Consider the following 55991-nt stretch of genomic DNA (forward strand, 5'->3'; position numbering starts at 1 on the left):
ATCGGAATATTGGGAGAAGGCAATGATCGATCCCGCGGAGGACGTATTGGCATAGTCCTGCAGGATATTCGGCTGTTCCCCCGTTTCCGGTTCACGCCCCAGCACCTTCGAGCCGATCAGATCGTTCATGCCCTTGTTGGCCTGATGCAGCCAGAGCCTCGACAGATGTGCCGGTGCGATATTCTCGTCGGCAAGATGGGTAAGGATCAGGTCGGAAACGATCGGCACGACCTGCTTGAACACCTTGCGGCCTTCCTGACGGAACAGCATGTCGCGGCGGTCGGTCATGTGGCCCTCGCGCGTGCGGCGCAGGAACCCGTTATTGTTGCGGATATTGTTGGAGAACTGGGTCAGGCAGCGGGTCGAGATGATCTCGAACCGGTCCGGTGCGGTTGCAAGGTCGTCGCGCTCCAGCAGCACCGCCGTGCAGACATCGCCGAAAATGAAATGGCAGTCGCGGTCACGCCATTCGAGATGGGCGGAGCAAATCTCCGGGTTGACCATGAGGATGGCGCGGGCCGATCCCGAACGGATCATGTCGGCCGCCGCCTGGATGCCGAATGTCGCCGACGAACAGGCAACGTTCATGTCAAAGCCGAAACCCTGTATTCCCAGCGCTTCCTGCACCTCGATGGCAATCGCCGGATAGGGGCGCTCGTGATTGGACGCGGCGCAGATCACGGCATCCACGTCGGCAGCGGTTCGGCCGGCCTTGGCCAGCGCCGCGGTTGCCGCCTTGACCGCCATTTCAGCCATGACAGACAGTTCATCATCACTGCGCTCCGGCAGGACAGGATGCATGATCGCCGGATCGAGAATTCCCGACTTGTTGAGCACGTAGCGCCGCTCGATCCCCGATGCGCGGACGATGAAGTCTTCCGCGGACATCGTCATCGGTGCGCGCGTGCCTGCCGCAATCTCATCGGCATGGATTTCGTTCTGCCGCACGGCATAGCTGTTGAATGCTTCAACGAGTTCGGCATTGCTGATGGAGAGTTCCGGCGTAAAGACACCGGTACCGCTTATGACAACCTTATGCATGGCGTTTCCATAGTTTTTATCTGCCTCAAGCGTTAGACGCTCAAACGTCCGCGCGCAAGTTGTCATCAAGAGTTCACGCGCCGGCTTTAGCGTTCCCCCTAGTGTTTGAAGCAAATACTGGGGATTTCCTGATGACGGTAAGCAATGCGACTGACACACGTCTGTTGAAAGACGAACACCCGCTCGACAAACCAAGCAATTTAGGCAATTGGCCTAATTATGCGGTGGTCGCCATCCTGATCGGCGGCCTTTTTTATGTCGGATATTCACTCACCCAGGATTTGACCAGCTCGGTCGCCGTGCCGTGGATTCTTCTTGGGCTTGCGCTGGTTACGGCCCTGGGCTTTGAATTCGTCAATGGTTTTCACGACACCGCCAATGCCGTTGCAACGGTGATCTATACGAATTCGCTTCCCGCCGAGATCGCCGTGATCTGGTCGGGCATTTTCAATTTTCTCGGGGTCATGACCGCAAGCGGTGCCGTTGCCTTCGGTATCATCTCGCTTCTGCCGGTGGAACTGATCATGCAGGTCGGTTCGAGCGCCGGTCTTGCCATGGTGTTTTCACTTTTGACCGCCGCCATTCTGTGGAACCTCGGCACCTGGTATCTGGGCCTGCCCGCCTCCAGCTCGCACACGCTGATCGGTTCGATTGTCGGCGTCGGTCTCGCCAATCAATTCCTGGCGCCGACAGGCACTGCCACCAGCGGCGTCGACTGGTCGAAGGCCACGGAAGTCGGCATGTCGCTGTTGATTTCGCCGCTCGTCGGCTTCGGCATGGCCGCCCTGCTGCTGCTGGCGATGCGGCTGCTGATCAAAAACAAAGCCCTCTATGAAGCGCCGAAAGGCCAGACTCCTCCGCCTTTGTGGATCCGCGGCCTGCTGATTTTCACCTGTACCGGTGTCAGCTTCGCCCATGGCTCCAATGACGGCCAGAAGGGCATGGGTCTGATCATGCTGATCCTGATCGGTGTCGTGCCGACATCCTTCGCGCTCAACCGCACCCCGGATATCAATTATCTCGAAGCCTACAAGTCCGCCGCGACCGCAGCCGCGACAACGCTGCGCTCCTATGAAAAGCCCGGCATCACCGTCACCGATGCCAATTCGGTGGTCAGCAATGCGGTGCGCAACAAGACATGGAGCGATGAAACCACCGTCGCATTGCGCCAGTTCATTGACCAGACCAATGCCAGCATATCGCCGTATGGCTCCGCGTCGACGGTTCCGGTCGGCATGGTCAGCAACACCCGCAATAACATGTATCTGACCGGCGAGGCGTTGAAACTGATCGACAAGGCCAAACTGCTGCCGATGCAGCCCGCCGACCTTGCCACCATCAAGACCTATCACCAGGCCATCGACAATGCGACGAAATTCATCCCGACCTGGGTGAAGGTTGCCGTGGCGCTGGCCCTCGGTCTGGGCACGATGGTCGGCTGGCGCCGGATCGTCGTCACCGTCGGTGAAAAGATCGGCAAGACGCACCTCACCTATGGGCAGGGTGCTTCGGCCGAACTGGTTGCCATGGGGACGATCTTCACTGCCGACACGCTGGGCCTGCCGGTCAGCACGACCCACATTCTCTCGTCAGGCGTGGCGGGGTCGATGGTGGCAAATGGCTCGGGCCTGCAGATGTCGACGGTGCGTAACCTGCTGATGGCCTGGGTGCTGACACTGCCGGTGTCGATTGCCCTGTCCTTCACCCTGTTCGTGATCCTGCGCCAACTGATTTAGTCCGGAATGAAAAATGGCCGGCAATGCCGGCCATTTTCGCTTGATCAGGATCCCTTCGGCGCATCGGCGCCTTCGGTTACCTCGGCCCAGGCATCAAAATCCCGCTGCAGTTCGGTAATCTTGCTGCGGGCTCCGGCGAGTGCAAACTTGCCAAGCAGCAGGCGCAGGGGCGGCGTGTCCGCTTCCACGGCCTGGACGATCGCCTTGACCGCCCGCACAGGATCGCCCGGCTGATTGCCGCTGGATGTCCTGATCTGCTGCATGCGCTGATCGGACGTCTCGCGATAATCCTCAATGGTCGTGGGTGCCTCGTTGGCCGAGCGTCCGGCCCAGTCCGTGCGGAAACCACTGGGTTCCACGATCAGAACCTTGATCCCAAGGTGCGCGACTTCCTTGGACAGGGCTTCCGAAATCGCTTCGACGCTGAACTTGGTGGCATTGTAGAAGCTCACGGCCGAATTGGCCACAAGACCGCCAATCGATGAAATATTGACGACGGTCCCCGACCGCTGCTTGCGCATGACGGGCAGGACGGCCCGGGTCATGTTGACGAGACCCCAGACGTTGATTTCGAACATCTTGCGCACTTCATCGATGTCGCTCTCTTCGAGCGAACCGAAATAGCCGATACCGGCATTGTTGACGAGCACATCGATACGGCCGAAGCGGGCTTCCGCCGCCTTGACGGCAGCGGCAATATCGTCCGCATTGGTCACGTCGAGTTTGAGGACAAGTGCCTTGTCTTCATTGCCCCGCGCCAGATCTTCGACCTGTGCGGGGTTACGTGCGGTGATGACGGTGGGATAACCCAGTTCAAGCGTATGGCGCGCCAGCTCGCGGCCAAAACCGGTTGAACAGCCAGTGATAAACCAGACGGGTTTCGATGTCATGATCATGTCCTTGAAGGATGAGCCGCGCCGCTGATCGGACCACGATCAGCCGGATACAGCCATTGGGGAAATTGGACGACACTCCGGATGTAGGCCGATCTGCTTCCCGTTCAAGACAAAATCAGTTGATCCCGTCTAAATACAGCGCCCGCCGTCGACTTCCAGCGCCACGCCCGTGATGAACTCAGCCTCGCTGGAAGCGAGCCAAAGGGCCGCATTGGCGATATCCAGCGGTGTCGACAGGCGGCCGAGCGGGATCGAAGCCTTGAACTGCGCGCGCTTTTCCGGTGTGTCCTCGCCCATGAACAGGCTGAGCATCGCGGTATCTCCTGCGACCGGGCACAGGCAATTGACCCGGATATTCTTCGGTGCCAGTTCAACCGCCATGGATTTCGTCGCTGTGATCGCCCAGCCCTTGGACGCATTGTACCAGGTGAGGCCGGGACGCGGACGCAGGCCAGCCGTGGACGCCGTGGTGATGATGGAGCCACCGCCCTGCATTTCCATGATCGGCACCACGGCAAGCGTTGAATAGTAGATCGCCTTCATATTCACCGCAGTGATAAGGTCGAAGGTGCTTTCATCCACCTCGAGCATCGAGCCATTGCGGTGGGTGAACCCAGCATTGTTGATCATGATGTCAACGCGGCCGAATGCATCCATTGCGGCAGCAACCATCGCATCGATATCGTGTTTGCGCGAAACGTCCACCTCTACGGCAATCGCCTTTTTTCCAATGGCGGCAGCAACCGTTTCCGCACCCTTGTGGTTCAGGTCGGCGACGACGACATTGGCCCCCTCTTCGGCAAAGCGCTTCGCCATTCCCTCGCCGAAACCGGCGGCTGCGCCGGTGATGATCGCTGTCTTGCCTGCCAAACGGGTCATGTCATTTCCTCATGCTATTGATCTTGAATGGGATTGTTCCGGGTGTCGGCCCGGTCAGTCGTGGCGGAACACGACCGTTTTGGTTGCGGACATATCGAAGAGCGCTTCAAAGCCCTTTTCCCGCCCGTGACCGGACTTCTTGAAACCGCCAAACGGCAGTTCGACGCCGCCGCCAGCACCATAGGCGTTGACGAAAACCTGTCCGGCGCGAACTTTCTTGGCGACACGGTGCTGGCGGGCACCGTCCCGGGTCCAGATACCCGCGACGAGACCGTAATCGGTGCCGTTGGCAAGCCTGATGGCATCCGCTTCGTCATCGAATGCGAAAAGCGACAATACCGGCCCGAACACTTCTTCCTGTGCCAGAACCGACGCGGGATCGACAGCGCCGAAAAGCACGGGAGCGACGTAGTAACCCTCCACGGGCGCTTCGACATGAATGGAGCCGCGGGCAACAACCTCAATCCCGGACTCGGCAGCGGAAGTGATGAAGTTCTCGACCTTGCGCTTCTGCGCCGGGTTCACCATCGGGCCAAGGTCAAGGTCCATATCGTGCGGTGCGGCGACAAGCTTGCTGAAGCGCTCGCCAAGGGCGGCAGCGACGTCATTATAGAGAGGACGCTCGATCAGGATACGGCTTCCCGCCGAGCAGGTCTGACCGCCGTTCTGGATGATGGCATTGACCAGAACCGGCAGGGCCTTTTCCACGTCCGCATCGGCAAACAGGATTTGCGGCGACTTGCCGCCCAGTTCCATGGTGACGCCGCGATTGTTCGCGGCGGCGGCCTGCTGGATCGCGGTCCCGGTGACGGGCGAACCGGTGAAGGTGACGTAATCAATCCCCGGATGCGATGACAGTGCGGCACCTGCATCACGGCCATAACCGGTGATGACATTGAGAACGCCATCGGGAAATCCTGCCTCAATGGCCAGTTCACCGATACGGATGGCGGACAGCGAGGCATCCTCGGCCGGTTTGATGACCAGCGTGTTGCCCATCGCCAACGCGGCGCCAACCACGCGCGCCATGATCTGCATCGGATAGTTCCATGGAATGATGCCGGCAACCACACCGTGCGGTTCGCGCAGCGTCAGCGCCGTGAAGCCGTCGAGAAAGGGAATGGTATCGCCATGGATCTTGTCGGCGGCACCGCCATAGAATTCATAGTAGCGCATGGTCGCGGCGACATCCGCCTTGCCCTGACGGACCGGCTTGCCGGTATCGCGCGATTCGAGCGCCGCAAGTTCGTCGCCATGCTCTTCGACGAGCTGGCCGAGCCGTGTCAGCAGGCGGCCACGCTCGAAAGCCGGCATCCGGCTCCAGGGTCCGTGTTCGAAGGCTTGCCGCGCTGCACGCACGGCGCGATCCACATCATCGGCATTGCCCGCCGGGATGGTGGCGAAGGGCAAACCATCGGACGGACACAAAACAGTGATCGTTTCCTGCGAGAGTGCGGCGACCCGCCGGCCATTAATGATATTCAGGAAATTCTTATCCTGTGCGACAATTCGAGAGAGATTCTGATCCATGACGGGTTCCTGCTTTGCGCCGATGGTATTGGAATTGAACCGTCTTGGGAATGCATTTTGACGCAGAAGACGGATCGGTGCTGGCCTTTTTAAATCGATTAGATTATACAGGCCTGCATCAGCGGAACACCTATTTTTGGCATAGCGAGACTTAATCTTATGACAAGCCAGATTATCCCGGTTGAACCTTTTGACTGCATCGTCTTCGGCGGCAGCGGCGATCTTGCCGAGCGCAAACTGATCCCCGCGCTCTATCAACGCCAGCGGGACGGACAGTTGACGGAGCCCACGCGCATCATTGGCGCATCGCGTTCGGCGATGTCCGATGCCGACTACCGCAAGTTTGCGGAAGCCGCGATCAAGGAACATGTCAAACCGGAAGAGATCGACAAGAAGCAGGTGGAGCAATTCCTGCAGCGCCTGTCCTATGTAGCCGTCGATGCGACATCGGACAATGGCTGGGACGATCTCAAAAGTGCGATTGGCGACGCGAACAGGAAGATCAGGGCGTTTTACCTCGCGGTCAGCCCGAGCCTGTTCGGCGACATTGCCAGCCGCTTGAAGAAATATGAGCTGATCACCGATCAGACCCGCATCATCGTCGAAAAGCCGATCGGCCGCGATCTTAAATCCGCCATTGCGCTCAATGACACGATCGGCAGCGTCTTCAACGAACAGCAGATTTTCCGCATCGATCACTACCTCGGCAAGGAAACGGTGCAGAACCTGATGGCGCTGCGCTTTGCCAATGCGCTGTACGAGCCCCTGTGGAACTCGGCGCATATCGACCACGTGCAGATCACCGTCGCGGAAGCGGTCGGCCTCGAAGGCCGCGCCGGCTATTACGATACGGCCGGTGCGCTGCGCGACATGGTGCAGAACCACATGCTGCAGCTTCTCTGCCTTGTTGCGATGGAGCCTCCCGCATCCATGGATGCCGATGCCGTGCGCGACGAGAAGCTGAAAGTCCTGCGCTCGCTTGCCCGCATCGATGGCAAGAATGCCGAAGAGCTGACCGTGCGCGGCCAGTACCGCGCCGGTGCGTCCGCCGGCGGCCCGGTCAAGGGCTATCAGGAAGAGCTGGGCGCGACGAGCAACACGGAAACCTTCGTCGCCATCAAGGCCGAGATCGCCAACTGGCGCTGGGCCGGCGTGCCGTTCTACCTGCGCACCGGCAAACGCCTTGCCACGCGGGCCTCTGAAATCGTCGTTTCGTTCAAGCCCATTCCGCACTCGATCTTTGGCGAGAGCGCGGGCCGGGTCGTCGCCAATCAGCTGGTGATCCGCTTGCAGCCCGATGAAGGCGTGAAGCAGTGGATGATGATCAAGGATCCGGGTCCGGGCGGCATGCGCCTGCGCCACGTTCCGCTCGACATGAGTTTTGCGGAATCGTTCCAGGTGCGCAGCCCCGATGCCTATGAACGCCTGCTGATGGATGTGGTGCGCGGCAACCAGACCCTGTTCATGCGCCGCGACGAAGTTGTTGCCGCATGGCGCTGGATCGATCCGATCCTGAAAGCCTGGACCGACAATGACCAGTCCGCAGCAGGTTATACCGCCGGTACATGGGGACCATCCGCGGCCATCGCCTTGATTGAACGCGACGGACGCACCTGGCACGAGACATGATCATGCAGCAGACACTGAACAGTTTTGCCGATGGAAACGCTCTTGCGGAAGCACTGGCGACCAGTGTTGCAGCACACCTGCAGGCCGCATGCGATGCGCGCGGCAAGGCGGTTCTGGCGGTATCGGGCGGAACCACCCCTGCCCGCTTTTTCAAGGCGCTGTCGGTCAAGGACCTGCCCTGGACCCGGATCACCGTCACGCTGGTGGACGAACGTTTCGTGCCGCCAAGCAATGACCGCTCCAACCAGAAGCTGGTGACGGAGCTGCTTCTGCAGAATGCCGCAGCGAAGGCCAATTTCGTCGGGCTCTATCATGCGTCTGCGGATGCGGACGCTGCCGTTCAATCCGCGGCGACCGCCATCGCCGCACTGGGCCAGCCTTTCGACGTGACCATTCTCGGCATGGGCGGCGATGGTCATACGGCCTCGTTCTTCCCCGGCGGCGACCGCCTTGCCGACGCGATTTCGATGACGCAGCCGGCGCTCGTCCTGCCGATGCAGGCGGAGGGTGCCGGTGAACCGCGCCTGACACTCACCCTGCCGGTGATCGTTCATTCCCGGTTCGTTGTCCTGCACATCGAAGGCGACGGCAAAAAAGCCGTCCTCGACAAGGCGCTTGGCGACGGGGCAACCGCTGACATGCCCATTCGCGCTATCCTGCGCCACACACCCATCAATCTTGAGATTTTCTGGGCTCCATAAGGAGAAAACCGATGACCGTCCTGCAAAGGGTCAAAAGCATTACCAACCGCATCCGTGAGAGGTCGATCCCGACCCGCGATGTCTATCTCGACCGCCTGCGCGAAGCTGCTTCCCACAAGCCGAAACGCACTGCATTGGCCTGCGCCAATCTCGCTCACGGCTTTGCCGCCTGCGGACCGTCCGACAAGGCCGCGCTGGCTGGCGATGTTGTGCCCAATATCGGTATCATCACCTCATACAACGACATGCTGTCGGCGCATCAGCCGTTCGAAACCTATCCGCAGCTGATCAAGGCGGCCGTGCACGAGGCGGGCGGCGTGGCGCAGGTTGCCGGCGGCGTGCCGGCCATGTGCGATGGCGTGACCCAGGGACAGCCGGGCATGGACCTGTCGCTGTTCTCCCGCGATGTCATTGCCATGGCGACGGCCGTTGGCCTGTCGCACGACATGTTCGATGCGGCTGTTTATCTCGGTGTCTGCGACAAGATCGTGCCGGGCCTCGTCATCGGCGCGCTGACATTCGGTCACCTGCCCGCCGTGTTCATCCCGGCCGGTCCGATGACCACGGGCCTTCCCAATGACGAGAAGGCAAAGACACGCCAGCTCTACGCGGAAGGCAAAGTCGGCCGCGATAAATTGCTGGAGTCGGAATCCAAATCCTACCACGGGCCGGGAACCTGCACCTTCTACGGTACGGCCAACTCCAACCAGATGCTCATGGAAATCATGGGGCTGCATACGCCGGGCTCGTCCTTCATCAATCCCGGCACGCCTTTGCGCGAAGCATTGACACGCGAGGCCGCCAAGCGCGCCCTTGCCATCACCGCGCTCGGCAATGAATACACGCCGGTCGGCGAAATGATCGACGAGAAGACCATCGTCAACGGCGTTATCGGGCTGCATGCCACGGGCGGTTCGACCAACCACACCATGCACCTCGTCGCCATGGCGGCGGCTGCGGGCATCAAGCTGACATGGCAGGATATTTCGGACCTTTCCGACGTGGTGCCGCTGCTGGCGCGGGTCTATCCGAACGGCCTCGCCGATGTGAACCACTTCCACGCAGCGGGCGGCATGGGCTACATCATCCGCGAATTGCTGGATGCAGGCATGCTGCATGAGGACGTGAAAACCGTCTGGGGCGAAGGCCTGCGTGCCTACACCATCGAGGTCAAGCTCGGTGAAAACGGCACCGTGGAACGCAGTCCTATCCCGAGTGAAAGCGCCGACAAGAAGGTCCTGTCCACGGTCAAGGAGCCGTTCCAGGCAACCGGCGGCCTGAAGATGCTGAAGGGCAATCTCGGCACCGCCGTCATCAAGACATCGGCAGTCAAGCCGGAACGGCGCATTATCGAGGCGCCTGCCATCGTGTTCGACAGCCAGGCGGCGCTGCAGGACGCTTTCAAGGCAGGAAAGCTCGACCGTGACTTTGTCGCTGTTGTCCGCTTCCAGGGTCCAAAGGCCAATGGCATGCCGGAGCTGCACAAGCTCACGCCGCCGCTCGGCGTCCTGCAGGATCGCGGCCATATGGTCGCGCTGGTGACGGACGGGCGCATGTCCGGTGCCTCGGGCAAAGTGCCTGCTGCAATCCACGTGACCCCGGAAGCATTGAGTGGCGGCATGATCGCCAAGATCCGCGACGGCGACATGGTGCGGCTCGACGCGGAAATCGGTACGCTTGATGTGCTGGAAGACCCTGAAGTTCTCGCTGCGCGTCCTGACCCAATCGTGGATCTCAGCCATAACAGCTACGGCATGGGCCGCGAACTGTTCGCCGCCTTCCGCAACGTGGTGGGCCGCGCCGACGAGGGCGCTTCGGTTTTCGGCTGATCAATAGGTGGTGCGGCGCTCATCGGAAGGTGAGCGCCCGAACTGCGCCCGGTAGCTCTGGGCAAAATAGGAATGGGACGTGAATCCCGTTGCCAGCGCCACGTCGAGAATAGGCGAATGCGTCTGCCGCAGCAGCTCGCGCGCCCGCTCCAGCCGCAGGCTCATGTAATAGCGCCCCGGCGTCATGTTGAGATGGCGCAGGAACAAGCGCTCCACCTGCCGGACGGACAAGCCGACAGCCTTGGCCAGCCGCACCGCCGATTTCGGCTGTTCGAGATTGTCGGCCATCAGCTCGACGATCTTGCGCAGCTTCTCGGATTTTCCGGTCAGGTCCCGCTCGGGCCCGATGCGCTGGCGATCCGTCTGCGAGCGGATGCGCTCATGATGGAACTGGTTGGCCACTTCATTGGCAAGGCCGGGATCGAAATCCTGCCGGATGATCTCCAGCATCAGATCGATCGAGGTGGTTCCGCCCGCGCAGGTATAGCGCTTGCGGTCGATCTCGAAAACATTGCCGGTGCATTCGATCTGCGGGAAGCGCTCCTGAAAACCGGCGCGGTTTTCCCAATGGATCGTGCAGCGATGCCCTTCGAGCTGGCCTGCTTCGGCGAGGATGTAACTGCCGATGTTGAGCCCGCCCAGCGCCGCGCCGCGCCGCCCGAGATTGCGCAGCGCTGCGATAACCTTGGGTTTTTCTTCAAACTCGGTGGTCAGCCCGGCGCAGATGAAGAAAATATCGGCGGCGGGAAGCTCCGCCAGCGAATATTGCACATTGATCTGCAGACCGTTGGATGCGGTGACCGGCGCACCCGTGGCGGACACGGTGGTCCACCCGTAGAATGGCTCTTCCGCCATCCGGTTGGCCGTGCGCATCGTATCGATGGCAGCGGCAAGGCTGAACATCGGGAATTTGTCGACAAGCAGAAAAGCGAAGGTTCTACTGACCTTGAGGGCTTCGGGCATATGCTGTTCTAACGACAATCCGGTTGCAAACCAATGAATTAGAAGCGGGGCGGTGTTTTTCCGGCACTGCGGTGGGCGGCAACCAGCGTGTTGGCCATCAGCATGGCAATCGTCATCGGCCCGACACCACCGGGAACCGGCGTCAATGCGCCGGCGACGGGAGCCACATCGGCAAAATCGACATCGCCGACAAGACGCGTCTTGCCTTCACCCCGCTCGGGAGCCGGAATGCGATTGATACCGACATCGATGACAGTCGCGCCAGGCTTCACCCAGTCCGCCTTGATCATTTGCGGACGGCCAACAGCAGCCACCAGAATGTCGGCATTGCGGCAAAGGCCCGGCAGATCCTTCGTCCTGCTGTGGGCAATCGTGACCGTGGCATTGTGTGCGAGCAGCAGGTTGAACATCGGCTTGCCGACGATATTGGAACGGCCGACAACCACCGCATTGAGCCCGGAGAGATCACGGCCGAGAATGCGGTCGATCAGCAGCATCGAGCCCTCGGGCGTGCAGGGGACGAATGCGGTGTCGAGCTCGCCGGTCCCCAGCTTGCCGACATTGATGAAGTGGAAGCCGTCGACATCCTTGTCGGGCGAAATGGTCTGGATGATGCGGCCGGAATCGATGTGCTTGGGCAAAGGCAATTGCACGAGAATGCCATGGATGGCCGGATCGGCATTGAGCGTTTCCACCAGCCTGACCAGTTCATCTTCGCTCGTCTGCTCCGGCAGGGTGTGCTGCACGGAATGGAAGCCGCATTCCTTGGCCTTGCGTCCCTTCGAGGCGACATAGACCTGGCTGGCCGGGTCCTCGCCGACGATCACCACGGCAATACCGGGCGTGATGCCAGTGACCTCAATCAGCTCGGCGGCGGACGCCTTGACCTTTGAAACCACGTCTTCGGCAATCTGCTTGCCATCAATCGTCACTGCCATGTGCTGCTCCTGGGCATCGCGCTTCGGGAATGGACGTCATTCTGAGGATTCTTAGGCAATACAATACCGCCAGAACGGCGTTCACTGACGCAATAACGAAAGCGGCCCATAAGGGCAATGCGATGATGTGACCCAAGGATGGTTCTGGGGCTTGCGAATACGCCAAAACCACGCATGATCACACTGTTCCGCCTGCAAACTGGATTCGTCGATGCGCTATTCCGCTTTCTCCCTTCTCAAGAACGCCCTCAACGGCAACAAGGACTGGAAGCCTGCGTGGCGCAAACCCGATCCGAAGCCGGCCTATGATGTGGTGATCATCGGCGGCGGACACGGGCTGGCGACCGCCTATTACCTGGCCAAGGAACACGGCATCCGCAATATCGCTGTCGTGGAAAAGGGATGGCTCGGTTCCGGCAATATCGGCCGAAACACGACGGCTGTGCGGTCCAATTATCTCCTGACGGAAAACCAGCACTTCTACGAGGCATCGATGAAGCTCTGGGAGACCATGTCGCACGACCTCAACTACAATGTGATGTTCTCGCAGCGCGGCGTGGTCAATCTTGCGCACAACCTGCCGCAGCTCGATGTCTATATCCGGCGCGGCAACCAGATGCGGCTCAACGGCATCGATTGCGAGCTGATGAATCCGAAACAGCTGGAAAAACTCATACCCGGTCTCGACACCAGCGCATCCGCGCGGTTTCCGATTATCGGCGGCCTGATGCAGCGCAGCGCCGGTACGGCGCGCCATGATGCCGTAGTGTGGGCCTATGCGCGTGCAGCTGACCAGCTCGGCGTCGACATCATCGAGAATTGCGAAGTCACCAGCTTCATCAAGGACGGCGACAAGGTCACCGGCGTCATGACCACACGCGGTCCGATCAATGCGAAAAAGACCGCCTGCGCCGTCGCCGGACACACCAGCGAGCTGATGCGCCGGGCAGGTGTTGACCGGCTGCCGCTGGAATCGCATGTCCTGCAGGCCTTCGTTTCGGAAGCGCTCAAGCCCGTCGTCGATACGGTTGCGACATTCGGCGGCGGCCATCTCTATTTCAGCCAGTCGGACAAGGGCGGGCTGGTTTTCGGCGGCGATATCGACGGCTACAATTCCTACGCGCAGCGTGGCAACCTGCCCGTGGTGGAAGATGTGATGAGCGAGTTCGTCGCCCTCATGCCGGCGCTGGCCCGCGTCAAGCTGCTGCGCTCGTGGGGCGGAATCATGGACATGTCCATGGACGGCTCCCCCATCATCACCACCGGACCACTGCCGGGCATGTATCTCAACACCGGCTGGTGTTACGGCGGCTTCAAGGCAACGCCGATCTCCGGCAAATGTTTCGCCTGGACCATCGCCAAGGATGAGCCGCATCCGCTGTCGGCACCGTTCACGCTCGACCGGTTTTATCGCGGCTACGTCATTGACGACAAGGGCATGGGCCCCACGCCGCGCCTGCACTGAACTCGGCTTTAGTCTTCGGCGGCACGCTGCCGCAACACATCGCGAATCTCGGCAATATCGGCGAGCATGTCCTCGATGTTGGAGTTGTCGTGATGGCGCGGGGCGAAATGCATGTCGGCATATTCGTAGAGAAGCTGCGCGACCGCGACCTGATCCTCGGCCCATGCCGCATCTTCATCGGCCATTTCAGCCGCATCGGAAGCGGAATTGCGCGTTTGGGCTTGCCTGATGGCAGCACCCAGGCGTGACTCGGCGGGCGCTGCAACCGTGTTGTCCGTGCCATGTTCCGCCCGCTTTCCGCCCGACGGCGGACCCGGATCAAACGGGCCGTCGTTTCCGGCACCGGCTGGTGAAGGCTCAGGTCGGTTGCGGGCACCCCACCCGCGCAGCATTGCGACACCCAGTCCGGCAAGCAGGCCAGCCAGCATGCCGCCAATCACGGGAACACCGCGTGACGGCCCTGCGGGCTCGGCGGATGGCTGCGCTGGCGAAACAACCCGGATACTGGTGCCGCTCATATCGGCGTTTTGCGCGCTTGCCTGGCCGCGCTGCGCATAGGCGTCATAGGCCGCGCGCTTTGTTGCGGCATCCTGCTCCAGTGCTCGCAGCCGGCTCATGTCCCCGCCTGTTCCGGCCGTGCGCGATTTGAGCTGCGCAAGCTGGTTTGCCAGATCCTGCTCCCGCTGCACCGAACGCTTGAGTTCGGCCTGCGCCGAGGCGGCCATGCGGCTCAATTCGCTGCGCACTTCCTTGCGGATTGCCTCGACTTCCGACCGCGCCTGTATGAGCAGCGGATGGCGCGGTCCAAGCTTGATCGCCAGCGTATCGGCCTGCTGCTTGAGAACCGAATATTGCGAACGCAGCGCTGCTATCGCGTCGGACCCCAACGCATCCGGCACCGTGTTGCCGAGAACGCTATCCACCGATGCGCCTTGAATGGCGGCAGCCTGCGCGTTGAGCTTTATTGTCTGATCGCGGGCGGCAGCGAGCGCATCGCCCGCCTTTGCAACATCGTCGGCCGGTCCGCCCTGGGCATCGGCGAGATTGCTGCCGATCCTGAATTTCTGCGCCGCGTTCTCGGCATCTTCCGCAGCACTGCGCAGCTCATTCAGCCGGCCGGCAAGCGGGGCCGCTGTCCCCGCACCCGGTGACGGATTGCCCTGCTCTTCGATGAAGACATCGGACAGAGTATTGGCAAGGCGCGCGGATTTCTGCGGATCGCTGGATTTGACAGTAATATCGAAAACAAAATTCTGCGCGCTCCTCCCGACCGTGAGATTGTCGGAGAGATTGCGCACCAGCAATGCTTCGCGTGACGCTGTGTCCGGTGTGCTGTCGGTCGAGAAAAGCTCGCGAACGGCTGCAAGCCAGCCCTTGTCCTTCAGATTGCCATTGAATTCTGGGTCTTTGGCGAGACCCGTCCGGTCGATCACCTGGGAAAGCACACGGTTCGAGCGGATGGCGCGCAATTGGCTCTCGGCAATGGCCAGGGATGCCTCGGTCGGCAGCTGACCGGGCACAGGCGCTTTCCCGCTCAACGGGATGTTGCTCGGGTCGACCAGCAGTTCAGCGGTTGACGGGTAGAGCTTCGGCATTGTCATCGCATAGCCGGCACCAAGCAAGGTGCCGATCAGGGTCGTCGCGATAATCAGTTTTTTGGAATTGATGACGCGATTGAGGGCGTTGGACGGCTCGATGAACCGTTTCATCGCGACATGGTTGTCAGCAAGAGGCTTAAGGGGGCTTGTCGCCGCTGCAACGGGTGTATCGGCGGCAACCGTCGGCGAAACCGGCGCGACGGATGCGTTATCGTCGATCCGGCGGTTGAGTTCGGCCTTGATGGCCGCCATGTCGGCACGCATGCGATCGATGGCGATCTGCTCGGCCTCTTCATCCGTCAGGGCATTATCGGGCTCCGGCGCGGGGATCTGCGTGATTTCGCTGCTGGCCGCCAGACGCAGCGCCCGCATCCGCTGATAGTGTTCCAGATCGTCTTCGCGGCGGGGTGCTTGCGGGGGTGTTGCAGGCGCCACGCGTGCGGGCGCACTGCCCGCCGTTTCCGGCTGGCTGGCAAACGAGAGCAGCGAGCGTCGTGGCCGCTTGTCTATCCCGTTGTCCCGATCACCCATTCCTGTCCGCACTCCATAAGAACCGTTCAATACATTACCCCCGAAGCATGGCTTACGGTTAACCCAACCTAAAGTTCTATGGGAAATAAATCGTTAATCATTGGTGAAACACCGGGGAATTTATCCGAAGATGCCCTGCGGTGTCGCGGTGTCTCCCATTATTTCAATGATCGGTGCACCGGCCGCAGGGTTGCCCAGTTGACCCGGCGCTTAGGACCGGATCAAAGTGCGGCCACATGATTTGGGAGAAGACAGATGGTTGACAGCGTGGTTCTGGTTGGTTGCGGCAATATGGGTTTCGCGATGCTCAAGGGCTGGCTGGATGCCGGCATACTGAAGCCGGGACAGGTCCATGTCGTCGAACCGACCGATGCCTTGCGGGATCGGGCAGCGACACTCGGGGTCAACGCCGTCGCGGGCGCCGCATCGCTTGCCGCCGGTCTTCAGCCGCGGGTGATCCTGGTGGCGGTCAAGCCGCAGGTGATGGGCGACGTCCTGCCCGCCTACAAGCGCTTTGCGGAACACGCGACATTCGTGAGCGTGGCTGCCGGCATTACGGTAAACTTTTTCGAGAAGCATCTGGGCGACAAGACCGCGATCATTCGCACGATCCCCAACACCCCGGCGGCAATCGGCAAGGGCATGATCGTTACCTTCCGCAATCCCCATGTCGGTGACGACGATGCGGCATTTGTCGATAGGCTGCTGAAAACCAGCGGCGCCGTCGCCTCCGTTGACGATGAAAGCCTGATCGACGCGGTGACGGCCGTTTCGGGTTCCGGGCCTGCCTATGTGTTCCATTTCATCGAAGGCCTGACCGAGGCCGGTGTTGCTGCCGGGCTGACGCGGGAGATCGCCGGCCTTCTCGCCATGCAGACCGTTTATGGCGCCGGTGCGCTGGCTGCGGCCAGCGCAGACACCCCGACGACGCTGCGCGAACAGGTGACCAGCCCCAACGGCACCACCGCTGCGGCGCTGAAGGTGCTCATGGGCGAGGACCGGCTGAAGAACCTTCTGACCGAGGCCGTGCATGCGGCGCACCAGCGCGCCATCGAACTTGGGAAAGTTTGAGCTTTCCCACCCCGCCGGGCTGCGCTAGCCTTGCAGTATGAACGTTCACCCGTCCCTTGACCTGATACCGGAAACCAGGCCGCAGCGCGCCTACGGGCACGCCCGGCTGGCGGTGAAACCCGTCAATGGGCGTACGCGCATCGCCACGCTCTATCAGGAAGGCTGCGCGAAAATCCGGCTGCCGGACCGGGACGATGCGGCGCTGGAAGCCGTGATGATCAACACATCCGGCGGCCTGACCGGCGGCGACGACATGCGCTGGCAGTTCGACGCGGGCAATGATTGCCACGCGCAGATCACCACGCAGGCCTGCGAGCGCATCTACAAAGCCTCGTTTTCTGTCGCCCAGGTGGAAACCACGCTGTCGGTTGGCGAGAACGCCAGTCTCGCCTGGCTGCCGCAGGAGACGATCCTGTTTGAGCGCTCCGCCCTGAAGCGAACGCTGACGGCGCGGCTTGCCGGAACGGGCCGCGCGCTGATCATCGAGCCGGTGGTGTTCGGCCGCAAGGCGATGGGCGAGGACGTCCAGACCTGTACCTTCCGTGACCGCTGGCGCATCTACCGGCAGGACAGGCTGGTTCACGCCGAAGACTTTGCGATTGGTCCCGATACGGCAGTCATGCTTGCCCGGCCTGCCCTGCTCGGCGGGATGCGGACAATGGCCACCATCCTGCTGCTCGACCACGATGCGGAGCGGTATCTGGAGCCGGCGCGAAAAATAATCGGTGAAAAAGGCGGCGCTTCCGTCTGGTCTGGCAAGCTTCTTGCGAGGCTGGTGGATGAGGATGCCTATTCCCTGCGGAAACGGCTGATACCGCTGATTGAACTGCTGAATCAAAAGGCAGGCGTGCCTAAAGTCTGGTCAATCTAAGGCCTGGACCGCGGCGCACGGAACAAACATGGGATGGCCAAGAGGACAAAATGAACCTGACACTCCGTGAAAAAGACAAGCTCCTGATTGCCATGGCGGCAATGGTCGCCCGCCGCCGCCTCGAACGCGGCGTCAAGCTCAATCATCCGGAAGCCATTGCGCTCATTACGGATTTTGTCGTGGAGGGCGCGCGGGACGGCCGCTCGGTCGCCGAACTCATGGAAGCCGGGGCCCACGTCATCACCCGTGCCCAGGTGATGGAAGGCATCCCCGAGATGATCCATGACATTCAGGTGGAAGCCACGTTCCCCGACGGCACCAAGCTCGTCACCGTTCACGAACCGATCCGTTAGGAGGCACCATGATCCCGGGTGAAATCATTGCTTGCGCAGGCGAGATCGAACTGAACGCCGGCGCAACCACTGTAACACTAAAGGTTGCAAACACCGGCGACCGTCCCGTGCAGGTCGGCTCGCACTATCATTTCTTCGAAACCAACAATGCGCTGATATTCGACCGTGCTCAGGCACGCGGCATGCGGCTGGATATCGCGGCGGGAACCGCGGGGCGGTTCGAGCCGGGACAGGAGCGCGACGGGACGCTCGTGCCGCTTGGCGGCAACAGGACCGTTTACGGGTTCCAGCAAAAGATCATGGGAAAGCTTTGACCGATCAGCTTCCCCAATGCTCTGTCGCGCGGTCAGCTCGGCTTTTTGGTGACAAGGGTCAAAAGGCCCTTGGAATCGAGGCTCGCGACAACCACCGCCGCCGACGTCAGGCCCTTTTCCTTCAGGGCTGCGGAGACTTGCGGCGATGCATCGATCGAGGTGCGCAGCTGCTGCATGTCCTTGTCGGAGCGCTTGGCCACGGCATCGTTGACCTGGGTTTTCGTCCCCTCCGGCAATTCGTTGATATCGACAATATTGATCGTCGTGATCGGCACCGCTCCGGATTGCGCCGGGGCCTTGCTGGCCGGTTGCTGCGTGGCTGGTGCCGCAGTCTGCGCATAGGCGGCGGACGTGGCGAGCGGGAAAGCGGCGCACATGGCCAGGATCATCATCTTTCGCATCGTTTTTCCTTTCACGTGATTGGCGAACGATCATCTTTTGATGACGGGCGCAGTTCACCTGCGGAATTCGATCTCAAGCGGTCGGTTATCGGGTCATTCCGGGGCGATATCGTGGCCGGAATGTGGCTCCGGTCTCCCGCCGCCGTACGCGTACCGTGCCAGACCTACAGCCCAGGAGGGAACCATCATGCCCGCTAAAATCTCCCGCTCCGCCTATGCCCGCATGTTCGGCCCGACAACCGGCGACAAGGTGCGCCTTGCCGACACGGAGCTGTTCATTGAAGTGGAAAAGGATTTCACCATCCATGGCGAAGAGGTAAAATTCGGCGGCGGCAAGGTCATTCGCGACGGCATGGGACAGAGCCAGGTGGCCCGGGCTGACGGCGCCGTCGATACGGTCATCACCAATGCCCTGATCGTCGACCATACCGGCATCTACAAGGCGGATGTCGGGCTCAAGGACGGGCTGATTGCCGCCATCGGCAAGGCCGGCAATCCCGACACGCAGCCGGGCGTTACCATCATTATCGGGCCCGGCACGGAAATCATCGCCTGCGAGGGCAAGATTCTAACGGCTGGCGGCATGGACGCGCATATCCATTTCATCTGCCCGCAGCAGATCGACGAAGCGCTGATGTCCGGCGTGACCACCATGTTCGGCGGCGGCACCGGCCCGGCACACGGCACGCTGGCAACCACCTGCACGCCGGGCCCATGGCATCTGGCGCGGATGATCCAGGCCTTCGATTCCATTCCGATGAATCTCGGACTATCGGGCAAGGGCAATGCCTCGCAGCCGAAAGCGCTGGAGGAGATGATCCTCGGCGGCGCCTGTTCGCTGAAACTGCATGAGGATTGGGGCACCACGCCGGCTGCCATCGACAATTGCCTCACCGTTGCCGACCGGTTCGACGTTCAGGTCATGATCCATACGGACACACTCAACGAGAGCGGGTTTGTCGAGGATACGGTTGCCGCGTTCAAGGGGCGCACGATCCATGCTTTTCACACGGAAGGCGCAGGCGGCGGGCATGCACCTGACATCATCAAGATCTGCGGCCTGCCCAATGTCATTCCCTCGTCGACGAACCCGACACGGCCCTACACGAAGAACACCATTGCCGAACATCTCGACATGCTGATGGTCTGCCATCACCTGTCATCGTCGATCCCCGAAGACGTGGCGTTCGCCGAAAGCCGTATCCGCAAGGAAACCATCGCGGCCGAAGATATCCTGCACGATATCGGCGCCTTTTCGATCATTTCATCGGACAGCCAGGCCATGGGCCGCGTCGGCGAAGTTCTGATCCGCACATGGCAGACCGCCGACAAGATGAAACGCCAGCGCGGCAGCCTGCCGCAGGAAACCGGCGACAACGATAATTTCCGCGTGAAACGATATATTGCCAAATATACGATCAATCCGGCGATCGCGCAGGGTGTATCCCGGCATATCGGCTCGATCGAGGTGGGCAAGCGCGCCGATCTCGTGTTGTGGAATCCGGCCTTCTTCGGCGTCAAACCCGACATGGTGCTGCTGGGCGGTTCCATCGCCGCCGCGCCGATGGGCGACCCCAATGCATCCATCCCGACGCCGCAGCCGGTGCATTACCGCCCCATGTTCGGCACCTTCGGCAAGAATGTCTCCAATTCCTCCGTTGTCTTTGTCAGCAAGGCATCGATTGAGGCTGGCCTGCGCCAATCGCTTGGAACGGACAAGCGCTTGATCGGCGTCGAGAACACCCGTGGCGGCATTTCAAAGGCATCGATGATCCACAATGACGCCACGCCGCACGTGGAAGTTGACCCTGAAACCTATGAAGTGCGCGCCGACGGCGAACTTCTGACATGCGAACCGGCGACAGTGCTGCCCATGGCGCAGCGTTACTTCCTGTTCTGAGGAGAATGAACCATGAAACGCGTCACAGGCCATGCGCATGCCGGTCACTACACAGGCACGCCCTTCGACCATATCGTCCTGGCGCATGACGAGAGGCATCTGCGCCGCAAGGTCCTGACCCTGCAACGGGGCGAGCAGATCCTAATCGACCTGCCCGATCCCATCGCCTTCACCCATGGCGACGTCCTTGTCCTCGAAGATGGAAGCATGGCGGAGATTATCGCCGCCGAAGAAATCCTCTACGAAGTGACGCCGCGCGACCGGCAGCACCTGTCAGAATTGGCCTGGCATCTTGGCAACCGCCATTTGCCGGCGCAGATGGAAGAAGACCGCATCGTCATCTTACGCGACCATGTGATCAAGGCCATGCTGGAAGGTCTTGGAGCCAAGGTGACCGAGATCGTTGCGCCATTCCATCCGCTGCGCGGCGCCTATCATAGTGGTCACGATCATGATCACCACGACCATGGGCATAGCCACAGCCATGAACATCACCATCACTCCCATGACTGATTTCACCGCAAACACCGCGCTGCTGCGGCTCATGACCTGGCTGTCCCCGGCCTTTCCCGTCGGCGCCTTTTCCTACAGCCATGGCATTGAACGGGCAGTCCATGACGGACTGATCCGCGACAAGGATACGCTGCACGCATGGCTGATCGACCTTCTGCACCACGGCTCCGTCTGGAACGACGCCTTGCTGTTTGCCGCCGGTTGGCATGATGCGCGGGAAGGTGGAGATTGCCAGTCCATTGCAACCCTTGGCGAGGCCATGGCCGGATCGAGGGAACGGCACATGGAAACCATGCTGCAAGGCAGTGCTTTCCTGCAAGCCATCGCGCACTGGGCAGCAGACCAATCAGGCACGACCAGCGAAATGCCCTACCCCGTTGCGGTTGCCATTGCCGCTGCCGGCAATGGCGTGGCGCTGCAGCCGGGGCTGGCCGCCTTTCTGCATGCGGTCCTTTCCAACCTCATTCAGGGTGCGGTACGGCTTGTTCCGCTTGGCCAAAGCCACGGGGTCGCGCTGATGGCGGCACTGGAACAGCCGATCCTGGCGGTTGCGCAACGCGCCGCCGCGTCAGGCCTCGATGACTTGGGATCGGCAGCGGTCCTATCGGACATCATGGCGATGCAGCATGAAACACAATATTCAAGGGTTTTCCGGTCATGATCTCACAGAATGGACCGCTTCGTGTCGGGATTGGCGGCCCCGTTGGCTCTGGCAAGACCACGGTCACCGAAATGCTGTGCAAGGCGATGCGCGACCGCTACTCCGTCGCCGTCGTGACCAATGACATCTATACCAAGGAAGACGCGCTGATCCTCAGCCGCCTGCAGGCCCTGCCGGAAGACCGGATCATGGGTGTGGAGACCGGCGGCTGTCCGCATACCGCCATTCGCGAGGATGCCACGATCAATCTGCAGGCGATTGCCGAGATGAACAAGCGCCATCCGGACCTCGATATCGTCTTCATCGAATCCGGCGGTGACAATCTCGCCGCAACATTCTCGCCTGATCTCGCTGACCTGACCATTTATGTCATCTCGGTCTGCCAGGGCGAAAAAATACCGCGCAAGGGCGGCCCCGGCATTACCCGTTCCGACCTCCTGATCATCAACAAAAAGGATCTGGCGCCCTATGTCGGCGCCGATCTTGACGTCATGGAAGCCGACACGAAACTGCAGCGCGGGGCCAAGCCCTATGTTTTCACCGACATGCTGCGGCGCAACGGGCTTGATGAGGTCATCGCATTCATTGAGACCGCAGGGGGTCTGCGGCCTTAGCCGCTGGCCCGTGCAGGCTCGGCCTGCTGCCCTGCGATCATGACCTCGGCGAGAATTTCGTAGGACCGAATCCGCGCCTTGTGATCGAATATGTGGCCCGTCGCCATGATTTCATCGGCGCCGGTGCGCCGGATGAACTCTTCGACACCCGCCTTGACCGTCGACGGTGAACCGGCGACCGTGCAGGATAGCGACTGGCGCAAAATCGCCCGCGCGTGCAGGTCGAGTGTTTCTTCGTAACCTTCGACAGGCGCGGGCAATGGCCCCGGCATACCCGTGCGCAGATTGACGAATGCCTGCTGCTGCGAGCTTTTCAATAAATGTGCTTCGTCATCCGTCTCCGCTGCGAAGACATTCAGCCCCAACATGACATAGGGCTTTTCCAGATGCTCGGACGGTTCGAACCTTGCCCGGTAAATCTCCACTGCCCGCTCCATTTCGGCTGGGGCAAAATGCGAGGCGAAGGCGTAGGGCAGCCCGAGGGCTGCCGCCAGCTGGGCGCCAAACAGGCTCGAACCCAAAATCCAGACCGGAACATCGAGTCCCGCACCCGGTACGGCCTGGACTTTCTGGCCGGGTTCCGGTTCGCGGAAATAGCTCATCAGTTCCACCACATCCTGCGGAAAACCGTTGATGTCCTGTTCCAGATTACGGCGCAGGGCATGGGCGGTGATCTGATCTGTGCCGGGCGCGCGACCGACGCCGAGATCAATGCGGCCCGGATGCAATGCCGCAAGGGTGCCGAAAGCCTCGGCGACCATCAGCGGCGCATGGTTCGGCAGCATGATGCCGCCGGCACCAAGGCGAATGGTCGAGGTGCCGGCAGCCACATGCGCGATGACGACGGCTGTCGCAGCACTCGCAATGCCGCGCATGTTGTGATGCTCGGCAAGCCACAATCGGTTGTAGCCGAGACGTTCGGCATGCTGGGCCAGATCCAGCGAATTGCGAAGGGATTGCCCTGGCGTGCTGCCAACGGGAACCGGTGAAAGGTCGAGGACGGAAAGTGGGGTCATTGCCTTCATATAGGCGAGCAATCATCGCGCACAATGCGCGGCAACCGATTCATGATTCACAAAATTTGAAGCCATGTTCAATGGAAGACAATGAATCCCCGCGCCCTGAATTGGACCACCATTCAGTTCTTCAGGACCCGCAGACCGGCAGCCTCGGCACGCAATTCCATTCCAACAAGCGCACGTGTTTCCTGGGACAATTGTTCATCGGACTCTCGGATAGCCGTTTCAATGAAATAGGCGATCATTTCAAAGCCTTCACCATCGGCAATAGCGCACAGTTTCGAGAGTTCTGTTTTCAATACTTTCAGCGTCTGAACTCTTTTGTTCATGCTATTCTCTCCAGATCCCACCAACGGCACTACCATTTTTTCTTTTCATTGAAACATTCACACTATTGCAGATAAAAATCCATGTTGCAGACCGCACGATCAACAAACTCTGCGGCACAATTAATGGATATTTTCCTCAGTAGTTAATTGTTCTTGCAGTTTATATTGAAAGTTTTCTCACGGTATTATTAGCAAAATTCACCGCTTGAAAAGCCCTGCAATGATCACAACTTTTGGCAATAGCTCCTTACCTTGATTCAAATTTACATAAAATTATAATTACTTACGAACAACATCATGAATGCATTCATTTATTTTTTCCGGCCCCAAATTTATCGGTCAGAGCCGGGAGATTTGCAGCTGTGGTTTTCCGCATATTTCTTTTGATCCCGACTTCACCGCCTTGTCGATCAGGCCGGAAGCAAGGTCTGAAACCACTTCGACGGCGATATCTTCCGGCAATCCGGTCTCGGCCATTCCGGCTTTCATCGCGGCAAAACTTGCCGCACTGTCGGTTCCGCAAATATAGGCTTTGGCTTCCAGCAAGGCGGCCCGTTCAAACTTTTTGTTGTAGATCTCACTGGCCTCGGACGGCGCTGCGGCCTGCCCCTTCATGCTGAAGGCTCCTGCCGGCTGGATCGACAATGCCGACGCTATCATTGCTACCATAAGGACTGACGCAGATATTTTACGCATCTTCTCGGCCTCGATTGCGGAGGTCCAATGCTTTCATCATCGGCCTCTTTACGAAGCATTAACGAATCAGGATGCCCGAAAGTTCCGTTCGCGCGCTCAACTCGGCGTGATGGCCAGGTGATAATTGAACGCTTCTTTGCTGCATTGCACCAGACGCATTGCTGCTATGCAATATTATCTGTATTAAATCACATCAATGGAGTTATTGTTGGATCAGGAATTTTCGACAGCGTCACCTCCTCCCGGCTCTGTCGAAACGGTCGGCCTCTTCTCCTCCCAGAAGGCCTTCCATAACCAACGAAACCCACCGCACCTCCTCCCGCGGTGGGTTTTGTTGTTTCAGGGCTTCCCACACTCCCCTCAAGCAACGCGCCAGACGAAAACACCGGCCAGAGTTTGATCTCGCGGGCCGGTGCTTTGAAAAACATTCAAGTCTTTGAAGGTGCATCCAGGTTTTACTGCACCGCGTTCTGGGCGCCCGGTGTCTCAGGAACCTTTGACGGAACGGCCTTCTGGGTCAGGGACTTGGGTGGCGGAACAAAATGCGTGTCCTTCGCCGGCGACAGGGCATCCGCTGCTGCTTTCGGACTGTTGCTTGTGCTGGTACTCGTGCTTGTGCTGCAGGCCGCCAGGACCATGAGAGACAAGACAGCCAAGGGTAATGCAATGCGCATTCGACATTCCTTTGTTTGCATGAAAGAGCCGCCCAAGCGACACTTAGGACAATCGCGCCCGCTTGACCACCCAATCCAAGCCATCGAGCGTCAAATAAAGCGCGGGCCCGGTCCTTGAAAACCGGGCCCGCGTTCCCTAGCGAATGAGGATCGCCCTGAGGTCATTGACATTGGTGCCGGTTGGCCCCGGGACGAAGAGATCGCCGATGGCATTGAACGCCGACCAGGCATCATTGCCGTTGAGATAGGCGGATGCGTCGAGCCCCTTCGCCAAAAGCCGCGCGATACTGCCGCTGTCGGCAAAGGCCCCGGCATTGTCCTCCGAGCCATCGATCCCGTCCGTGTCCGCCGCAAAGGCGCTGATACCGTCATATCCGTCGATATCGAGCGCCAGAGACAGCAGGAACTCGCTGTTGCGGCCGCCCTTGCCTTTTCCCCGCACGGTCACCGTGGTTTCACCGCCGGAAAGCAGGACCACGGGTTTGGCAAACGGCTGATTTTTGGCCAGCACCTGCTTGGCCAGAGCCGAATGCACGTGCGCCACCTCGCGCGCCTCGCCTTCAATGGCATCGGACAACACGACCGCCTCCACGCCAAGTGAACGGGCAGCATCGGCCGACGCTTCCAGCGAAACGGCAGCGGAGGCAATGACCCGGTGCTCATGCCCCGCGAATACCGCATCTGACGGCTGGGGCGCGTCGGCCGCTGCCGACTGCAGGTGTTTCAGGGCTGCCGCCGGCAGAGCGAGACTGTAGCGTTCGACGATCCGCAGGGCATCCTCACGGGTTATGGCGTCGGCAACGGTCGGACCTGATGCAACAAAGGCCGGATTGTCGCCGGGTATATCGGACACGATCAATGAAAAGACGCGGGCGGGATATGCGGCCGCAGCCAACCTTCCGCCCTTGATCGTGGAGAGATGCTTGCGCACGGCGTTCATCGCGGAAATCGGCGCTCCCGAAGCGAGCAGCGCCCTGTTGACCGCGATCTCGTCATCGAGGGTCATGCCTTCCGGCGGCGATGGCAGCAAGGCCGACCCGCCGCCAGAGATCAGTGCGACCACCAGATCATCGCTGGTCAGGCCCGAAACGGTTTCGAGCAGGCGCTTCGAGGCAACAAGACCCGCCGCATCCGGCACGGGATGCGAAGCTTCGATGATCTCGATGCGCTCGCACGCAACCCCAAAGCCGTAACGGGTGACCACCAAGCCTTCCAGCGGGCCATCCCAGGCCTTTTCAAAGGCGCTTGCCATCTGCGCCGATCCCTTGCCCGCACCGATCACAATGGTCCGGCCCTTGGGCTTTTCCGGCAGATGCGCGGCAATCGTGCGCTGCGGATCAGCGGCGGCGACGGCGGCTTCAAACAGCTTTTTGAAAAATTCCTTATCCTGCATGCGCGTCACATATCCAGATCAAAGACAAAAACACCCTGAACGCCGTCGGCAGCGGCGGCAACAATGCGCCCGCCGATAGCCCTGTGCCCGGCGTCGTCAAGGTAGGTGTCACGCGCATCCGCATCGGCGAAATCGATGATGAAGCCTTCGCTGAAGCCTTTGTCCATGCCGGTTTCCGGACTGACATTGGCACCGGCATGAAAGGACAGGACGCCGGGCAGTTTTCCGCAAAGCGTTGCAAGATCGTTGTATATGTCCTGGCGGGTAGCCGCGGCGACATCACCGCGAAAACGAATAAAAACACAATGGCGAATCACGGAAGAGACTTTCACTGATGGTTGGCGGCCCGATTGTGCGGTGAAGCAGCAAGACCTGGCATTGTCTTGGATCAATCGACGCGTATCCTGACGGGATTGCCGAAAATTGCGAGCGCTATTTCCGCCTCCCGTGCAAATTTCTCCGGGCGGGCCTAGCCGAACAATCGTTCCACCGACATGGCCATCGACAACAGGCGACGATCCGCGCCATGCCGGGCAAACAGCATCAGCCCCCCGGGCAATGCCAGGCCCGGCATGGGAATGCTGATCGCGGTCAAATCGAACTGGTTGGCAATCTGCGGGTTGCGTAACAAGAGGCCTTCCGTCCGTTTGTAGAATTCCTCGTTCTCGCTTACGTCGGCGATCAGCGGAGCCGTCATTGGCACCGTCGGCAGAGCCAGGACATCATAGGCGGCAATATACCGGTCCATTTTTCGCACCAGCGCCTGCCGCTTTTGCATCACGCCGATGTAGTCGGCTTCCGCAACACTCAAGCGTCGCCGCAAGGTTTTCTGGACGCGCTGATCCACATCAAGCCCCGTCTCATTCAGCCAGTCCGCATGAACCCGGCTGCCTTCGATCCCGGCAATGGAGCCGACCGACGTCGCTTCAGCCATTTCATCGACCAGTTCATCCAGCGTGCATTCCACCAGGATCGCTCCGGCTTTTTCGCATAGAAGCAGGCTTTCCTCGAATGCCCGAGCGATAACCGGTTCCATTGCGGAGAGAACCTCCCCCTGCGGCAGGCCGATGCGCAGGCCGGTCAGGGACAGCGGTTCAGGGACATCCGGGGCCTCCCCCGCCATCGCCGCATCCGCCACGGCGCAATCGGCGACCGAGCGCGCCAAGGGACCAACGGAGTCAAGACTTGGCGACAGCGGAAACGCACCCTGCAGGGGAATGCGCTTTGCCGTGGGCTTGAAACCGGCAACACCATTGAGCGCGGCGGGAATGCGGATGGACCCGCCCGTGTCCGACCCTATGGAAATCTCGCTCGTGCCATCGGCGACAGAAATCCCGGCGCCGGTTGACGATCCGCCGGCAATGCGGCTGCTGTCGCGGGCATTTCCGGCGATGGGATAGTGCGGATTGAGGCCAACGGCGGTGAAGGCAAACTCGGTCATGATGGTTTTGCCGACAATAACGGCGCCGGAGCGCCGCAAACGCTCGACGATCACCGCATCCCTGGCCGGGGCAGGCGCACTCTGGCGCATGCGCGAGCCAGCCAGGGTTGGTTCGCCAGCCACATCGAACAGATCCTTGATCGAAACGATCCGGCCATCGAGGCCGCCAAGGCTGGTCCCTTCGCGCATCCGTCGGTCCGAGGCATCCGCCTCCGCCCGTGCGGAGGCGGCATAGAGCTTGACGAAGGCATGCCCGTCTCCAGCAGCGATGGCTGCAAGGCTTTGCTCCAGTTTATCACGCACAGATTCGACCGATTGAGACAAAGGCATCCTCCCCTCACACATGAACTGCATTGTCTATAACGCCGCCTGCAGAAAATTCAAAAGGGGGTTCGGATTGCCGGTTATATTGCTATGCAGCATGCTCATTGCTGCCATGCAACATTAGCAATTTTCATGTGGCCGAACGCGTCGCACTATTTCCTTGGGAGGTTGGTCAAAAATAAGGGGAATACCAAATGAGCCTTCGCAACCATATCCAGAAGTGGCGCCAGTATCGTCAGAACCTGTATGAATTGAGATTGTGCACAGATCGCAATCTCGCCGACCTCGGCATCGCCCGCTCGGACATCCGCCGCGTCGCGTGGCAGGCCTGCGACTGAGCCTTTCAACAGCTGCATTTATGTGGACTTAATCGAGCAGGCCGTTATCGGCCTGCTTCAGTGACCGACGCCGAATGAGTAATTCCAGGTCACGCCGATTGCCTTCTGGTCCTTGGACCCGAGTTTCGGCACAATCGGACTATCCTCCGCATCGCCCGCCAGCCGGTCATACCGGCCGAACACCTGAACGCTCCACGCATCCGAGAATGAGTAGGTGGTGGCGGCGACAATCCCGTATGATTTGACCCCGCCACCGGGCGTGTACGGCTCGACGCGGTGGTTGTTGTGGGATTCTTCTTCCGTCACACCAAAGGTGTTGCGCATATAGGTGCTGTCGGCAAGCGACAGGCGGGGGCCGACAGAGAACAGAAATTTATTATAGCGCTGGAATACGTCGGCCGAGAGATCGGCGACGAGCCCCTCAGAATTATTGAAAGCCTGCCTCACCTCGGCGCGCACGCGCAAACGATCCTGGATCGGCCAGAACTGCGCGAACACGCCGCCATCCACGGTCCATGACACATGGCGCAGGCCGACAAAGCCCCGATCATCCGAATGGGAACGGCCGGACCGGAAACCGATGACGGGGCCGATCTCCAGCCCGCCGAGGGTCAGCAGCGTATAGTCGATATTGTCGTCGGGCGCACTCATGCCCTCAGGCTCATCACCACGCCGGATATCGAAGGACGGCATGAAACCGAAGCCGTTGGCACGCGCACCTTCAAACTTGCTGCCATATTCGACGCTGGCGCCAACCGTCACGATCCAGCGCGCCGGATTGACGGGCTTGCCGTCACTGGCAATCGGGTCAGAATCTGCCGCAAAGGCACTGTGGGCAGTGGCGGTCACAAGACCAGCGCACGCCAGTGCGGCGGCAAATTGCCTTATACTCCGATACATCATCTCAAACGGTTGTCCCGATTTGCAATCATCCAGGATTGCCCCACCAGCAAAATTCATTTCCCTGGCCAATGCCAGCGCCATTCTCATCAGAGAAAATAGGCGCTTGAATGATATAAGTCACCTTCTGAACGGAAACGACAGGAAAATCGATATACGCAGTGAATCAATTTTAAACCAGAGACAATCCACAGGGACACGCGCCCTTCCCGCAAACCACGCAATCGCGGCGGCGGACCTGTGAGTGTATTGCCTTTTTACAACCGCTGATTTAGTGACGATTATGGTGTCACTCTCGAAGCTTCGAATAGTATTTCTCCGTGCAGTTCGACGTGAAAATAAGCGGCGCGTTGTCTATACTTGCCTTTTTGGGTATTCCGAACGTTTCTCAGATTTTGAGTACGACCGGCCAGAGAATACAGATTTCGTCTGCTTCACAGATGATCCGAAACTGTCCTCAGATTTTTGGCGGGTTATTCACGTGCCCGCCTCATCGCTCGATCCGCACAGGACATCCAAAGGCTATAAAATTCGACCGCATCTGTATTTCCCCGACCACAAATACAGTCTCTATCTCGACAATACGGTGAAACTGAAAAAGCCGGTATCGGCCATATTCGATGCGTTTGCGGCCTCGAGAGATATGATGCAGGCGTTTGTTCATCCTGAGAGAGATTGTGCCTACGAGGAGGCCAGGGTTGTCGCTGATATCGGATATGACAGGAAATCCATCGTCGAGCAGCAAATGGCATTCTATCGAGAGCTAGGTTATCCGCAGACCAATGGCTTGAATGTCGGAACGCTCCTGCTGCGCAAGCACAATGAGCGGCGGGTCGTTGCAGCAATGAATGCGTGGTATGAGGAAGTGCTGAAGTTCTCCAAACGCGACCAGCTCTCCTTCAATTTCATACAATGGCGTCATGGCTTGCAGGTATCGCCAATCCTCGGATCACCGCACGAAAACGAAATGATGGAATGGCCAACTGTTTTGAACAGCCAAAGGCTGCCCCGTGACTTCGAAGATAACAGGTATCTGGAACTCAATCAGGACGTCGCTGCTGCCGCGGTAAATCCGCGTGAACATTACTTGCATTACGGTATGAGCGAAGGCCGATCATATAAGTGATTGCCATTCTATGGCCCTCATGCCTGCTGCACCACGACGCAATATGAAATCGGCTCATATCCGACGTGGCTATCAAGCAAACTATTGATCTTATTGAGAAAGAAGTGGTGCCCAGACGCGGATTCGAACCACGGACACGCGGATTTTCAATCCGCTGCTCTACCAACTGAGCTATCTGGGCACTTCAGGCATTTCCGTTATCCGGCAAGCCTTTCTGACAGCGTTGATTTTCCGTCAGAAGCGGGTGGGTTATAACACTAAAAATCCCCCTGTCCAGCATCAACTGACGAATTTTTTGCCGTTTTTCTGCCTCTTGCAAACAGCATGCATTGATGCGTTGTTTATTATCCAAAGAGACAGGATTCGCATTTCATGGATGAAACGGGGGACAAAGCTGCCAGGAGCAGTGCTTTTGGCTGGGGAATCATCGGCAGCGGCGAGATCGCTCAGCGATTTGCCGCCGATCTTGCGTTTGTTCCGCAGGCTTTCATCGCCGCCAATTATTCCCGCTCGCTCGCCAATGCCGAGCAGTTCCGCGATGCATTTGGCAGCAAGCGCGCCTTTGGCGACCTTGATTCCCTGCTGGCAGACCCGGCCGTCGATGCCGTCTATATCGCAACACCCAATTCCATCCATCTGGCGCAGGCCCTGAAGGCCGTGCGCTCCGGCAAGGCCATCCTCACGGAAAAGCCCATTGCGCCATCCCACACGGAAGCCTCGGTCATCCAGCGCGAAGCAGCCCGAATCAAGGTCTTTGCCATGGAAGCCATGGAGACCCGCTTCCTGCCGGCTGTCGTGGCGGCCAAAGCGAAAATCAATGCGGGCGAGATCGGAACGATTCGCCGAATCACCGCGGAACTCGCCCATGCCGAGGATTACACGCCGGAAAACCGGCTGTTCAACCGGTCCCTCGGCGGCGGTGCCACGCTTGACCTCGGCATCCACGGCGTCTCCCTGGCGATGCATTTTCTCGGCCAGCCGCAAAAAGTATCCGGCCTGTGGCACGCCGCGCCGAATGGCGTGGATATGAGCTCGGAAATAGCGCTGCACTATGATGGGGCCGACGCGATCCTGTCCTGCGGTTTTGATCGCGACGGCGCGAATCATTGCGTCATCGAGGGAACGCAGGGCACGCTGCGGCTGGATGCCCCATTTGACAAGGCGCAGCGGCTGACGATGTACCGGCCCTTCCTGGTTGCGACACCCTTCGGCCCGCTGAAACGGTCGGGAGGCCTGCTTGGCAGGCTGCTTGATCGCCTGCCGGTCCCCGGGCGCAGGAGCGAAGACTATCCGTTTGAAGGCAACGGCCGGCAGTTTGAAGCCATGGCGGTGATGGACGCCATGCGCAAGGGTGAAACAAGCGCAAGGACCATGCCCCTGAGCGACAGCATCCATGTACTGCGTGCGATCAATATCGTGCTGGCACAGCCCGCCACACCGCGTGTGATCAAGCTCTGAAACGTTTCACGGCGGTGCGTTCAGCGTTCGGTGTCGTCTTCGCTGTCGTCGGCGCTTTCAACCGCCGGAAGAACATAGGCACCCGTCAGCCAGCGATTGAGATCGACATTGCGGCAGCGGCTCGAGCAGAAGGGATAGTGCTCCCGCTGTGACGGCCGCTTGCATTCCGGGCATGGCCGTGTCGGCCGCAATGGCGTTACCTTCGCCGCGCTGTTGTTTTCGTCCATCAGTCCAAGACCTAGTGTGCCGATGATTGCCAGTTGGCATAGACGGGATAACCCTCGCCATGCAGGAGACCGGCTGTCTCGTAAAGCGGCAGGCCGACCACATTGCTGTAGGAGCCGACAAGCTTGACCACAAAACCGCCCGCAAGCCCCTGAATGGCGTAGCCACCGGCTTTTCCGCGCCATTCACCCGATGCAAGATAGCTCTCCAGCTCCTCGCGCGAAAGACGCTTGAAGCGCACCCGGGTTTCGATCAGATCCTGACGGATCTTGCCCTTCGGCGTGACAAGGCAAAGACCCGTGAAAACGCGGTGCGAACGGCCGGACAAAAGGCGCAGGCAGTTGGTTGCGTCGTCGAGAATTTCAGCCTTGGGCAGAATGCGGCGGCCAACCGCCACTACGGTATCGGCAGCGATGATGTAGGACTTGCCAAGGTCCGCGTCACCTTTCAACTCATCTGCCACCTTTTCGGCCTTGAGGCGCGACAGACGGCGTGCGAGCGAACGCGGGTGCTCGGCACGCAAAGGCGTTTCGTCCACGTCGGCGGGCAACAGGCGATCGGGCTCCAGGCCGATCTGGCCCAGCAGCGCCAGACGGCGCGGCGAGCCGGATGCCAGAACCAGTTTGTGTTGATCGCTCATGAACGCATTCCTGGAAATTCGTGTCCTGCGGACAAGTCAGGCCGAAGCCGGGAGGACTGTTATTTGAAGCGGTAGGTAATGCGACCCTTGGTCAGATCGTATGGGGTCATCTCGACAAGGACCTTGTCACCCGCCAGAACGCGGATGCGGTTCTTGCGCATACGGCCGGCTGTGTGAGCAATGATTTCATGATCGTTTTCAAGCTTGACCCGGAACATCGCGTTGGGCAGCAGCTCCGTCACGAGACCGGGAAACTCTAGTACTTCTTCTTTCGCCATGCGTAGTTCTATCTCCAGAAAGGAATTTGCGGTCACACTCGACCGCAATTTTGGGCGGAACCTATAGTATTGCGCGGCATTTGTGAACAAGGGAGTTCAATGCAATTGTGCACGGGCTGACAAACGTTCGAATTGCCTAGCCGAAACGCGCTTGAATATGGTGTTTGAGGTTGTCGCGCACGTCGCGATAGGCCTCCATGATCTGGTCACGGCGTCCGCGCACCAGCGTCGGATCGGGTGTCGGCCAATATTCCACATGGACCGATGTCGTTCGCGTCAGCTCCAGCGCCATGTGATGGGCCTTGGGCGACAGCGTGATGATCAGGTCGAAATAGTCGTCTTCAAGCTCTTCGAAGGTGCGCGGGTGCAGGGAAATGCGCTTCAATCCGAGTTCTTCCAGCACGGCATCGACGAATGGGTCCGGTTCGCCTTTTTCAACACCGGCCGAGGCAACATAGACCCGGGGCGGCAGCAGGCTGCGGGCCAGCGTTTCGGCAATGGGCGAACGGATGGAGTTCATACCGCAGATGAACAGCACCGCACCGGGCATGCTCCGTTTGGCAGGCTCCTGCCCGTCCGGGAGCTTGTCGGGTTCGGCGCCTACTGGTCCGCTCATCCCCGCCAATGCAGCACACACACCAGGGTAAAGAGGCGGCGGGCGGTATCGAAATCCACCTCGATCTTGCCGTTCAGGCGATCCATCAGCGCTTGCGATCCTTCATTGTGCAGCCCCCGCCTCCCCATATCGATGGCTTCGATCTTGCTTGGACTGGATGAGCGGATGGCCTCGTAATAGCTCTCGCAGATCATGAAGTAATCCTTCACCACCTTGCGCAATGGCGTCAGCGACAGAATATGGGTGACCACATCGTCACCGGCCTCACGCGAAATGGCAAAGACGAGACGCGACTCGATCAGCGACAGTCTCAGGCGATAGGGGCCCATCCCCTCGTCATTGACAGGACGGAAGCTGTTTTCCTCGATGAGATCAAAGATGGCAACGGCGCGCTCATGCTCGACATCGGGCGTGGAGCGGCCGATGGTCTCGTCCAGCTCCACATCGATCAATCGCGCATCGGTATTGCCCGTTGCTGTCATTGTCACCCTATAGGTTCAACCGAATGGCGACGGAATTGCCGTGCGCATCAAGACCTTCGGCGCGCGCGAGTTCTATCGCCGCCGGCCCGAGAGCGCGCAACTGTTCCACACCCAGCTTCAGGATGGACGTTCGCTTGACATAGTCAAGCACCGAAAGGCCGGAAGAGAACCGGGCTGACCGCGCCGTCGGCAGGACATGGTTGGAGCCGCCGACATAGTCGCCGATCACCTCGGGCGTATAGCGGCCAAGGAAAATGGCCCCTGCGTTGCGCACGCCCGCCAGCAGTGCTTCCGGATCAGCGGTCGCGATTTCCAGATGCTCGGCCGCGATGCGGTTGACCAGCGGCAGTGCAGCGTGCAAATCCTGAACCTGGATCACCGCGCCATAATCGCGCCAGCTGGCGCTTGCCGTTTCCGTCCGGGGTAGTTTTGCCAGTTGGCGCTCGACGGCGGCGATAACAGCATTGCCGAATGCCTCGTCGTCGGTGATCAGGATCGACTGCGACGCCGTATCGTGCTCGGCCTGGGCCAGAAGATCGGCAGCGATCCAGTCCGGGTCGTTGTCGCTGTCGGCCAGAATGAGAACCTCCGACGGACCTGCGATCATATCGATGCCGACAGTGCCGAAAACGCGGCGCTTGGCAGCGGCCACATAGGCATTGCCCGGACCAACGATCTTCGACACCGGTGCTATGGTTTGCGTGCCATAGGCCAGCGCGGCGATTGCCTGTGCACCGCCTACCCGGTAAATCTCGGAAACGCCGGCAAGGCGTGCGGCCACGAGAACCAGCGGATTGAGCTTTCCGTCCGGAGACGGCACAACCATGACGATGCGCTCGACGCCGGCAACCTGGGCCGGGACAGCGTTCATGAGGACCGAACTCGGATAACTGGCCGTGCCGCCCGGCACGTAAAGCCCGACCGATTCCACCGCCGTCCAGCGCGACCCGAGTTCCACACCCAGTGCGTCGGTGTAGCGGTCGTCCTGCGGCATCTGCCGCTGGTGGTGGGAGTGAATGCGGTTGCGGGCGAGCTTGAGCGCCTCGACGGTTTCCAGCGGCGCTGATGCCATCGCCACATCGATTTCGGCTGGTGTGATGGCAATGCCATGCTGCACAAGGTCGATACGGTCAAAACGCTGCGAATACTCGATAAGCGCCGCATCGCCTTCGGTGCGAACCCGATGAATAATATCGGCAACCACGCGATCCACATCCTCCGATACTTCGCGCTTGGTCAGAAGAAACGCGGAAAACCGGGATTCAAAATCAGGATCGGACTGCCTCAACACCAAAACCACAATAACTGCTCCTCTTGCCTGTCAGGCTTCGTGTTCCGGCTTGAAATCGGTTTCCCATGCGGGTCCGAGATCGGTCAGCTGGGCCTCGATGGCTTCCACCTCGAGCCGCAACGCCCTGTTGGCAGCAAATGTCAGCTCGATCACGCCTGAAGGCGCATCGCCAACAATGAAGCGGATCGCCAGCAGGGAAAGCACATCGTCCTTGAAGCGGCGGTCGATGCCGGTTGCCTTGAGGCTTTTCACCCGGGCGAAATGCAGCGCCGTGCGCCGGCGTTCAAAACTGCGGTGGCGTTTGCCATCGGCGGCCAATTCCCAGACAAACCGGTTGACGGCCAGCACCAGACGGCTTTCGGCCGGCAGATAATCGATATCGGCTATTTTCAGCACCGAATCCTGCAGATGCGCAGAAAGGATTTGCAGATCTTCCTCATCAAGCGCGATGAGTTTGAGAGTGTCCATGTCTACCCTTTGCATAACTTTTCAGGACCATGGCGCGCAAAACACGCCATGCTCCCTTCCCTGTTAGAGGAAAGTTCAGGCAAATGGAATTCTGCTGCGCGGAGAAAGTGCGCCAGCAGAAAAAACAGCCGGGAATCAGTCGCTGATACGCTCGACAACCGCACCGCAACGGGACAGTTTTTCTTCCAGACGCTCGAAGCCGCGATCAAGGTGATAAACGCGGTTGACCGTCGTTTCGCCTTCGGCGGCCAGACCGGCGATAACCAGCGAAACCGATGCGCGCAAATCCGTCGCCATGACCGGTGCGCCCCTCAAACGCTCCACGCCTTCGATCTTGGCCGTTTGCCCCGAAAGCGAGATTTTGGCGCCAAGGCGAGCCAGTTCCTGCACGTGCATGAAGCGGTTCTCGAAAATTGTTTCGGTGATGTGGGACGTGCCCTTGGCCTTGGTCATCAGGCCCATGAACTGTGCCTGCAGATCGGTCGGGAAACCCGGGAACGGCTGGGTGGTCACATCGACCGGCATGATGCCATGGCCGTTGCGCACAACACGCAGACCGGAATTTGTTTCGGAAATTTCCGCACCGGCCTGTCCGAGCGTCTCCAGTGCCGCACTAAGGAGGCTGGCGTCGGCGCCTTCGAGGATCACGTCACCACCCGTCATGGCAACGGCCATGGCGTAGGTGCCGGTCTCGATACGGTCGGGAATGACGCGAACCCGCGCACCGGAGAGGCTGGTCACGCCCTCGATGGTGATGGTCGGCGTGCCTGCACCGCTGACGCGGGCGCCCATGGCATTGAGGCAATCGGCGAGGTTGACGACTTCGGGTTCCTGTGCGGCGTTCTCGATAACGGTTTCGCCCTTGGCCAGGGTCGCGGCCATCATCAGCACATGGGTGGCGCCGACCGATACTTTCGGGAAGGTGAAGCGCGTGCCGACGAGGCCGCCCTTGGCGCTGGCCTTGACGTAACCGTTTTCAATGTCGATGTCGGCGCCGAGCGCCCGCAGACCGTCAATGAACAGATCGACCGGACGCGTGCCGATGGCGCAGCCACCCGGCAGCGATACGGTCGCAACGCCCATGCGTGCCAGAAGCGGCCCGATCACCCAGAAACTGGCGCGCATCTTGGACACGAGTTCGTAGGGGGCCGTCGTATCGACAATATTGCGGGCAGTGAAGTGGATCGTGCGGGAATAGGCGCCGTCCTGGCGTTCGCGGCGGCCATTGACCGAGTAATCGACGCCATGATTGCCGAGAATGCGGATCAACTGCTCCACATCGGCCAGATGCGGCACGTTTTCGAGCGTCAGCGTATCATCCGTCAGCAGAGACGCGATCATCAACGGCAGGGCCGCATTCTTGGCACCGGAAATCGGGATGATGCCATTGAGCTTATTACCGCCAACAATCTTGATACGATCCATAATGTGTCACTTTCGCGGGGATAGACCCGTCCTGTCGTTGAGACCCTTTGCAGAGCCGGTTGATCTAAACCATCGCAGAGAATGGTTCAAGAAATGCTTCGATCGCAGCGCGACCGGTCAAGATTCCGAAGACCGGGTATCGGAGGATGTCTGTTCTGCAGCGGTGATTCCCTCGTCCCGGTCATCTGCAGCCCCGGAGCGCCGGGAACGTATTTGCTGTTTTCGCCGCGCCAGATTCGCCCGCAATTGTTCTGAACGCCGCTTCTCACGGCTTGTTTGCTCGGAATTCGGGTTTTTCGAAGACGGCGATGTCATAAGTTATCTTTCAAAATCCGTGCGCCCCAACGCGGCTTTTATCCACGTAAATACAGGGCTTTTGGCAAATACTGATATTTTGCCCAAGAGATTACAATTGCTTGCTTGCGATTTGAGCAATGATATGGCAGAAGTCCGCCGCGTTCGCAAATAAGCTGCGGTAGCTCAGTGGTAGAGCACTCCATTGGTAATGGAGAGGTCGAGAGTTCAATCCTCTCTCGCAGCACCAGTTTTTTCGATGATCGGGCGATCATCCCGTGTGCGCACGTTATCCACAGATCATTTTGACGATACAGCCTGATCGCTGACCAGGGGTCATGTTCCGCTGACGCGCTTGTAGTGGGCTGATTCGCTGCCCATGCATGCCCGCAGGACGCCGACGATACTGCCCAGGCGCGACGCCGCCTTGACCAGTGTTCTTCCCCGCGTGAACGGCACGGCGATCAGGTAGAGGCAAAGCGACAGCAGGCGGCCAATGAGCGAGCCAGGCAAACGCACGAGCGTTGCGGCCCTGTGCTTGTTCAGCTTGGTGCCCATTTCAATGATGCTGATGTCCCGGCTGCGCCGGTATTGGTAGGCGAAGGTCAGCCGGTCCTGCGGTACGGTTTCATAGGCGACGGCCGCCGGGGTCCAGCCTGTCTTGGCACCGAGCCTGCGCGCGTCCGCCCACAAGCGCCAATCCTCGCCGCCGGCCAGTGCAAGCGCATTGTCGAAACGCACGCCGGTTCTGCGGAAGAATGCCAGATCTCCCATCCAGCTGCCGGTGGCGATTCGTATCCGGTCGCCCTGTCCGGCATTGCGCCTGCGCAGATACTTTGCTTCGCTGTTCCGGTTGGCGCGGTCCATGCCGGACCAGATCATTTTCTGCCACACCGTCACATCCGGACCATGCGGCGCGAGCCGAACCGGAGACCCTACAATATCAAAATCAAAGGCATCACGCTCGGCAAGCAGCTGAACGAGCCAGTCCGGTTCGACGGTTTCGTCGTCGTCGGCAAAGGTCAAAAGGTCATCGCCGGCATCGAGCGCACAGTCCAGAACCCGATTGCGGGCAAAGGCAATGCCGAGACGCGGCTCAACTTCGTACTGAACGATGGACTGCGGCAGCATGGCCCGGAACGTTTCCACCACATCGGAAAGGGTTGGCTGGTCATTGTTCTCGACCACGACAAAACGGATGCTGGTACCTGCCGGAACCTGCATCCGCGCATAGGATTCGAAGAGGCTCTTCAGCATCATCGGCCGATTGCGGGTGATGGTCCCGACGCAGATGCTGCGTTCCCTCACCGTTTCTGCGGACACAGGATTTCCCATCATCAACCGGTGACGGATTTGCGCAGGACGTTCAGCCAGCCATCGGTCCGGCGAACGATCTTGCGGGGCAAGAGCAGCATATCATGCTGCGGTGTCGCCCGGCCGCGCTGGGTGGTGGTCGCCGTGGTATATCCCGCCTCCTCAACCATTTGCCTGACCTCCCCGGAAAAATCGCCATAGGGATAGCAAAAGGCATCCACCACGCTGCCCAGCATATCTTCGAGTTCGTGGCGCACATCGGCAATCTGACGCCGCGCCTCGTCCGGGCTGACCTCGGTCAAGTGCACATGATCGAGCGTGTGCGCACCGACTTCATGCCCCAACGCCGCCCATTCCAGCATTTCCGCGCGGGACATGCAGGGCGAATGGGGGACGCCGACGTCGGCATCCCATATGTTGGAGCCGCCGATCTGCCGGCTGACAAAATAATTCGTGGCGGTAAAGCCAAGCGCATCCAGCACCGGCAGCGCATGTGTCATGACGTTGCGGAATCCATCGTCAAAGGTGATACCCACCACTTTGCCGGTCTTTTGGCCCGCCAGGTAAGGCTGCAAATCCCGCATCGACAATCCGGCATATCCCATGCGTTTGAGCCATTTCATCTGGCGATGGAAATTGGCCGGATCGACGGTCAGATAGCGGAACGGACTGCCGCGCCCTGCCGGTTTGTCGATCTGATGGTACATCAGGATGGGTATGGGCATTTTATGCGAACTCAAATGAAAGTGGACCGGGTTGAAACTTCAGACATGACGTAAGACGATATCCATCGAATATATGAGAAACAGCTGCAGCGCCAATTTTAGCTCCGGCGAACATGCTTGTCTCGGAATCTGTACATAACATTTTCAACATGACGCCTGGGTTGCCGCGAGCAAAAATCGGCCTATAGATTGACGCCTTGCAACGGAGTTTGTTTGCCCATCATGTCCATCCTGCTGCGCGCTGAAGCAACAATGGTGGCGATACTTGCCATCGCCGGTTATGCCCTGTTCGGCTCAAGCTGGTGGCTGTTCATGGTCCTGCTGCTTGTTCCCGACATCTCGATGCTCGGCTATCTCAAGAGCCCGAAAATCGGCGCGATATGCTACAATGCGGCGCATCTCTACGTCGTGCCGATCATCCTGTTTGCCCTAGGCTGGTGGTCGGGCTCCAAGCTTGCCCTGTCGATCGGCCTGATATGGATTTTTCACATCGCCATCGATCGGGCGCTTGGATACGGCCTGAAATTCTTCAGCGCATTTCAGGACACACATCTGGGACGCATCGGCAAGAACAGCTGATTTCCCCGGTCAGTAAGCGCATGCGGCCATTTCCCGCGCGAATCGCTCGACCCACCATTTTGCGGCGGGTCCAAGGGGATGGTCGGCCATGTGGAGGGCAAAGAGCGAGTAGTGGCTCTCCGGATAGGGTTCAAGGTCGAGTTCCACCAACCGGCCTTCGGCAACGTCGTCCTTTATCATCCATTTGGGCAGGCCGCCCCAGCCCAATCCGGCGACCATCAGCTCATGCTTGATACCCACATCGGTCAGCCGCCACGTCCGATATGCGAAAACGCCAAAGTTCCGGCCCTTGGTCTGTTCGGAAAGGTCAGTCACCACAAGCTGGACGTGATCGCGGATGAAGGAGAGCGGCACCGGCCCCTTGTACAGGGCCAGGGGATGATCCGGCGCGGCAGCGGGTGTCATGGTCATCTCACCAACCCGGATCGTCGTGAGATCATCGCTGGCCTGGACCGGCGGCCCGCCAATACCGATATCCGCCTGCCGTTTTTGCACGAGATCCCATACCATGCCGAGCGCCCCGACATGCAGCCGCAGGCTCACGGTCGGGAATTGCTCCTGGAAGGCTTTCAGCACGGATATGAGCACCGGCGACGGCACGGACACATCGACGACAATCGCTATCTCCGCCTCCAGCCCCGCCTTGAGACCCTCGGCACGCGCCCGCAGTCCCTGCAGCGCCGATGCCATCCGCCGGGCGTCCTCCAGCATGGCGACACCCGCCTCCGTCAGACGCGGTTCGCGGGTTCCACCGCGGGAAAACAGCTGCAGCTCCAGCTGCGATTCCAGATTGGCGATCGTATAGCTGATAACCGACTGAGACCGGTTGAGATGGCGCGCAGCGGCGGAAAAACTGCCGGTATCGGCAACGGCAAGGAAGACCTGGAGCTGATCGAGAGTCGGATTTGGCTGCATGATCTATCTAATCCATAGATGGGTTTGATAGATATTTTCCCAGTTTTCTAAATGGATGTCGAGCACCAAATTACGGGCATCAATTCATTGTCCTTTTTGGAAGGTACCAAAACCATGTCGTCCATACTTCTTATTACCTCGAGCCCACGCGGCGCGGCTTCCCACTCGACACAGGTCGCCACGGAGTTTGCGCGTAAGCTGCAGCAGGCAACACCGGGCAGCACGATCGTCACACGCGACCTTGCCAGCCACCCGCTGCCGCACATCAATGCCGACTACACGGCCGGCATTTACACCCCCGTGGAGGCACGCACCGCCGAACAGCAGCGGGTTGTCTCGGTTTCGGATCAGGCCGTCGACGAACTCTTTGCCGCCGACAGCGTCGTCATCTCGACGGGATTCATCAATTTCAGCATTTCTTCAACGCTGAAATCATGGATCGACCATATTGCCCGCGCCGGCAAAACCTTCAGCTACGGTGAAGATGGTCCCAAAGGTCTTGTCACTGGCAAGAAGGTCTATCTGGTGATCGCATCCGGCGGAATTTACTCCGCTGGCCCGGCATCCGCATTGGATCACGCGACACCTTACCTCAAGTCCGTGCTTGGCTTCCTCGGCATGACCGACGTCGAAGTCATTCGCATCGAAGGTGTTGGCATGGGACCGGAAGCCGAAGCCAAGGCAATCGCCACGGCTCAGGAACAGACCAGTCATCTGGCTCTGGCTGCCTGACGCAGCGGGCTCTCGGGAGGTGGATTCGCGTCCACCTCTTTGATCCGCTTTGGTAGTGATGCTGATTTTAATCGGGGACGCCCATATATACCCGTTGGGGGGCTGTCTATTTTGCCTGCTTGTATTCGGCCTCGTCCAGGCGGCGGAGCTGGTCGAGCAGGCTCTCCGGCACGGTATCATCAACCTTGTAGATACCGGCGGCGCGTATAGCGGTCCGGTAGGACGACTGGGAAATTTGTCGTCGCATAATCCTGGATAGCTGTTTTTCGTTGGTCCGGTTGGCGCCGTCCATCGCATTACTCCAACTCTACTTCGTGGTCTTCAAGGTCCTGAACTAAACACCTTCCCAGCGAAGAAGGTTCCCCTTTTCTAGGATCACGCATGTTAAAACAATGTGTCTCTCCGCCGCATGGCCGATTCAACGACCGAAAGTACGGCATCCCGCGCAGCGGCGCTGCGCAAACAGGACAGTCAGCGCCCTGAATTGCGGCTGGCAAGACCCTTTTCCCACGCCAGCGCCGTTTCGACGATCACATCAAGATTGTCAAAACCGGGTTGCCAGCCCAGGTCCTTTCGCGCCCGTGCGCTATTGGCCACAACGGATGCGGCATCGCCCGCCCGCCGATCCGTCAGGCGCGCGTCAATCGGTCTCCCATGAACGCGCTCGACACTTTCAATCACGTCGCGCACCGAATATCCCCGGCCATAGCCGCAATTGGCGACGATGCTGCTGGCCCCGGTGCGAAGCCGGTCCAATGCCAGCCGATGGGCGGCAACGAGGTCACTGACGTGAATATAGTCACGCACACAGGTGCCATCCGGCGTCGGAAAGTCGTGACCGTAAATTTCCATGTAAGGCCGTTTCCCCAACGCGGTTTCACAGGCAACCTTGATCAGATGAGTCGCGCCGCGCGTCGACTGGCCGGAACGGCCCTTCGGATCGGCCCCGGCCACATTGAAATAGCGCAGCGCCGTATAACGGAAATCATGTGCCGCCGCCGTGTCGCGCAGCATCCATTCCGTCATCAGCTTGGAAACGCCATAGGGCGATTGCGGCAGCAGCGGCGTCTCTTCGGTAACGGGCTCCAGCCCCCCATCGCCGTACACAGCAGCCGTTGACGAAAAGATGAAGTTTTTCACGTTGGACTTGACCACCGCTTCAATCAAGGTGCGGGATTTCGAGGTGTTGTTTTCGTAGTAGGCCAGCGGATCCCGAACGGAATCGGGCACCACGACGGAACCGGCGAAATGGATGACCGCGTCGACATAATTGCGTTCGATCGTATCGCGCACGAGATGCTGGTCGGCAATGTCGCCAATGATAAGCTTGGCCTCCGCAGGGACCGCCCATTCAAACCCGGTGGAGAGGCGATCGATGACCACGACGGATTCACCGGAATCGAGCAATTCCCAGACCATGTGACTGCCGATATAGCCCGCACCCCCGGTTATGAGTACTGTCATCTGCCATCCCCCCTGAACCACGCCAACAGCTCTATTGCGGTATCTTGCCGCATTTTGGCGGGTCTGCAAAGCGTTGAAGATGCATCATAAAAATATCGTGGCGAAAGAATCGCAGACCATCCTGCCTCGGGAGCGGGCAGAACGGGTTTCCGGCGTTCCCCATATCGCCGGCGCTCTTTCGACGTTATAGTGCCCCTGCCCGCTGGCAGACTCGCCATTTGCCAAGCGTGGCAAATTGCCCACCTTCCCGTCATGGATTTTAGCCCGCAAAAAAGCTACTAAGTCCAGGATACAGGAGCAGTTCATGGACTATCGTCGGTTTTTCGAAGACGCGATCGACCAGTTGCACGCTGAAAAGCGCTATCGGGTCTTTGCCAATCTGGAACGGATCGTGGGGAGATTTCCGCGCGCGCTTTGGCGTACTGCCGATTCCACACGTGAAATCACCGTATGGTGCTCGAACGATTATCTGGGAATGGGCCAGCATCCCGCGGTTATCGCTGCCATGCACGATGCGTCGAGCCGCATGGGCTCCGGTGCCGGCGGCACGCGCAATATCTCCGGCAACAATCATCCGCTCGTCGAGCTGGAAAACGAACTGGCCGACCTTCACAACAAGGAAGCCGGTCTGGTCTTTACCTCGGGCTTCGTGTCGAACGAGGCATCGATCTCGACGATTGCGCGGCTTCTGCCCAATTGCCTGATCCTCTCCGACGAGTTGAACCATGCCTCGATGATCGAGGGCGTACGCCGCTCCGGCGCGGAGAAGAAGATTTTCCGCCACAACGATGTGGCACATCTCGAAGATCTGCTGAAGGCGGCCGGCAAGGAACGCGCCAAGCTGATCGTGTTTGAATCGGTCTATTCCATGGACGGCGATATCGCCCCCATCGCGGCCATTGCCGATCTGGCCGATAAGTACAATGCCATGACCTATATCGACGAGGTTCATGCGGTTGGCATGTATGGCAATCGCGGTGGCGGCATCACCGATCAGGAAGGCCTCTCGGACCGCATCGATATCATCGAAGGAACCCTGGCCAAGGCTTTCGGCACATTGGGCGGCTATATAACCGGCCCCAAGACCGTGATCGATGCCGTTCGCTCCTATGCGCCCGGCTTCATCTTCACCACTGCCCTTCCCCCCGTGATCGCGGCAGCGGCTACCCAATCGATCCGGCACCTGAAAGTTTCGCAGGAAGAACGCAGATTGCATCAGCAGCAATCGCAGCTGACCAAGGATGTCCTGGCGGCCGCCAACCTGCCGGTCATGCAATCGCAGACCCATATTGTCCCGATCCATGTCGGCGATCCCGAGCTGTGCAAGATGGCAAGCGACCGGCTGCTTCAGGTGCACGGCATCTATATCCAGCCGATCAATTACCCCACCGTCCCGCGCGGCACCGAGCGGCTGCGCGTTACGCCGACGCCATTCCACTCCGATGAACTGGTGCTCGAACTGAAGGACGCGCTGGTCGAGGTCTGGACGGCGCTTGGCATTCCCTTCGCCAAGGACAGTGCTCCGTCGGTCAAGACGGGCGAACGCGTCGTGACGCTCGCTGTTTCCAAAGCCGGCGGCTGAAGACACGTTTTCCTGAAATCGCGTAAGCCCGCTATTTCAAGGAAATGGCGGGCTTATCTATTGGCATCGGTATCGTTCAGCCAGCGCGCCAGAAACGGCACGGCAAAGGCGATCACCGTCAGCGCTTCCAGCGCCCCCGGCGCAAAGGCCAGGGCGATCTGTGCGGGATGGATATCCAGGATATACCAAACCGCCAGGGCTGCCAGAAAAGAGGCGGCCGTTCCGAGAACAAAGGCGCAAAGGGCTGCCGGCAGGTAGCGAACGAGCTGGGTACGATGCTCCGCACCCACCCTCGACCCGATCAGCACGCCCAGAATGATCAACCCGATATCCGCGATCGAGCGCGGGACCACCGCTGTCACGACCGATGCGGCGTGCAATGCCGCGCTTGCCAGCAAGGCACCGAGCATCATGCCGCCGGGAACGCGCGTGTACTGGCCGAGAAGCGCACCGGCAAGGCCACAGACAAACAGAATGAGCGCTTCCTGGACTGTCCAGTGATCGTTCATCTCCACCACGACATGCGGCGCATTCCTGGCAATGACGGCAAGCAGCGGGGCAAGAAAGCCGATGAGAAGCAACAGGCGGATACACTGAACGACGGTAATCTTGACCATGTTGGCCTGCGTTCCCATGGCGGCTACCAGCACGAAGGAAAGTGCTCCCGGCAACGATGAAAACAGCGCGGTGGGCCCATCCCAGCCGAAGCCCTTGCGCAGCATGACATAGGTCAGTCCGGTCACCGCGATGAGCGCCACGAAGAGCATGAAAAAGCTGACGGGCCACAGCACCATCTGATTGACGGTATCGGCGGAAACGCCGGACCCGGCCTGGATACCCAGCATGAAGAAGACAAAGACACGCAGCCAGTCGGGCAGATGGATGCGGACACCGGAAAGGGATGCAGCCGTGACCGCAAGTGTCGACCCGAGCAGAAACGGGATAGGCAAGCCTGCAAAACCGGCGCTGAAGGCGCCGGCTGAAGCGATGAGGAGCGAAAGAATGGTGGCCTGGGTATTATTCAGATGTAAGCGATTCAACGTTTCCTGATCCAGTCTGCGAGGCGATCGGCAGCCTCCTCGACCTGATCTATACGCCGGGCAAAACACAGTCGCAGGAAGGCTCCGCCACCATCGCCAAAAGCCGTTCCGGGCGCAAGGCCAACCTTTGCCTCATCGACGATATCAAAGGCTGCGCGATAGGAGTCGGAAACGCCCTCGATGCCAAACAGCAGGTAGAAGGCGCCCGCCGGCGGCGACATGCGCACCCTGCCCGTCGCTGCGAGTTTGGCGCAAAGAATATCGCGCGCCTTGCGCGCACGCTCCACCTGCATCCGGATAAATTCGTCCCCATGATCGAGGGCGGCGACAGCACCGCGCTGCATGAACTGCGCAACGCCTGAATTGGAATACTGGATCAGGTTCTCGACGGTTTTGCCAAGGGCGGGATGCACGGTCATCCAGCCGACACGCCAGCCGGTCATTGCCCAGTTCTTGGAAAAACTGTTGACGAAAATAATCCGGTCATCGGGATCCATGACATCGAAAAACGAGGGGGATCGGCGCGCACCGTAATAGAAATGCGTGTAGATCTCGTCGGCGACGATCCACAGACCGTGCTGGCGGGCGATCTGCAATATCTCGCGCAATGTCTCGATATCAGCGGTCCACCCGGATGGGTTGGATGGAGAGTTGATAAACAGTGCCTTCGTCCTGGGAGTGATCGCGTCGCGGATTTTTTTCGGATCAAGCGTCCAGCCATTGCCGGTGAAATCCTGCGTTACCGGAACCGGCGTTGCACCCGCTATGCCGGCGGCAGCGGCAAAATTCGGCCACGCCGGCGACACATAGACGACCTCGTCTCCCGCCCCGGCCGTGGCCTGGATGGCCAATTGTATCGAATGCATCCCGGAACCCGTGACATAAAAATGATCGACGGGCAGATCCACATTGAAATGGCGTTTGTGATAATCGGCCAGTGCTTGCCGCAATTCCGGAATGCCTGCCTGCCAGGTGTAAAAGGTCTCGCCATTGGCCAGGCCTGCATTTGCCGCATCCCTGATGAAATCCGGCGTAGGCAGATCGCCCTCACCCGCCCAGAGGGGAATGACGCCGTCCTGGCGCCTGCCATGGTTCATCACCGCAACAATGCCGCTCTCCGGCGCGACCGCAGCTTCATGGCGCAAATGTTCAATCAGACCCATACATATCTCCAGTGCCAAATGCACATCCCGTTCAAAGGCAGACCTAACGCAACGAAGCGCAACAATCACGCGGATATTTGTGATGTTCCCATCACCGATGCTGATGATCTGCTGACGTCATCCTGACAATCAGGCAAACAAAAACCCCGGCACCAGGCCGGGGTGTCTGAACCAATGCGGAAAGTCCTAGCGCTTGGCCAGGAGATCGCGAATATCGGTCAGCAGGGCTTCTTCCTTGGTCGGGGCAGCCGGGGCTTCAGGGGCCGCAGCTTCCTTTTTCTTGAGCCGGTTCATGGCTTTCACCACCATGAAGAGAACCCAGGCAATGATCAGGAAGTTGATCAGCAGGGTGACGAAGTTGCCGTAAGCAAGTGTTGCACCGGCTGTGCGTGCGGCGGCCAACGTCGCAGCGGGCGCACCTGCCAATTGGATAAACATATTGGAGAAGTCGACACCACCGGTGAGAAGCCCGATGATTGGCATCAAGATGTCGTTCACGATCGAATCAACAAGTTTGCCGAAAGCACCGCCGATGATCACACCAATGGCGAGATCGACCATGTTTCCCTTCAAGGCAAATTCTTTGAATTCCTTTAGCATGATATACCACTCTCCAGTATTCCGTGTTAATTGGAAGCTGTCAGTCCCCAGTGATGCAAGTTGCACCACAGATTGACAGTAACAGATGTTCCTAATTTATTAATATAAAGTTTTATTTTCCGAACGAGCAACCCTGGTTATTCAAGTGTTTTCGACGGGCAGGTTTTTAAATTAATTCATTTTGATGAACACGTTCATCGCAAATTTATGGAAGGTTGAAGCCCATGACGGGCTGGACTGTAGCGCTTGTCGCGATTTTATATCTCATTGCACAGTATGTGCGGGTCAAAACCATCGGCCGGCGCAATCGCCTTGATCAGAAGGTCGACCGGCCGTTCATCTATGCGCTCAGTCTTGCATCGGGCGGCAGCAGCTGGCTGTTTTATGGTGGCCTTGGATATGCCGCCGAAAACGGCATTGAATTTGCCGGGCTGTTCATCGGGATAGCTCTGGCTTTCACCCTGGGCTTTCCGTTCTTCCATCGTGTGATCAAACTTGCGCAATCGCAGGGCATTGCCTCCATCGCCGACCTGATTGGCGCCCGCTATGGCAAGAGTTTCTCGGTGACGGCGTTTGTCACGATCATCGTTACGGTTGGCGGCGTTCCCTACCTCGCCCTGCAGCTCACCGCAGTGCATTATCTCTTCGAGGTATTTGCCGGCACGTTTACCCCGCATAGTGCGGACAGGGCCCACGAACCCCATTGGCTGCTCTGGGGCCTCCTGTGCGTCATCGCCCTGTTCGTCATCCACAACAGCGAAAAATCGCCGCAAACCATGGATCGCGATGAAAGCATTGTTCGCACGCTGGCCAGCGATTCCGCTTTGAAGATGATTGCCTTCATAGCGGTGGGCATAGCCGCGACGACGTTTCTTTTCGGCACACCCGGCGAATTGCTCAGCCACCTCGCTGGCAGCAATACTGCCATCCCCGCACTGCAGGCACACATCTCGTTGGCGAATGTTGTCGCGCTCGCGCTGATCGGCGCATCGACAACGCTGCTTCTACCCAGTCAATTCTATCTCACGGTCGTGGAAAACAGGAGCAGACGGGAATTGTCGGCCGCGCGATGGCTGGTTCCGACATGCCTGTTGATTGCCGGTCTTCTTGTTTTGCCCCTTGCGGCAATTGGCAACTGGATCCTGCCGTCCGATGTCTCCCCCGATTTTTATTTTCTTTCACTCCCTCTGCGGGCGCATCAAAGCTGGCTGGGCATTCTGGCTTTCGCTGGCGGTCTCTCGGCTGCAGCCACCATGCTGGTGCTGCCTACCATTGTGCTGTCCATCATGATTTCCAACGACCTCATTTTGCCGACTCTGTTGAACTGGCCAAGGCGGGCGACATCGGCCGGCAAGGATGATTACACGGCAATCATTCCAAAAATCCGGCGTTGTTCCATCATTGCCATTCTGCTTGCCGCCTATGCCTACCAGTTCACAATAATGGATTACGTTGACTTTGCGGAGCTCTCGCTCATTTCCGCCGTGAGCCTGATGCAGATGCTGCCACCCTTTCTCGGCGGTTTTGGCTGGCGCAGGGCAACAGCACGCGGCGCATGGTGGGGTATGGCTGCAGGCACTGCCGTGTGGTTTTACACCATGCTTCTCCCCACCTGGCTTGATGAATCCTGCTCCCTTGTCACCAGCGGACCCTATGGCATCGGTCTCTTGCGCCCGCATCATCTCTTGGGGTTGGACGCAAGTCCCGTGGTGAACGGGCTGCTGTGGAGCCTGACCGCCAACCTGGCTTTGTTCATCCTTGGCTCGCTGTCAAAATGCGCGTCGCCGCTGGAGCGCATCCAAGCCAATATTTTCATCCCCGAAACGGGAGAAGCTGCTCTTTCCAGCCGGAATCATCATGCCAACGTGACTGTCGATCAGTTGAAGGACACCATATCCCGATACATCGGCGCTGAACAAACCCGCCTTGCGTTCAATGCCTTTCATGACCAGGAAGGAATTACCCCGGAAGGCGCGGCCGATTTCAAAACGGTGCATTTCTCCGAACAGCTGCTTTCCAGCATTGTCGGCTCGCCGTCCGCCCGGCTGATCCTCTCCCTTGCGATGGGTCCCTCCGGAGCGGCGCAGAAACAGACGCAGATACTGCTTGATCATGCGACGGAAGCCCTGGTGCAAAACCGCGACCTGCTGCAAACGGCGCTGGACCGGGTGGATCAGGGGATCGGCGTTTTCGACCGGCAGTTCCGGCTCATGTGCTGGAACCGGCCGTTGCCGCTCATGCTCGATCTTCCCGATCACCTGCAGCGCATGGGCACACCGTTCCACGCAATTGTTTCCTTTCTCCTTGTGCAAAGAAACGCCGTTGCAAGCGGCGGCGGCGCATTGCAAGAGCTGGAAGCGCTGCCCGCGCGCTGGCGCATCGCCCTTGGCAATTCGGGCCGGATCATCGACATTCTGGCCAATGCCATACCGGACGGTGGCATGGTGGCAACCTTTACCGACGTCACCCAGACTGTTGAAACAGACAGAATATTGCGGCAAAGCAATGAGCGCCTTGATGCGCGGGTGCGCGAACGTACAAAGGCGCTCACACTTGCCAATCAGGAACTGGCCAAGGCACGGCGCCGTGCCGAGGACGCCAATATCAGCAAGACACGTTTTCTGGCCGATGCCGGGCATGATATTCTGCAGCCCCTCAACGCAGCACGTCTCTATGCCTCGGCACTGACGGAACAGCTTGCCAAGCCGCAGCTGAAGGATCTTGCGACCAACCTCAATTCATCCCTTGAGGCGGTCGAGTCGATCTTCAACGCGTTGCTGGATATTTCACGGCTTGATGCCGGTGCCCTCAGGCCTGAGATATCGACCATTCCATTGAACACCATCCTCTTGCAGGTCTTTCGCGATTTTCTGCCGGTGGCGCAGGAAAGGGCGCTGGAGTTCAAACTGGTTGAAAGCTCGGTTGTCGTTGCAACCGACCCTCATCTTCTGCGGCGGCTTCTCCAGAACCTTGTTTCGAACGCCATCAAATATTGCAAATCGGGCAAGATACTCATGGGCGTTCGCCGTCGCGGCGATATGATCGAGGTTCAAGTCTTCGATACGGGTATAGGCATAGCCAAAACTGAACTGAACATCATTTTCCGCGAATTCTCCCGGCTCTCCCGCGGCATGAGGGAATCGGATGGGCTTGGGCTTGGCCTGTCGATTGTCGAGCGCATCGCCGCACTGCTTGGGATGTCCATCGGCGTATCGTCCCGCGTTGGAAAAGGCTCGGTGTTCTCCGTCAGAATGCCGGTATGCTCCGATGCTGTGCTGCCGGTCAGCAAAAATCCAGCGGCTTCGGAGCCCAATCGCGCGCTGGATGGCCTCAGGGTTCTTTGCATCGATGACGACGAACGTTCTCTTGCCGGAATGAAGGAGCTGTTGCAGACGTGGGGCTGTGCGGTGGAGGTCTTGACCAATGGCAAGGGCTTGGAGGCGCTATGCCAAAACCTTGGCGATGCACCGGATATGATCCTTGCCGATTACAATCTCGAAGATGAGAACGGAATTGACCTCATCGGGTATTTGCGCGGCCAGTACGGGTATCCCATACAAGCCGCCCTCGTCACCGCTGACCGGTCGAGCCAATTGCGCGACCGTGCTGCCGCCGCAGCTATCCCGTTGATCAACAAGCCCGTGCGGCCGGCTGTCCTGCGATCGCTGCTATCCCATCTTCAAAACACCCCTGCGGACGCCTGAATGATCGCCCGCGCTAATGAAACTCCACCGTTCTGGAGTTCAGGGGCGCGGGGCTGCTGTTGAAACGGGACAAGCAAATGACCGCTTGTGTCCGGCTTTCAACACCAAGCTTGTAGAGAACCGCAGAGACGTGCGCCTTGATCGTGGCTTCCGACACATTGAGTTCATGCGCAATCTGCTTGTTGAGCATACCGTCGGCCATCATGCCGAGAACCCGTCCTTGCTGCGGGGTAAGACGGCGCAAACGGCCGACCAGCTCGAACAGTTCCTGATCCAGTTGTCCCCCGCCCAGACCGGTCAGCGGCGACCATATCTCGCCATCGAGTATCCTGCCGATGGCATCGGCAATCTCATCAAGGGTTGAGGATTTGGAAATAAAGCCCGAGGCGCCGAGCGCAAGCGCCGTCCGGATGGTGACGGCATCATCGGTTGCCGAAACAATCGCTATCGGCACGCTCGGGTGCAGCGAACGCAAAGCTATCAAGCCAGTCAGACCGCTGACGCCGCCCAAGGCAAGATCGAGCAGCACAAGATCAACGTCGGCTGCATCGAGGATGTGCCTTTTGGCACTCTCCAGATCGCTGACCTCGATAATATCCGCGTCGCCTGTCTGCAGCATAAGTGCAGCTTTCAACGCACCCCGGAAAAGCGGATGATCGTCCACAATGACAAACTTAAATCTCATACCTGAAAAGTCTCCGTTTTGAAATTGCAACATCTGAAAATCTAATCGTTTTAATATTAGCGACTAAAGCGCATTTTCCTGATATATCAAGATAAATCTATTGCGCGGGTAAGTTCAAAACCAATGCGGACTGTTCGTAGATGTCTGCTAAACACATGAATTGACTTGGCAAAACCTTAATCCCGCGTAATCATAGACCTATTTCGCCACTTTTCGAAAGAAAGATGTATGATAACGAATACACTTTACCCCGAGACCCAGCCCTATGCCGAGCAGATGCTCGCCGTGTCTGATCTGCACAGCATTCACGTGGAGGAATGCGGCAATCCACAGGGCAAACCGGTCATCATGATCCATGGCGGCCCTGGCGGCGGGATCAACCCCGCCATGCGCCGGCTGCACGATCCGGAACTCTACCGCATCATTCTTTTCGACCAGCGCGGCTGTGGAAAATCAACGCCTTATGCTGAACTGCGCGAGAATACCACCTGGGATCTCGTGGCGGACATGGAGCGTATCCGCAACCATTTCGGCATCGATAAATGGCAGGTTTTTGGCGGTTCGTGGGGGTCGACACTGGCTCTCGCCTATGCGCAGACCCACCCCGCCCATGTCAGCGAGCTGATCCTGCGCGGCATCTTCATGATCCGCCGTTTCGAAATCGAATGGTTCTATTCCAACGGTGCGAGCATCATCTATCCCGACCGCTTCGAAGCCTATCAGGAGCACATTCCGGAGGCAGAACGCGGCGACATGATCGCGGCCTATTACAAGCGCCTTACCGACGAGGACCCGGCCGTGCGCCTGGCCGCCGCCAAATTGTGGGCACGCTGGGAAGGTTCCGCGCTTTCCCTCCTGCCGGATCCGGCGCGGGAAGAGGCTTTTGCCGGCGATCATTTCGCCATCGCGTTTGCACGCATCGAATGCCATTATTTCCAGAACAGGGGCTTCTTCGAAACGGATGACCACCTCCTGCGCAATGCCCATCTGATCCGCGAAATTCCAGGCGTTCTCGTGCACGGCCGCTATGACATGTGCACGCCGCTCCTGAACGCCTGGCATCTGAAAAAGGTCTGGCCGGAAGCCGACCTTCGCATTGTCGAAGATGCCGGGCATTCCGTCACGGAACCGGGCATTGTGCATGAATTGATTGCTGCAACCAAAAGATTTGCAGCCTGACAGCAACACAGGCAACCGGTTGTTTCGGCGGCCGGTTGCCTGATCATGCCGCCAGATGCTTGCGGCGTGACTTGACCACCCACAAATGGCCAAAGGGATCGGTCAGCACGCCGACGCGGTCACCATTGTCCAGTTCCTCGACGGCATTGCGCACATGGCCGCCTTCCGCCGTGGCGTGGTGCATGACACGGTCGACGTCGTCAACATGGATATCGAGCATGACAGGCGTCGCGCCAATCGCGTGGACAGAACGCGGCCCGCCCAGCGATGCATCCGCATCGCGTTTGGGGTTGGCGCCGACAATCATGATCACCGACGCACCCATCCGCATTTCCGCGGCAATCAACGCGCCATTGTGCAGATACGGGCGCCCGACCACCCGCGCGCCGAATACATTCTCATAAAAATCCATGGCCATTTGCTGGTCGCCGTGGCGCACAAAAAGCCGGATGGAAATTTCACCGATCAGTCTTGGCCCCTCGTTCATCCTGTCCCTCCAGCGTCCATTAGCGAGGGACTAAAGTCGTATAAAAACGCGAACAAATCAAGAACAAAATGATCTTTGGAGCGAAGGTTTTGGCGTTTTCCGTGGAAAACATGCCTTGACAGATCGCCCCAGATTTTAGCCGTTTCAGGTTTTCTGCGGCTCGGCCTGCTGCGACTTCGAGCCACTGTTATCGTTCTGGAATTCCTTGGCTATCCCCATGAAACGGCGCATGAATTTCTCCATGTAATTCATGCCCTTCTCGAACTCTTCATCGGAAGGAAGCGCATCGCGGACAACCGGCGGAATCTTGCCCATGCTGGCGACCGTGTCTTCCAGCTTGGCAACACGGGTCTTCAGATCCGCCACATCTTCCTCATAGGCCCTGCGTTCATCCGCAGCGAGTTTGCAGATCAGCTGCCCGGACTTTTCCTGGCAGATGGACATCTCTCCGGTCCTGTTGTTCATCCTGATGTAACCGGTATCGGTTTTTTCCAGGGAATAATTCGTGGTTTCCTCGGCCGCCGCGCCGCTCGAGGCTGCGATTGCGAGGAACGGAACAGCCGCAACAGCGACCAGCAGTGTTCGTGTGCGTGACATGACAGACCTCCGAAATGCTGAACCTCAAGCTTGAAAGGATAATACGCCGAAAATAGGAATGAGCGCCGAGATTTCTGTTACCGGCAGCAGTCTACTCTTTGCGTATTGCGGTTTTGCGTCTAGTAAATCCGCATGAGCAAACTGATTTACAAGATTGCCCCACGGGCACTGTGGCAAGCGGCTGAAGCCGCAGGCGTGTTTGATGGCGCGCCGATCGACCATGCCGACGGCTATATCCACTTCTCCACCGCTGCACAGGCGGTGGAAACGGCGAGCAAACACTTTGCCGGACAGGATGACCTGCTGCTGGTCGCAGTCGAGACCGACCGGTTGGGCGATGCCCTGAAATACGAGGTTTCCCGCGGCGGCGACCTCTTCCCGCACCTCTACGCGTCTTTGCCGATGGCGGCCGTCCTGTGGGTCAAACCGCTGCCGCTTGACACCGATGGCAAGCACCAGTTTCCGGAGATGAATGCATGAGCGGACTGTTTCAGTCGCTGGGCCGCAAGGTCCTGTTTTCCTTCGACCCGGAAGACGCCCATGGCATGTCGATCAAGGCGTTGAAGACCGGGCTGGTGCCGGGATGCACATTGCCGGACAGCCCTGCCCTGCAGGTTACCGTTGCCGGGCTGAAATTTCCCAATCCTCTCGGCATGGCCGCCGGCTACGACAAGAACGCGGAAGTGCCGGATGCGCTGTTGAAGCTCGGTTTCGGCTTTGCCGAGATCGGAACCCTTACGCCATTGGCGCAATCCGGCAATCCAAAGCCGCGCATTTTCCGCCTTGTCGATGACAATGCCGTGATCAATCGCCTTGGCTTCAACAATGAAGGCCACGAAGCCGCGTTCCAGCGGCTGTCATCGCGCAAGAATCGTCCGGGAATTGTCGGGGTCAACATCGGAGCCAACAAGGATTCAACCGATCGCGTGGCTGACTACGTCGCCGGCATCCGGAAGTTCCATACGCTTGCAGCCTACTTCACCGCCAACATCTCATCGCCCAACACACCGGGCCTGCGGGATTTGCAGGCCCGTGACAGCCTCAAGGAATTGCTCGGCAAGGTACTGGAAGCCCGCGATACGGTTGCAGCACAATCCGGTGTCCGGCGCCCGGTCTTTCTCAAGATCGCGCCGGATCTGCCTGAAGCCAGCCTCGACGATATTGCTGCCGAAATCGCGCTGCATCCGCTGGACGGCCTGATCATCTCCAACACCACCCTGTCGCGCACGGGTTTGCGCAGCCCGCAGCACACGGCCGAGACCGGCGGCCTGTCAGGTGCGCCGATCTTCAATCGCTCCACGATTGTTCTGGCAAAGATGCGCCAGCGCGTTGGCCCCGCGCTGCCGATCATCGGTGTCGGCGGCATCGACAGCG

Annotated in this window: 57 protein-coding genes and 2 tRNA genes (2 of these 59 only partly in view); 24 read left to right on the forward strand and 35 right to left on the reverse strand. The window is 59.2% G+C overall.

Features of this window, described 5'->3' with window-relative positions; genetic code table 11:
* A protein-coding gene (locus RDL77_RS05035) for a beta-ketoacyl-ACP synthase III (protein ID WP_288192027.1) crosses the window boundary here: on the reverse strand, nt 1-1041 show its 5' portion. The gene continues 84 nt to the left of window position 1, outside the view; only the first 1041 of its 1125 coding nucleotides appear in the window; the start codon lies at nt 1039-1041; its stop codon lies off the left edge, out of view.
* Nucleotides 1042-1172: 131 nt separating this feature from the next.
* Here RDL77_RS05035 and RDL77_RS05040 point away from each other — a divergent pair, with 131 nt between their 5' ends.
* Nucleotides 1173-2777: an inorganic phosphate transporter gene (locus RDL77_RS05040; protein ID WP_288192028.1), complete on the forward strand. Its 1605-nt coding sequence runs from the start codon at nt 1173-1175 to the stop codon at nt 2775-2777.
* A gap of 44 nt (nt 2778-2821) precedes the next feature.
* Here the strand turns inward: RDL77_RS05040 and RDL77_RS05045 are convergent, their stop codons facing one another.
* The 3 genes from RDL77_RS05045 to RDL77_RS05055 form a co-directional block, all read right to left on the reverse strand.
* Nucleotides 2822-3667 carry an oxidoreductase gene (locus RDL77_RS05045; protein WP_288192029.1) on the reverse strand — a complete coding sequence of 282 codons (846 nt, stop codon included), beginning with the start codon at nt 3665-3667 and terminating at the stop codon, nt 2822-2824.
* A gap of 135 nt (nt 3668-3802) precedes the next feature.
* Nucleotides 3803-4552: an SDR family oxidoreductase gene (locus tag RDL77_RS05050; protein ID WP_223611769.1), complete on the reverse strand. Its 750-nt coding sequence runs from the start codon at nt 4550-4552 to the stop codon at nt 3803-3805.
* Nucleotides 4553-4606: 54 nt separating this feature from the next.
* The gene (locus RDL77_RS05055; protein ID WP_288192030.1) at nt 4607-6082 is read right to left on the reverse strand and encodes an aldehyde dehydrogenase family protein; all 1476 of its coding nucleotides are present in this window, start codon (nt 6080-6082) and stop codon (nt 4607-4609) included.
* Between the two features lie 159 nt (nt 6083-6241).
* Here RDL77_RS05055 and zwf point away from each other — a divergent pair, with 159 nt between their 5' ends.
* The 3 genes from zwf to edd are packed head-to-tail and all read left to right on the forward strand — an operon-like array spanning nt 6242 to nt 10241.
* Nucleotides 6242-7711: a glucose-6-phosphate dehydrogenase gene (gene zwf, locus RDL77_RS05060; RefSeq protein WP_223611772.1), complete on the forward strand. Its 1470-nt coding sequence runs from the start codon at nt 6242-6244 to the stop codon at nt 7709-7711.
* Between the two features lie 2 nt (nt 7712-7713).
* Nucleotides 7714-8412: a 6-phosphogluconolactonase gene (pgl, locus tag RDL77_RS05065; RefSeq protein ID WP_288192031.1), complete on the forward strand. Its 699-nt coding sequence runs from the start codon at nt 7714-7716 to the stop codon at nt 8410-8412.
* An 11-nt stretch (nt 8413-8423) separates the two neighbouring features.
* Nucleotides 8424-10241: a phosphogluconate dehydratase gene (edd, locus tag RDL77_RS05070; protein WP_223611776.1), complete on the forward strand. Its 1818-nt coding sequence runs from the start codon at nt 8424-8426 to the stop codon at nt 10239-10241.
* Here edd and RDL77_RS05075 read toward each other — a convergent pair whose 3' ends face one another.
* Nucleotides 10242-11204, reverse strand: coding sequence for a GlxA family transcriptional regulator (locus RDL77_RS05075; protein ID WP_105736378.1), 963 nt, complete (start codon nt 11202-11204; stop codon nt 10242-10244).
* A gap of 38 nt (nt 11205-11242) precedes the next feature.
* Complete coding sequence (gene folD / locus RDL77_RS05080) at nt 11243-12142, reverse strand: bifunctional methylenetetrahydrofolate dehydrogenase/methenyltetrahydrofolate cyclohydrolase FolD (protein ID WP_223611778.1); 900 nt, start codon at nt 12140-12142, stop codon at nt 11243-11245.
* Between the two features lie 211 nt (nt 12143-12353).
* Between folD and RDL77_RS05085 the strand changes: the two genes are divergently transcribed.
* Complete coding sequence (locus tag RDL77_RS05085; RefSeq protein WP_223611780.1) at nt 12354-13607, forward strand: sarcosine oxidase subunit beta family protein; 1254 nt, start codon at nt 12354-12356, stop codon at nt 13605-13607.
* 8 nt (nt 13608-13615) lie between these two features.
* On the opposite strand, the gene RDL77_RS05090 is transcribed toward RDL77_RS05085, so the two are convergent.
* On the reverse strand, nt 13616-15736 hold the full coding sequence (locus RDL77_RS05090; protein WP_288192032.1) for a GumC family protein: 2121 nt from the start codon (nt 15734-15736) through the stop codon (nt 13616-13618).
* 255 nt (nt 15737-15991) lie between these two features.
* Between RDL77_RS05090 and proC the strand changes: the two genes are divergently transcribed.
* Genes proC through RDL77_RS05110 form a run of 4 tightly spaced genes read left to right on the forward strand, consistent with a single transcriptional unit; the run spans nt 15992 to nt 18345 of the window.
* Complete coding sequence (gene proC, locus RDL77_RS05095) at nt 15992-16807, forward strand: pyrroline-5-carboxylate reductase (protein WP_223611785.1); 816 nt, start codon at nt 15992-15994, stop codon at nt 16805-16807.
* Between the two features lie 37 nt (nt 16808-16844).
* A complete protein-coding gene (locus tag RDL77_RS05100; RefSeq protein ID WP_288192033.1) occupies nt 16845-17678 on the forward strand; it encodes an urease accessory protein UreD in 834 nt (277 codons plus the stop codon).
* A gap of 50 nt (nt 17679-17728) precedes the next feature.
* The gene (locus RDL77_RS05105) at nt 17729-18031 is read left to right on the forward strand and encodes an urease subunit gamma (protein WP_105736392.1); all 303 of its coding nucleotides are present in this window, start codon (nt 17729-17731) and stop codon (nt 18029-18031) included.
* Nucleotides 18032-18039: 8 nt separating this feature from the next.
* Nucleotides 18040-18345 (forward strand): urease subunit beta, encoded by a 306-nt coding sequence (locus tag RDL77_RS05110; RefSeq protein ID WP_288192034.1) that lies wholly within the window; start codon nt 18040-18042, stop codon nt 18343-18345.
* Between the two features lie 32 nt (nt 18346-18377).
* Here RDL77_RS05110 and RDL77_RS05115 read toward each other — a convergent pair whose 3' ends face one another.
* Nucleotides 18378-18746 (reverse strand): hypothetical protein, encoded by a 369-nt coding sequence (locus tag RDL77_RS05115; RefSeq protein ID WP_288192035.1) that lies wholly within the window; start codon nt 18744-18746, stop codon nt 18378-18380.
* A 187-nt stretch (nt 18747-18933) separates the two neighbouring features.
* Here RDL77_RS05115 and ureC point away from each other — a divergent pair, with 187 nt between their 5' ends.
* From ureC to ureG, 4 genes are read left to right on the forward strand one after another with little or no spacing between them, the layout of a single operon-like run.
* Nucleotides 18934-20646, forward strand: a complete 1713-nt coding sequence (gene ureC / locus RDL77_RS05120; RefSeq protein ID WP_223611795.1) for an urease subunit alpha — start codon at nt 18934-18936, stop codon at nt 20644-20646.
* A 12-nt stretch (nt 20647-20658) separates the two neighbouring features.
* Nucleotides 20659-21159 carry an urease accessory protein UreE gene (gene ureE / locus RDL77_RS05125; RefSeq protein WP_288192036.1) on the forward strand — a complete coding sequence of 167 codons (501 nt, stop codon included), beginning with the start codon at nt 20659-20661 and terminating at the stop codon, nt 21157-21159.
* On the forward strand, nt 21098-21820 hold the full coding sequence (locus RDL77_RS05130) for an urease accessory protein UreF (RefSeq protein ID WP_288192037.1): 723 nt from the start codon (nt 21098-21100) through the stop codon (nt 21818-21820). Before ureE ends, RDL77_RS05130 begins: the two co-directional genes overlap by 62 nt.
* Entirely contained in the window at nt 21817-22434 is a 618-nt protein-coding gene (gene ureG, locus RDL77_RS05135) for an urease accessory protein UreG (RefSeq protein ID WP_223611800.1), read from the forward strand. Before RDL77_RS05130 ends, ureG begins: the two co-directional genes overlap by 4 nt.
* Here the strand turns inward: ureG and RDL77_RS05140 are convergent.
* The 6 genes from RDL77_RS05140 to RDL77_RS05165 all read right to left on the reverse strand — a co-directional run bounded on the left by RDL77_RS05140 (nt 22431) and on the right by RDL77_RS05165 (nt 28316).
* Nucleotides 22431-23450, reverse strand: coding sequence for an LLM class flavin-dependent oxidoreductase (locus RDL77_RS05140; RefSeq protein WP_288192038.1), 1020 nt, complete (start codon nt 23448-23450; stop codon nt 22431-22433). The two genes, ureG and RDL77_RS05140, sit on opposite strands and share 4 nt — an antisense overlap.
* A gap of 122 nt (nt 23451-23572) precedes the next feature.
* The gene (locus RDL77_RS05145) at nt 23573-23782 is read right to left on the reverse strand and encodes a hypothetical protein (protein ID WP_091883335.1); all 210 of its coding nucleotides are present in this window, start codon (nt 23780-23782) and stop codon (nt 23573-23575) included.
* A 339-nt stretch (nt 23783-24121) separates the two neighbouring features.
* Entirely contained in the window at nt 24122-24397 is a 276-nt protein-coding gene (locus tag RDL77_RS05150; RefSeq protein ID WP_288192039.1) for a hypothetical protein, read from the reverse strand.
* Between the two features lie 891 nt (nt 24398-25288).
* A complete protein-coding gene (locus RDL77_RS05155) occupies nt 25289-26545 on the reverse strand; it encodes a glycerate kinase (protein WP_374042663.1) in 1257 nt (418 codons plus the stop codon).
* 5 nt (nt 26546-26550) lie between these two features.
* Nucleotides 26551-26862 carry a Dabb family protein gene (locus RDL77_RS05160; RefSeq protein ID WP_223611809.1) on the reverse strand — a complete coding sequence of 104 codons (312 nt, stop codon included), beginning with the start codon at nt 26860-26862 and terminating at the stop codon, nt 26551-26553.
* 152 nt (nt 26863-27014) lie between these two features.
* Nucleotides 27015-28316: an amidase gene (locus tag RDL77_RS05165; protein ID WP_288192041.1), complete on the reverse strand. Its 1302-nt coding sequence runs from the start codon at nt 28314-28316 to the stop codon at nt 27015-27017.
* A 188-nt stretch (nt 28317-28504) separates the two neighbouring features.
* On the opposite strand from RDL77_RS05165, the gene RDL77_RS05170 reads away from it, so the two are divergent.
* A complete protein-coding gene (locus tag RDL77_RS05170) occupies nt 28505-28648 on the forward strand; it encodes a DUF1127 domain-containing protein (RefSeq protein WP_223611812.1) in 144 nt (47 codons plus the stop codon).
* 57 nt (nt 28649-28705) lie between these two features.
* On the opposite strand, the gene RDL77_RS05175 is transcribed toward RDL77_RS05170, so the two are convergent.
* Nucleotides 28706-29497 (reverse strand): MipA/OmpV family protein, encoded by a 792-nt coding sequence (locus tag RDL77_RS05175; RefSeq protein ID WP_223611814.1) that lies wholly within the window; start codon nt 29495-29497, stop codon nt 28706-28708.
* Between the two features lie 334 nt (nt 29498-29831).
* Between RDL77_RS05175 and RDL77_RS05180 the strand changes: the two genes are divergently transcribed.
* Nucleotides 29832-30674: a glycosyltransferase domain-containing protein gene (locus RDL77_RS05180; protein WP_288192042.1), complete on the forward strand. Its 843-nt coding sequence runs from the start codon at nt 29832-29834 to the stop codon at nt 30672-30674.
* Between the two features lie 105 nt (nt 30675-30779).
* Here the strand turns inward: RDL77_RS05180 and RDL77_RS05185 are convergent.
* Nucleotides 30780-30855, reverse strand: a tRNA-Phe gene (locus tag RDL77_RS05185).
* 191 nt (nt 30856-31046) lie between these two features.
* On the opposite strand from RDL77_RS05185, the gene RDL77_RS05190 reads away from it, so the two are divergent.
* Entirely contained in the window at nt 31047-32132 is a 1086-nt protein-coding gene (locus RDL77_RS05190) for a Gfo/Idh/MocA family protein (RefSeq protein ID WP_288192043.1), read from the forward strand.
* Nucleotides 32133-32152: 20 nt separating this feature from the next.
* On the opposite strand, the gene yacG is transcribed toward RDL77_RS05190, so the two are convergent.
* From yacG to murA, 8 genes are all read right to left on the reverse strand, one after another.
* Nucleotides 32153-32359 carry a DNA gyrase inhibitor YacG gene (gene yacG / locus RDL77_RS05195; RefSeq protein ID WP_374042664.1) on the reverse strand — a complete coding sequence of 69 codons (207 nt, stop codon included), beginning with the start codon at nt 32357-32359 and terminating at the stop codon, nt 32153-32155.
* Nucleotides 32360-32370: 11 nt separating this feature from the next.
* Entirely contained in the window at nt 32371-32997 is a 627-nt protein-coding gene (locus RDL77_RS05200) for a Maf-like protein (protein ID WP_223611818.1), read from the reverse strand.
* Nucleotides 32998-33056: 59 nt separating this feature from the next.
* Nucleotides 33057-33275 carry a translation initiation factor IF-1 gene (infA, locus tag RDL77_RS05205; protein ID WP_008122731.1) on the reverse strand — a complete coding sequence of 73 codons (219 nt, stop codon included), beginning with the start codon at nt 33273-33275 and terminating at the stop codon, nt 33057-33059.
* 136 nt (nt 33276-33411) lie between these two features.
* Nucleotides 33412-33891, reverse strand: coding sequence for a low molecular weight phosphatase family protein (locus RDL77_RS05210; RefSeq protein WP_223611819.1), 480 nt, complete (start codon nt 33889-33891; stop codon nt 33412-33414).
* Nucleotides 33888-34373 (reverse strand): UPF0262 family protein, encoded by a 486-nt coding sequence (locus RDL77_RS05215; protein ID WP_223611821.1) that lies wholly within the window; start codon nt 34371-34373, stop codon nt 33888-33890. Before RDL77_RS05215 ends, RDL77_RS05210 begins: the two co-directional genes overlap by 4 nt.
* Before the next feature lie 7 nt (nt 34374-34380).
* Nucleotides 34381-35673: a histidinol dehydrogenase gene (gene hisD / locus RDL77_RS05220; protein ID WP_288192044.1), complete on the reverse strand. Its 1293-nt coding sequence runs from the start codon at nt 35671-35673 to the stop codon at nt 34381-34383.
* A gap of 21 nt (nt 35674-35694) precedes the next feature.
* Nucleotides 35695-36132 carry a DUF2948 family protein gene (locus RDL77_RS05225; protein ID WP_223611825.1) on the reverse strand — a complete coding sequence of 146 codons (438 nt, stop codon included), beginning with the start codon at nt 36130-36132 and terminating at the stop codon, nt 35695-35697.
* 135 nt (nt 36133-36267) lie between these two features.
* Nucleotides 36268-37557: a UDP-N-acetylglucosamine 1-carboxyvinyltransferase gene (gene murA, locus RDL77_RS05230; protein ID WP_288192045.1), complete on the reverse strand. Its 1290-nt coding sequence runs from the start codon at nt 37555-37557 to the stop codon at nt 36268-36270.
* A 469-nt stretch (nt 37558-38026) separates the two neighbouring features.
* On the opposite strand from murA, the gene RDL77_RS05235 reads away from it, so the two are divergent.
* Nucleotides 38027-38101: transfer RNA gene (locus tag RDL77_RS05235), tRNA-Thr, on the forward strand.
* 86 nt (nt 38102-38187) lie between these two features.
* On the opposite strand, the gene RDL77_RS05240 is transcribed toward RDL77_RS05235, so the two are convergent.
* Together RDL77_RS05240 and RDL77_RS05245 are read right to left on the reverse strand one after the other, a co-directional pair.
* Nucleotides 38188-39174 carry a glycosyltransferase family 2 protein gene (locus tag RDL77_RS05240; protein ID WP_288192047.1) on the reverse strand — a complete coding sequence of 329 codons (987 nt, stop codon included), beginning with the start codon at nt 39172-39174 and terminating at the stop codon, nt 38188-38190.
* Between the two features lie 14 nt (nt 39175-39188).
* Complete coding sequence (locus tag RDL77_RS05245; protein ID WP_288192048.1) at nt 39189-39890, reverse strand: polysaccharide deacetylase family protein; 702 nt, start codon at nt 39888-39890, stop codon at nt 39189-39191.
* A 222-nt stretch (nt 39891-40112) separates the two neighbouring features.
* Here RDL77_RS05245 and RDL77_RS05250 point away from each other — a divergent pair, with 222 nt between their 5' ends.
* Nucleotides 40113-40469, forward strand: a complete 357-nt coding sequence (locus RDL77_RS05250; protein ID WP_223611834.1) for a DUF4260 domain-containing protein — start codon at nt 40113-40115, stop codon at nt 40467-40469.
* 9 nt (nt 40470-40478) lie between these two features.
* Here RDL77_RS05250 and RDL77_RS05255 read toward each other — a convergent pair whose 3' ends face one another.
* Entirely contained in the window at nt 40479-41384 is a 906-nt protein-coding gene (locus tag RDL77_RS05255; RefSeq protein ID WP_223611836.1) for a LysR family transcriptional regulator, read from the reverse strand.
* 114 nt (nt 41385-41498) lie between these two features.
* On the opposite strand from RDL77_RS05255, the gene RDL77_RS05260 reads away from it, so the two are divergent.
* Nucleotides 41499-42116 (forward strand): FMN-dependent NADH-azoreductase, encoded by a 618-nt coding sequence (locus RDL77_RS05260; RefSeq protein WP_288192049.1) that lies wholly within the window; start codon nt 41499-41501, stop codon nt 42114-42116.
* A gap of 106 nt (nt 42117-42222) precedes the next feature.
* On the opposite strand, the gene RDL77_RS05265 is transcribed toward RDL77_RS05260, so the two are convergent.
* Together RDL77_RS05265 and galE are read right to left on the reverse strand one after the other, a co-directional pair.
* The gene (locus RDL77_RS05265) at nt 42223-42408 is read right to left on the reverse strand and encodes a hypothetical protein (RefSeq protein ID WP_223611840.1); all 186 of its coding nucleotides are present in this window, start codon (nt 42406-42408) and stop codon (nt 42223-42225) included.
* A gap of 179 nt (nt 42409-42587) precedes the next feature.
* Complete coding sequence (gene galE, locus RDL77_RS05270) at nt 42588-43580, reverse strand: UDP-glucose 4-epimerase GalE (protein WP_288192050.1); 993 nt, start codon at nt 43578-43580, stop codon at nt 42588-42590.
* 304 nt (nt 43581-43884) lie between these two features.
* Here galE and hemA point away from each other — a divergent pair, with 304 nt between their 5' ends.
* The gene (gene hemA / locus RDL77_RS05275; RefSeq protein WP_288192051.1) at nt 43885-45162 is read left to right on the forward strand and encodes a 5-aminolevulinate synthase; all 1278 of its coding nucleotides are present in this window, start codon (nt 43885-43887) and stop codon (nt 45160-45162) included.
* A 53-nt stretch (nt 45163-45215) separates the two neighbouring features.
* On the opposite strand, the gene RDL77_RS05280 is transcribed toward hemA, so the two are convergent.
* The 3 genes from RDL77_RS05280 to mscL form a co-directional block, all read right to left on the reverse strand.
* On the reverse strand, nt 45216-46202 hold the full coding sequence (locus RDL77_RS05280; protein WP_288192052.1) for an AbrB family transcriptional regulator: 987 nt from the start codon (nt 46200-46202) through the stop codon (nt 45216-45218).
* Complete coding sequence (locus RDL77_RS05285) at nt 46199-47365, reverse strand: pyridoxal phosphate-dependent aminotransferase (protein ID WP_223611846.1); 1167 nt, start codon at nt 47363-47365, stop codon at nt 46199-46201. The genes RDL77_RS05280 and RDL77_RS05285 overlap by 4 nt, the downstream gene beginning before the upstream one ends.
* A gap of 186 nt (nt 47366-47551) precedes the next feature.
* On the reverse strand, nt 47552-47965 hold the full coding sequence (gene mscL, locus RDL77_RS05290; protein ID WP_223611847.1) for a large conductance mechanosensitive channel protein MscL: 414 nt from the start codon (nt 47963-47965) through the stop codon (nt 47552-47554).
* A gap of 224 nt (nt 47966-48189) precedes the next feature.
* Between mscL and RDL77_RS05295 the strand changes: the two genes are divergently transcribed.
* Nucleotides 48190-51669, forward strand: coding sequence for a hybrid sensor histidine kinase/response regulator (locus RDL77_RS05295; protein WP_288192053.1), 3480 nt, complete (start codon nt 48190-48192; stop codon nt 51667-51669).
* Between the two features lie 13 nt (nt 51670-51682).
* Here RDL77_RS05295 and RDL77_RS05300 read toward each other — a convergent pair whose 3' ends face one another.
* On the reverse strand, nt 51683-52354 hold the full coding sequence (locus RDL77_RS05300) for a response regulator (protein WP_288192054.1): 672 nt from the start codon (nt 52352-52354) through the stop codon (nt 51683-51685).
* Between the two features lie 228 nt (nt 52355-52582).
* Between RDL77_RS05300 and pip the strand changes: the two genes are divergently transcribed.
* On the forward strand, nt 52583-53533 hold the full coding sequence (gene pip, locus RDL77_RS05305) for a prolyl aminopeptidase (RefSeq protein ID WP_223611852.1): 951 nt from the start codon (nt 52583-52585) through the stop codon (nt 53531-53533).
* A 43-nt stretch (nt 53534-53576) separates the two neighbouring features.
* Here the strand turns inward: pip and RDL77_RS05310 are convergent, their stop codons facing one another.
* Both RDL77_RS05310 and RDL77_RS05315 read right to left on the reverse strand, forming a co-directional pair.
* Nucleotides 53577-54020: a VOC family protein gene (locus tag RDL77_RS05310; RefSeq protein ID WP_223611854.1), complete on the reverse strand. Its 444-nt coding sequence runs from the start codon at nt 54018-54020 to the stop codon at nt 53577-53579.
* Nucleotides 54021-54164: 144 nt separating this feature from the next.
* Nucleotides 54165-54617 carry a hypothetical protein gene (locus RDL77_RS05315; protein WP_288192055.1) on the reverse strand — a complete coding sequence of 151 codons (453 nt, stop codon included), beginning with the start codon at nt 54615-54617 and terminating at the stop codon, nt 54165-54167.
* Between the two features lie 132 nt (nt 54618-54749).
* On the opposite strand from RDL77_RS05315, the gene RDL77_RS05320 reads away from it, so the two are divergent.
* Nucleotides 54750-55097, forward strand: a complete 348-nt coding sequence (locus RDL77_RS05320; protein ID WP_223611857.1) for a DUF952 domain-containing protein — start codon at nt 54750-54752, stop codon at nt 55095-55097.
* A protein-coding gene (locus tag RDL77_RS05325) for a quinone-dependent dihydroorotate dehydrogenase (protein WP_288192056.1) crosses the window boundary here: on the forward strand, nt 55094-55991 show its 5' portion. Its footprint extends 200 nt past the window's final position; 898 of the gene's 1098 nt are visible here — the first part of the coding sequence; it begins with the start codon at nt 55094-55096; its stop codon lies beyond the right edge, outside the window. The genes RDL77_RS05320 and RDL77_RS05325 overlap by 4 nt, the downstream gene beginning before the upstream one ends.

The organism is uncultured Phyllobacterium sp., assembly GCF_902479695.1.
GTDB lineage: Bacteria > Pseudomonadota > Alphaproteobacteria > Rhizobiales > Rhizobiaceae > Phyllobacterium > Phyllobacterium calauticae.

Bases quoted from the DNA above. Each gene is read 5' to 3' on its own strand.
- ureG (WP_223611800.1), top strand. From the start codon at position 21,817: ATGATCTCACAGAATGGACCGCTTCGTGTCGGGATTGGCGGCCCCGTT.
- RDL77_RS05265 (WP_223611840.1), bottom strand. From the start codon at position 42,408: ATGGACGGCGCCAACCGGACCAACGAAAAACAGCTATCCAGGATTATG.
- RDL77_RS05180 (WP_288192042.1), top strand. From the start codon at position 29,832: ATGGTGTCACTCTCGAAGCTTCGAATAGTATTTCTCCGTGCAGTTCGA.
- RDL77_RS05040 (WP_288192028.1), top strand. From the start codon at position 1,173: ATGACGGTAAGCAATGCGACTGACACACGTCTGTTGAAAGACGAACAC.
- RDL77_RS05130 (WP_288192037.1), top strand. From the start codon at position 21,098: ATGATCACCACGACCATGGGCATAGCCACAGCCATGAACATCACCATC.
- infA (WP_008122731.1), bottom strand. From the start codon at position 33,275: ATGGCGAAAGAAGAAGTACTAGAGTTTCCCGGTCTCGTGACGGAGCTG.
- RDL77_RS05110 (WP_288192034.1), top strand. From the start codon at position 18,040: ATGATCCCGGGTGAAATCATTGCTTGCGCAGGCGAGATCGAACTGAAC.
- RDL77_RS05050 (WP_223611769.1), bottom strand. From the start codon at position 4,552: ATGACCCGTTTGGCAGGCAAGACAGCGATCATCACCGGCGCAGCCGCC.
- RDL77_RS05150 (WP_288192039.1), bottom strand. From the start codon at position 24,397: ATGAAGGGGCAGGCCGCAGCGCCGTCCGAGGCCAGTGAGATCTACAAC.
- proC (WP_223611785.1), top strand. From the start codon at position 15,992: ATGGTTGACAGCGTGGTTCTGGTTGGTTGCGGCAATATGGGTTTCGCG.
- RDL77_RS05285 (WP_223611846.1), bottom strand. From the start codon at position 47,365: ATGGGTCTGATTGAACATTTGCGCCATGAAGCTGCGGTCGCGCCGGAG.
- RDL77_RS05225 (WP_223611825.1), bottom strand. From the start codon at position 36,132: ATGGACACTCTCAAACTCATCGCGCTTGATGAGGAAGATCTGCAAATC.
- RDL77_RS05165 (WP_288192041.1), bottom strand. From the start codon at position 28,316: ATGCCTTTGTCTCAATCGGTCGAATCTGTGCGTGATAAACTGGAGCAA.
- RDL77_RS05250 (WP_223611834.1), top strand. From the start codon at position 40,113: ATGTCCATCCTGCTGCGCGCTGAAGCAACAATGGTGGCGATACTTGCC.
- folD (WP_223611778.1), bottom strand. From the start codon at position 12,142: ATGGCAGTGACGATTGATGGCAAGCAGATTGCCGAAGACGTGGTTTCA.
- RDL77_RS05045 (WP_288192029.1), bottom strand. From the start codon at position 3,667: ATGACATCGAAACCCGTCTGGTTTATCACTGGCTGTTCAACCGGTTTT.
- yacG (WP_374042664.1), bottom strand. From the start codon at position 32,359: ATGGACGAAAACAACAGCGCGGCGAAGGTAACGCCATTGCGGCCGACA.
- RDL77_RS05210 (WP_223611819.1), bottom strand. From the start codon at position 33,891: ATGAGCGGACCAGTAGGCGCCGAACCCGACAAGCTCCCGGACGGGCAG.
- RDL77_RS05140 (WP_288192038.1), bottom strand. From the start codon at position 23,450: ATGACCCCACTTTCCGTCCTCGACCTTTCACCGGTTCCCGTTGGCAGC.
- RDL77_RS05260 (WP_288192049.1), top strand. From the start codon at position 41,499: ATGTCGTCCATACTTCTTATTACCTCGAGCCCACGCGGCGCGGCTTCC.
- zwf (WP_223611772.1), top strand. From the start codon at position 6,242: ATGACAAGCCAGATTATCCCGGTTGAACCTTTTGACTGCATCGTCTTC.
- RDL77_RS05300 (WP_288192054.1), bottom strand. From the start codon at position 52,354: ATGAGATTTAAGTTTGTCATTGTGGACGATCATCCGCTTTTCCGGGGT.
- pgl (WP_288192031.1), top strand. From the start codon at position 7,714: ATGCAGCAGACACTGAACAGTTTTGCCGATGGAAACGCTCTTGCGGAA.
- edd (WP_223611776.1), top strand. From the start codon at position 8,424: ATGACCGTCCTGCAAAGGGTCAAAAGCATTACCAACCGCATCCGTGAG.
- RDL77_RS05320 (WP_223611857.1), top strand. From the start codon at position 54,750: ATGAGCAAACTGATTTACAAGATTGCCCCACGGGCACTGTGGCAAGCG.
- RDL77_RS05200 (WP_223611818.1), bottom strand. From the start codon at position 32,997: ATGAGCGATCAACACAAACTGGTTCTGGCATCCGGCTCGCCGCGCCGT.
- RDL77_RS05255 (WP_223611836.1), bottom strand. From the start codon at position 41,384: ATGCAGCCAAATCCGACTCTCGATCAGCTCCAGGTCTTCCTTGCCGTT.
- RDL77_RS05100 (WP_288192033.1), top strand. From the start codon at position 16,845: ATGAACGTTCACCCGTCCCTTGACCTGATACCGGAAACCAGGCCGCAG.
- RDL77_RS05245 (WP_288192048.1), bottom strand. From the start codon at position 39,890: ATGCCCATACCCATCCTGATGTACCATCAGATCGACAAACCGGCAGGG.
- RDL77_RS05145 (WP_091883335.1), bottom strand. From the start codon at position 23,782: ATGAACAAAAGAGTTCAGACGCTGAAAGTATTGAAAACAGAACTCTCG.
- RDL77_RS05315 (WP_288192055.1), bottom strand. From the start codon at position 54,617: ATGTCACGCACACGAACACTGCTGGTCGCTGTTGCGGCTGTTCCGTTC.
- RDL77_RS05170 (WP_223611812.1), top strand. From the start codon at position 28,505: ATGAGCCTTCGCAACCATATCCAGAAGTGGCGCCAGTATCGTCAGAAC.
- pip (WP_223611852.1), top strand. From the start codon at position 52,583: ATGATAACGAATACACTTTACCCCGAGACCCAGCCCTATGCCGAGCAG.
- RDL77_RS05055 (WP_288192030.1), bottom strand. From the start codon at position 6,082: ATGGATCAGAATCTCTCTCGAATTGTCGCACAGGATAAGAATTTCCTG.
- RDL77_RS05155 (WP_374042663.1), bottom strand. From the start codon at position 26,545: ATGCAGGATAAGGAATTTTTCAAAAAGCTGTTTGAAGCCGCCGTCGCC.
- RDL77_RS05190 (WP_288192043.1), top strand. From the start codon at position 31,047: ATGGATGAAACGGGGGACAAAGCTGCCAGGAGCAGTGCTTTTGGCTGG.
- RDL77_RS05310 (WP_223611854.1), bottom strand. From the start codon at position 54,020: ATGAACGAGGGGCCAAGACTGATCGGTGAAATTTCCATCCGGCTTTTT.
- RDL77_RS05105 (WP_105736392.1), top strand. From the start codon at position 17,729: ATGAACCTGACACTCCGTGAAAAAGACAAGCTCCTGATTGCCATGGCG.
- ureE (WP_288192036.1), top strand. From the start codon at position 20,659: ATGAAACGCGTCACAGGCCATGCGCATGCCGGTCACTACACAGGCACG.
- RDL77_RS05090 (WP_288192032.1), bottom strand. From the start codon at position 15,736: ATGGGTGATCGGGACAACGGGATAGACAAGCGGCCACGACGCTCGCTG.
- RDL77_RS05085 (WP_223611780.1), top strand. From the start codon at position 12,354: ATGCGCTATTCCGCTTTCTCCCTTCTCAAGAACGCCCTCAACGGCAAC.
- murA (WP_288192045.1), bottom strand. From the start codon at position 37,557: ATGGATCGTATCAAGATTGTTGGCGGTAATAAGCTCAATGGCATCATC.
- RDL77_RS05075 (WP_105736378.1), bottom strand. From the start codon at position 11,204: ATGCCCGAAGCCCTCAAGGTCAGTAGAACCTTCGCTTTTCTGCTTGTC.
- RDL77_RS05295 (WP_288192053.1), top strand. From the start codon at position 48,190: ATGACGGGCTGGACTGTAGCGCTTGTCGCGATTTTATATCTCATTGCA.
- RDL77_RS05215 (WP_223611821.1), bottom strand. From the start codon at position 34,373: ATGACAGCAACGGGCAATACCGATGCGCGATTGATCGATGTGGAGCTG.
- hemA (WP_288192051.1), top strand. From the start codon at position 43,885: ATGGACTATCGTCGGTTTTTCGAAGACGCGATCGACCAGTTGCACGCT.
- galE (WP_288192050.1), bottom strand. From the start codon at position 43,580: ATGACAGTACTCATAACCGGGGGTGCGGGCTATATCGGCAGTCACATG.
- ureC (WP_223611795.1), top strand. From the start codon at position 18,934: ATGCCCGCTAAAATCTCCCGCTCCGCCTATGCCCGCATGTTCGGCCCG.
- mscL (WP_223611847.1), bottom strand. From the start codon at position 47,965: ATGCTAAAGGAATTCAAAGAATTTGCCTTGAAGGGAAACATGGTCGAT.
- RDL77_RS05115 (WP_288192035.1), bottom strand. From the start codon at position 18,746: ATGCGAAAGATGATGATCCTGGCCATGTGCGCCGCTTTCCCGCTCGCC.